52 protein-coding genes (2 of these 52 only partly in view) are annotated in these 55,609 nt (G+C 68.2%); 30 read left to right on the plus strand and 22 right to left on the minus strand.

Features of this window, described 5'->3' with window-relative positions:
- Together R5H19_RS06680 and R5H19_RS06685 are read left to right on the plus strand one after the other, a co-directional pair.
- Positions 1–816, plus strand: partial view of a carbohydrate ABC transporter permease gene (locus tag R5H19_RS06680; RefSeq protein WP_318158213.1) — the 3' portion only. It extends 6 nt beyond the left edge of the window; 816 of the gene's 822 nt are visible here — the last part of the coding sequence; its start codon lies beyond the left edge, outside the window; its stop codon occupies positions 814–816.
- A gap of 43 nt (positions 817–859) precedes the next feature.
- Positions 860–3,607, plus strand: a complete 2,748-nt coding sequence (locus R5H19_RS06685) for a discoidin domain-containing protein (protein ID WP_318158434.1) — start codon at positions 860–862, stop codon at positions 3,605–3,607.
- A 23-nt stretch (positions 3,608–3,630) separates the two neighbouring features.
- On the opposite strand, the gene R5H19_RS06690 is transcribed toward R5H19_RS06685, so the two are convergent.
- The 3 genes from R5H19_RS06690 to xth form a co-directional block, all read right to left on the minus strand.
- Positions 3,631–4,464: a pirin family protein gene (locus tag R5H19_RS06690; protein ID WP_318158214.1), complete on the minus strand. Its 834-nt coding sequence runs from the start codon at positions 4,462–4,464 to the stop codon at positions 3,631–3,633.
- Positions 4,465–4,576: 112 nt separating this feature from the next.
- Positions 4,577–5,251, minus strand: a complete 675-nt coding sequence (locus R5H19_RS06695; protein ID WP_318158215.1) for a YecA family protein — start codon at positions 5,249–5,251, stop codon at positions 4,577–4,579.
- A gap of 5 nt (positions 5,252–5,256) precedes the next feature.
- Positions 5,257–6,036, minus strand: coding sequence for an exodeoxyribonuclease III (gene xth, locus R5H19_RS06700; RefSeq protein WP_318158216.1), 780 nt, complete (start codon positions 6,034–6,036; stop codon positions 5,257–5,259).
- Between the two features lie 230 nt (positions 6,037–6,266).
- On the opposite strand from xth, the gene R5H19_RS06705 reads away from it, so the two are divergent.
- Complete coding sequence (locus R5H19_RS06705) at positions 6,267–6,476, plus strand: cold-shock protein (protein WP_007512189.1); 210 nt, start codon at positions 6,267–6,269, stop codon at positions 6,474–6,476.
- A 55-nt stretch (positions 6,477–6,531) separates the two neighbouring features.
- Here the strand turns inward: R5H19_RS06705 and R5H19_RS06710 are convergent, their stop codons facing one another.
- Positions 6,532–8,589, minus strand: a complete 2,058-nt coding sequence (locus tag R5H19_RS06710) for a M3 family metallopeptidase (protein ID WP_318158217.1) — start codon at positions 8,587–8,589, stop codon at positions 6,532–6,534.
- A 94-nt stretch (positions 8,590–8,683) separates the two neighbouring features.
- On the opposite strand from R5H19_RS06710, the gene R5H19_RS06715 reads away from it, so the two are divergent.
- On the plus strand, positions 8,684–9,217 hold the full coding sequence (locus tag R5H19_RS06715) for a gamma carbonic anhydrase family protein (protein ID WP_318158218.1): 534 nt from the start codon (positions 8,684–8,686) through the stop codon (positions 9,215–9,217).
- Positions 9,217–9,546, plus strand: a complete 330-nt coding sequence (locus R5H19_RS06720; RefSeq protein WP_318158219.1) for a low molecular weight protein tyrosine phosphatase family protein — start codon at positions 9,217–9,219, stop codon at positions 9,544–9,546. Before R5H19_RS06715 ends, R5H19_RS06720 begins: the two co-directional genes overlap by 1 nt.
- 13 nt (positions 9,547–9,559) lie before the next feature.
- Here the strand turns inward: R5H19_RS06720 and R5H19_RS06725 are convergent, their stop codons facing one another.
- From R5H19_RS06725 to aroE, 3 genes are all read right to left on the minus strand, one after another.
- Entirely contained in the window at positions 9,560–10,108 is a 549-nt protein-coding gene (locus R5H19_RS06725; protein WP_318158220.1) for an energy transducer TonB, read from the minus strand.
- Positions 10,109–10,220: 112 nt separating this feature from the next.
- Positions 10,221–10,478 (minus strand): YkgJ family cysteine cluster protein, encoded by a 258-nt coding sequence (locus tag R5H19_RS06730; RefSeq protein WP_318158435.1) that lies wholly within the window; start codon positions 10,476–10,478, stop codon positions 10,221–10,223.
- A gap of 5 nt (positions 10,479–10,483) precedes the next feature.
- Positions 10,484–11,314, minus strand: coding sequence for a shikimate dehydrogenase (gene aroE, locus R5H19_RS06735; protein WP_318158221.1), 831 nt, complete (start codon positions 11,312–11,314; stop codon positions 10,484–10,486).
- Positions 11,315–11,422: 108 nt separating this feature from the next.
- Here aroE and R5H19_RS06740 point away from each other — a divergent pair, with 108 nt between their 5' ends.
- Complete coding sequence (locus tag R5H19_RS06740) at positions 11,423–11,680, plus strand: hypothetical protein (protein WP_318158222.1); 258 nt, start codon at positions 11,423–11,425, stop codon at positions 11,678–11,680.
- A gap of 49 nt (positions 11,681–11,729) precedes the next feature.
- Here the strand turns inward: R5H19_RS06740 and R5H19_RS06745 are convergent, their stop codons facing one another.
- Entirely contained in the window at positions 11,730–13,217 is a 1,488-nt protein-coding gene (locus tag R5H19_RS06745) for a RimK family protein (protein WP_318158223.1), read from the minus strand.
- Between the two features lie 190 nt (positions 13,218–13,407).
- On the opposite strand from R5H19_RS06745, the gene R5H19_RS06750 reads away from it, so the two are divergent.
- The gene (locus R5H19_RS06750) at positions 13,408–13,893 is read left to right on the plus strand and encodes an N-acetyltransferase (protein WP_318158224.1); all 486 of its coding nucleotides are present in this window, start codon (positions 13,408–13,410) and stop codon (positions 13,891–13,893) included.
- 165 nt (positions 13,894–14,058) lie between these two features.
- On the opposite strand, the gene R5H19_RS06755 is transcribed toward R5H19_RS06750, so the two are convergent.
- A complete protein-coding gene (locus R5H19_RS06755; RefSeq protein WP_318158225.1) occupies positions 14,059–14,748 on the minus strand; it encodes a hypothetical protein in 690 nt (229 codons plus the stop codon).
- Positions 14,749–14,861: 113 nt separating this feature from the next.
- Between R5H19_RS06755 and R5H19_RS06760 the strand changes: the two genes are divergently transcribed.
- The 8 genes from R5H19_RS06760 (at position 14,862) to rbsK (ending at position 21,351) form a co-directional block, all read left to right on the plus strand.
- Positions 14,862–15,038: a lipoprotein gene (locus R5H19_RS06760; protein WP_318158226.1), complete on the plus strand. Its 177-nt coding sequence runs from the start codon at positions 14,862–14,864 to the stop codon at positions 15,036–15,038.
- A gap of 8 nt (positions 15,039–15,046) precedes the next feature.
- A complete protein-coding gene (dapF, locus tag R5H19_RS06765; RefSeq protein ID WP_318158227.1) occupies positions 15,047–15,907 on the plus strand; it encodes a diaminopimelate epimerase in 861 nt (286 codons plus the stop codon).
- A gap of 82 nt (positions 15,908–15,989) precedes the next feature.
- A complete protein-coding gene (locus tag R5H19_RS06770) occupies positions 15,990–16,682 on the plus strand; it encodes a DUF484 family protein (protein WP_318158228.1) in 693 nt (230 codons plus the stop codon).
- A gap of 7 nt (positions 16,683–16,689) precedes the next feature.
- Entirely contained in the window at positions 16,690–17,577 is an 888-nt protein-coding gene (gene xerC / locus R5H19_RS06775) for a tyrosine recombinase XerC (RefSeq protein ID WP_318158229.1), read from the plus strand.
- Positions 17,578–17,690: 113 nt separating this feature from the next.
- Positions 17,691–18,227 (plus strand): ATP-dependent protease subunit HslV, encoded by a 537-nt coding sequence (gene hslV, locus R5H19_RS06780; protein ID WP_318158230.1) that lies wholly within the window; start codon positions 17,691–17,693, stop codon positions 18,225–18,227.
- Between the two features lie 81 nt (positions 18,228–18,308).
- Positions 18,309–19,643: an ATP-dependent protease ATPase subunit HslU gene (hslU, locus tag R5H19_RS06785; protein ID WP_318158231.1), complete on the plus strand. Its 1,335-nt coding sequence runs from the start codon at positions 18,309–18,311 to the stop codon at positions 19,641–19,643.
- Positions 19,644–19,679: 36 nt separating this feature from the next.
- On the plus strand, positions 19,680–20,303 hold the full coding sequence (locus tag R5H19_RS06790) for a hypothetical protein (RefSeq protein WP_318158232.1): 624 nt from the start codon (positions 19,680–19,682) through the stop codon (positions 20,301–20,303).
- 157 nt (positions 20,304–20,460) lie between these two features.
- The gene (rbsK, locus tag R5H19_RS06795; protein WP_318158233.1) at positions 20,461–21,351 is read left to right on the plus strand and encodes a ribokinase; all 891 of its coding nucleotides are present in this window, start codon (positions 20,461–20,463) and stop codon (positions 21,349–21,351) included.
- On the opposite strand, the gene mnmE is transcribed toward rbsK, so the two are convergent.
- The 4 genes from mnmE to rpmH form a co-directional block, all read right to left on the minus strand.
- A complete protein-coding gene (mnmE, locus tag R5H19_RS06800) occupies positions 21,352–22,695 on the minus strand; it encodes a tRNA uridine-5-carboxymethylaminomethyl(34) synthesis GTPase MnmE (protein WP_318158234.1) in 1,344 nt (447 codons plus the stop codon).
- A gap of 123 nt (positions 22,696–22,818) precedes the next feature.
- Positions 22,819–24,546, minus strand: a complete 1,728-nt coding sequence (gene yidC, locus R5H19_RS06805) for a membrane protein insertase YidC (RefSeq protein WP_318158235.1) — start codon at positions 24,544–24,546, stop codon at positions 22,819–22,821.
- Positions 24,547–24,610: 64 nt separating this feature from the next.
- A complete protein-coding gene (gene rnpA, locus R5H19_RS06810; protein ID WP_318158236.1) occupies positions 24,611–25,015 on the minus strand; it encodes a ribonuclease P protein component in 405 nt (134 codons plus the stop codon).
- A 29-nt stretch (positions 25,016–25,044) separates the two neighbouring features.
- Positions 25,045–25,179 (minus strand): 50S ribosomal protein L34, encoded by a 135-nt coding sequence (gene rpmH / locus R5H19_RS06815; RefSeq protein WP_007510029.1) that lies wholly within the window; start codon positions 25,177–25,179, stop codon positions 25,045–25,047.
- A gap of 204 nt (positions 25,180–25,383) precedes the next feature.
- On the opposite strand from rpmH, the gene dnaA reads away from it, so the two are divergent.
- From dnaA to R5H19_RS06860, 9 genes are all read left to right on the plus strand, one after another.
- The gene (dnaA, locus tag R5H19_RS06820; RefSeq protein ID WP_318158238.1) at positions 25,384–26,712 is read left to right on the plus strand and encodes a chromosomal replication initiator protein DnaA; all 1,329 of its coding nucleotides are present in this window, start codon (positions 25,384–25,386) and stop codon (positions 26,710–26,712) included.
- A gap of 246 nt (positions 26,713–26,958) precedes the next feature.
- A complete protein-coding gene (dnaN, locus tag R5H19_RS06825) occupies positions 26,959–28,059 on the plus strand; it encodes a DNA polymerase III subunit beta (protein ID WP_318158239.1) in 1,101 nt (366 codons plus the stop codon).
- A 96-nt stretch (positions 28,060–28,155) separates the two neighbouring features.
- Positions 28,156–29,235 (plus strand): DNA replication/repair protein RecF, encoded by a 1,080-nt coding sequence (recF, locus tag R5H19_RS06830; RefSeq protein WP_318158240.1) that lies wholly within the window; start codon positions 28,156–28,158, stop codon positions 29,233–29,235.
- Between the two features lie 96 nt (positions 29,236–29,331).
- Positions 29,332–31,764: a DNA topoisomerase (ATP-hydrolyzing) subunit B gene (gene gyrB, locus R5H19_RS06835; RefSeq protein WP_318158241.1), complete on the plus strand. Its 2,433-nt coding sequence runs from the start codon at positions 29,332–29,334 to the stop codon at positions 31,762–31,764.
- A gap of 220 nt (positions 31,765–31,984) precedes the next feature.
- Entirely contained in the window at positions 31,985–33,268 is a 1,284-nt protein-coding gene (locus R5H19_RS06840) for a tetratricopeptide repeat protein (RefSeq protein WP_318158242.1), read from the plus strand.
- Between the two features lie 216 nt (positions 33,269–33,484).
- The gene (locus tag R5H19_RS06845) at positions 33,485–34,144 is read left to right on the plus strand and encodes a TonB family protein (protein WP_318158243.1); all 660 of its coding nucleotides are present in this window, start codon (positions 33,485–33,487) and stop codon (positions 34,142–34,144) included.
- 98 nt (positions 34,145–34,242) lie between these two features.
- A complete protein-coding gene (locus R5H19_RS06850) occupies positions 34,243–34,974 on the plus strand; it encodes a MotA/TolQ/ExbB proton channel family protein (protein WP_318158436.1) in 732 nt (243 codons plus the stop codon).
- Positions 34,975–34,985: 11 nt separating this feature from the next.
- Positions 34,986–35,408: a biopolymer transporter ExbD gene (locus R5H19_RS06855; protein WP_318158244.1), complete on the plus strand. Its 423-nt coding sequence runs from the start codon at positions 34,986–34,988 to the stop codon at positions 35,406–35,408.
- Positions 35,409–35,415: 7 nt separating this feature from the next.
- On the plus strand, positions 35,416–35,826 hold the full coding sequence (locus R5H19_RS06860; RefSeq protein ID WP_318158245.1) for a biopolymer transporter ExbD: 411 nt from the start codon (positions 35,416–35,418) through the stop codon (positions 35,824–35,826).
- An 89-nt stretch (positions 35,827–35,915) separates the two neighbouring features.
- On the opposite strand, the gene R5H19_RS06865 is transcribed toward R5H19_RS06860, so the two are convergent.
- Both R5H19_RS06865 and R5H19_RS06870 read right to left on the minus strand, forming a co-directional pair.
- On the minus strand, positions 35,916–36,659 hold the full coding sequence (locus R5H19_RS06865; RefSeq protein WP_318158246.1) for a pyridoxine 5'-phosphate synthase: 744 nt from the start codon (positions 36,657–36,659) through the stop codon (positions 35,916–35,918).
- A gap of 91 nt (positions 36,660–36,750) precedes the next feature.
- On the minus strand, positions 36,751–37,395 hold the full coding sequence (locus R5H19_RS06870) for a 4'-phosphopantetheinyl transferase superfamily protein (RefSeq protein WP_318158247.1): 645 nt from the start codon (positions 37,393–37,395) through the stop codon (positions 36,751–36,753).
- A 79-nt stretch (positions 37,396–37,474) separates the two neighbouring features.
- Here R5H19_RS06870 and R5H19_RS06875 point away from each other — a divergent pair, with 79 nt between their 5' ends.
- Entirely contained in the window at positions 37,475–40,963 is a 3,489-nt protein-coding gene (locus R5H19_RS06875; RefSeq protein WP_318158248.1) for a PAS domain-containing hybrid sensor histidine kinase/response regulator, read from the plus strand.
- Positions 40,964–41,083: 120 nt separating this feature from the next.
- Here the strand turns inward: R5H19_RS06875 and R5H19_RS06880 are convergent, their stop codons facing one another.
- Both R5H19_RS06880 and acs read right to left on the minus strand, forming a co-directional pair.
- The gene (locus R5H19_RS06880) at positions 41,084–41,767 is read right to left on the minus strand and encodes a response regulator transcription factor (RefSeq protein ID WP_318158249.1); all 684 of its coding nucleotides are present in this window, start codon (positions 41,765–41,767) and stop codon (positions 41,084–41,086) included.
- Between the two features lie 98 nt (positions 41,768–41,865).
- On the minus strand, positions 41,866–43,806 hold the full coding sequence (gene acs, locus R5H19_RS06885) for an acetate--CoA ligase (protein ID WP_318158250.1): 1,941 nt from the start codon (positions 43,804–43,806) through the stop codon (positions 41,866–41,868).
- Positions 43,807–44,030: 224 nt separating this feature from the next.
- On the opposite strand from acs, the gene R5H19_RS06890 reads away from it, so the two are divergent.
- Both R5H19_RS06890 and R5H19_RS06895 read left to right on the plus strand, forming a co-directional pair.
- Positions 44,031–45,407 (plus strand): porin, encoded by a 1,377-nt coding sequence (locus R5H19_RS06890; protein ID WP_318158251.1) that lies wholly within the window; start codon positions 44,031–44,033, stop codon positions 45,405–45,407.
- A gap of 144 nt (positions 45,408–45,551) precedes the next feature.
- Complete coding sequence (locus tag R5H19_RS06895) at positions 45,552–47,219, plus strand: MFS transporter (protein WP_318158252.1); 1,668 nt, start codon at positions 45,552–45,554, stop codon at positions 47,217–47,219.
- 77 nt (positions 47,220–47,296) lie between these two features.
- On the opposite strand, the gene R5H19_RS06900 is transcribed toward R5H19_RS06895, so the two are convergent.
- The gene (locus R5H19_RS06900) at positions 47,297–47,557 is read right to left on the minus strand and encodes a GlsB/YeaQ/YmgE family stress response membrane protein (RefSeq protein WP_318158253.1); all 261 of its coding nucleotides are present in this window, start codon (positions 47,555–47,557) and stop codon (positions 47,297–47,299) included.
- Positions 47,558–47,754: 197 nt separating this feature from the next.
- On the opposite strand from R5H19_RS06900, the gene R5H19_RS06905 reads away from it, so the two are divergent.
- Positions 47,755–49,440 carry an AMP-binding protein gene (locus R5H19_RS06905; RefSeq protein ID WP_318158254.1) on the plus strand — a complete coding sequence of 562 codons (1,686 nt, stop codon included), beginning with the start codon at positions 47,755–47,757 and terminating at the stop codon, positions 49,438–49,440.
- 3 nt (positions 49,441–49,443) lie between these two features.
- Here R5H19_RS06905 and R5H19_RS06910 read toward each other — a convergent pair whose 3' ends face one another.
- Positions 49,444–49,683, minus strand: coding sequence for a hypothetical protein (locus R5H19_RS06910; RefSeq protein WP_318158255.1), 240 nt, complete (start codon positions 49,681–49,683; stop codon positions 49,444–49,446).
- 145 nt (positions 49,684–49,828) lie between these two features.
- Here R5H19_RS06910 and R5H19_RS06915 point away from each other — a divergent pair, with 145 nt between their 5' ends.
- Positions 49,829–50,935 (plus strand): PA0069 family radical SAM protein, encoded by a 1,107-nt coding sequence (locus tag R5H19_RS06915; protein ID WP_318158256.1) that lies wholly within the window; start codon positions 49,829–49,831, stop codon positions 50,933–50,935.
- A 24-nt stretch (positions 50,936–50,959) separates the two neighbouring features.
- Here R5H19_RS06915 and R5H19_RS06920 read toward each other — a convergent pair whose 3' ends face one another.
- The 3 genes from R5H19_RS06920 to R5H19_RS06930 all read right to left on the minus strand — a co-directional run bounded on the left by R5H19_RS06920 (position 50,960) and on the right by R5H19_RS06930 (position 55,184).
- Complete coding sequence (locus tag R5H19_RS06920) at positions 50,960–53,029, minus strand: S9 family peptidase (RefSeq protein WP_318158258.1); 2,070 nt, start codon at positions 53,027–53,029, stop codon at positions 50,960–50,962.
- Between the two features lie 92 nt (positions 53,030–53,121).
- Positions 53,122–54,033, minus strand: a complete 912-nt coding sequence (locus tag R5H19_RS06925) for a patatin-like phospholipase family protein (protein ID WP_318158259.1) — start codon at positions 54,031–54,033, stop codon at positions 53,122–53,124.
- A gap of 134 nt (positions 54,034–54,167) precedes the next feature.
- Positions 54,168–55,184, minus strand: a complete 1,017-nt coding sequence (locus R5H19_RS06930; RefSeq protein ID WP_318158260.1) for a class 1 fructose-bisphosphatase — start codon at positions 55,182–55,184, stop codon at positions 54,168–54,170.
- A gap of 152 nt (positions 55,185–55,336) precedes the next feature.
- Between R5H19_RS06930 and R5H19_RS06935 the strand changes: the two genes are divergently transcribed.
- Positions 55,337–55,609: the 5' portion of a DJ-1/PfpI family protein gene (locus tag R5H19_RS06935; RefSeq protein ID WP_318158261.1), read on the plus strand. It continues 339 nt past the right edge of the window; only the first 273 of its 612 coding nucleotides appear in the window; its start codon is at positions 55,337–55,339; its stop codon lies off the right edge, out of view.

Genomic DNA, 55,609 nt, shown 5'->3' on the forward strand with positions numbered 1-55,609 from the left:
CCGCGACTGGCGAAGGCGCTGATCAACGGCCTGCTGATCGGCGCAGCGGCGGTCGCGCTGTTTCCGTTGCTGTGGATGCTGTCGGTGTCGTTCATGGCGCCGGGCGAGGCCAGCGCGCTGCCGCCGCCCTTGCTGCCGAAACATCCCAGCTGGGCGAACTACCGCGAACTGTTCGTGCACGCCGGCATGGGCCGTTACCTGCTCAACAGCCTGCTGGTCGCCGGAACCATCACCGCGCTGTCGCTGGCGTTCAACCTGATGGCCGGCTACGCCTTTGCCAAGCTGCGCTTCGCCGGGCGCGAGCGCCTGTTCCAGGCCCTGCTCGGGGCGCTGGTGATTCCCGCCCAGGTGGCGATGCTGCCGCTGTTCCTGCTGCTGAAGTACCTCGGCCTGGTCAACAGCTACGCCGGCGTGGTCGTGCCGGCGATGGCCACCGTGTTCGGCATCTTCCTGGTGCGCCAGTACACGCGCGGCATCCCCGACGAACTGCTGGAGGCCGCACGCATCGACGGCGCCGGCGAGTGGCGCATCTTCGTGCAGATCGTGCTGCCGCTGCTCAAACCCATCGTGGTGACGCTGGCCATCTTCACCTTCCTCGCCGCGTGGAACGACTTCATGTGGCCGCTGATCGTGCTGACCGGGCAGGAGCACTACACGCTGCCGATCGGGCTGGCCTCGCTGGCGCGCGAGCATTCGCAGGACAGCGAACTGATGATGGCCGGCTCGGTGGTCACCGTGCTGCCCGTGCTGCTGCTGTTCCTGGCGATGCAGCGCTACTACCTGCAAGGGCTGCTGCTGGGCAGCGTGAAGGGTTGACCCGATGCATCGCCGTCTGCGCCAGGCTGTAGTTCTTCCGCTGCTGCTGGCGCTTGGTTCGATGGCCCATGCCGCGGATGCGCCGCGCACTCTCGACGACTTCACCCGTCCCGCCGCGTGGCAAGCCGAAGGCACCGACGACATCAGCGCCATGCTGCGCCCTACCGACGGCGCGCACGGCAAGGCGATCTGTCTCGACTTCGACTTCAACGGCGTCTCCGGCGGCGCCACGTTGCGCCGCACGCTGCCAATCGCCTTTCCCGCCAACTACGCGCTGTCGTTCGACGTGCGTGGCGCGATGCCGCCGAACGACCTGCAGCTGAAGCTGATCGACGCCAGCGGCGACAACGTGTGGTGGTATCGGCGCGAGCACTTCCAGCCCGGCGACGGCTGGCAGACGATCACCGCACCCAAGCGCGAGATCGAATCCGCCTGGGGCCCGGCGAAGGACCGCACGCTGCGACAGACCCGCACGCTGGAGTTCACCGTCTACGCCGGACAGGGCGGCCGCGGCGAGCTGTGCGTCAGCAACCTGCGACTGACCCCGTTGCCGCCGGCGCCGGCGAGCGAACCGGCGCCCGCCGAGCTCACGCCCAACGCGCTGCTGCAACAACAAGCGAAACGCGCCCCGCGCGGCATCTATCCACGCGGCTTCTCCGGCGAGCAGAGCTACTGGACCCTGGTCGGCGTGGACGGCGGCGCGAAGCAGTCGGCGCTGATCTCCGAAGACGGCGCGGTGGAAGTGCGCAAGGGCGGCTGGTCGATCGAGCCGATGCTGCTCGACGGCAAGACGCTGATCGACTGGGCCACGGTGCAGACCACGCAAAGCCTGCAGGACGGTTACCTGCCGATTCCCACCGTGCACTGGCAGGCCGACGGCGTGCAGCTGGAGACCACCGCGTTCGCCAGCGGACCGCCGGACCGCTCGAACCTGCTGCTGCAATACCGCCTCTACAACAGCCGCAGGCAACCGCGTACGCTGACGCTAACCTTGCTGTTGCGCCCGTTCCAGGTCAATCCGCCGACCCAGTTCCTCAACACACCCGGCGGCATCAGTCCGATCCACGACCTCGTCTGGGATGGCCAGGCGGTGCAGGTCAATCGCGACCTGCGCGTGGTGCCGCTGCTGCCGCCCGCCGCCTTCGTCGCCGGCCGACACGGCGCCCTCACGTTACCGCAGCGGCTGGCCGCCGGCGAGCGGCCACAGGTCCGCACGCTGCACGACGACAGTGGCCATGCGCAGGGTGCGCTGCTCTACCAGCTGACCGTGCCGCCGCACTCAAGCATCACGCTGGGGCTGGTGGTGCCCTCTGACAAATCATCGTTCACGCCACCCGCCGACGCGGCGAAGTGGCTGCAGCAACAACGCGACGACGTGGCGGTGGCGTGGCGCACGAAACTCAACCACGTGACCCTGCAGTTGCCCGCCGCACAGCAGGCGCTGGTCGACACGGCGCGCAGCGCGCAGGCGCAGATGCTGATCTCGCGCGATGGCCCGGCGCTGCAGCCGGGTACCCGCTCGTACGCACGCACGTGGATCCGCGACGGCGCGATGATGGCCGAGGCCCTGCTGCGCAGCGGCCACGCCGACGTCGCCGGCGCGTTCGTGTCGTGGTACGCGCCGCACCAGTTCACCACCGGCAAGGTGCCGTGCTGCGTCGACGCGCGCGGCGCCGACCCGGTGCCGGAGAACGACAGCCACGGCGAGCTGCTGTTCGCGATCGCCGAATGGTGGCGCTACCGCCACGACCGCGCCGGCTTGCTGAAGCTGTGGCCGCACGTCGAACGCACAGTGGCGTACATGGACCGGCTGCGCGAGCGCGAACGCACGCCGGCGAACCGCGGCACCGCGCTGTATGGCCTGATGCCGGCCTCGATCAGCCACGAAGGCTACTCGGCCAAGCCGATGCATTCGTACTGGGACGACTTCTGGGCGCTGCGCGGCTACGACGATGCGGTGGCGCTGGCCAACGCGCTGGGCAAACGCGACGAAGCATCGCGCTGGGCCGCTTCGCGCGACGCGTTCCGCGCCGACCTGCAGGCGTCGATCCTCGCCAGCGTGAAGCAGCACGGCATCGACTACCTCCCCGGTGCCGCCGAGCTGGGCGACTTCGACGCCACCTCCACCACCATTGCGCTGTCGCCCGGCGGGGCGCAGGATTGGCTGCCGCCAGCCTTGCTGCGGCAGACGTTCGAGCGCTACTGGCAGGACTTCACGGCGCGCCGCGACGGCGGCAAGCCATGGACCGACTACACCCCGTACGAGTGGCGCAACGTGGCGGCGTTCGTGCGCCTGGGCTGGCGCGAGCGGGTGCCGGCGCTGCTGGATTTCTTCATGGCCGATCGCCGCCCCGCGGCGTGGAACCAGTGGGCCGAAGTGGTCGGCCGCGAGCCGCGCCAACCGCGCTTCGTGGGCGACATGCCGCATGCGTGGATCGCCTCGGACTTCCTGCGCTCGCTGTACGACATGTTCGCCTGGGAACGTGCCCGTGACCACGCGCTGGTGCTGGCCGCCGGCATGCCGTCGGAGTGGTTTAAAGGCGAGGGCATTGGCATCGCGCACCTGCGCACGCCCTACGGCGAACTCGACTACAGCCTGCGCGAACGCGACGGCGAACTGGTGCTGTCGCTGCCAGCCGGCGCCGCCATGCCGCCCGGCGGCTTGGTGTTGCCGTGGCCGTATGCGGGCAAGACGACCGGCAAGGCGTGGTTGAACGGCCAGCCGGTGGCCTGGCGCAACGGCGAAATCGCCATCCACCAGCTCCCCGCCACGCTGCGCATCACACGGTAGAGCCCGCTGGCGAGGCGATGGACTCAGAACTTGCCGGCGCGGAAGTCGGCGATCGCCTGGTGGATCTGCTCGGGCGTGTTCATCACGAACGGCCCGTAACGCGCCACGGTTTCGTTCAGCGGCTTGCCGGCGACCACCAGCAGGCGTGACGGCTTGTCGCCGCCGGTCAGCTGCAGCTGCTCGCCGTCGGACAGCACGCCCAGCTCGCTGCGCTGCAACCGCTCGCCGCCGACCAGGGCCGCCTCGCCGTCGAACACGTAGGCGAAGCCGTGATGGCCGACGGGCAGGTCCAGCGTGAACTGCGCGCCCGGCTGCAGGCCGATGTCCAGGTACACCGGCGCGGTGACGATGCCCTCGACCGGGCCGGTGGCGCCGGCCAGCGAACCGGCGATCACCTTCACCTCGACGCCTGCGGCCGGCTGCACTACCGGAATCCGCTCGGGGCCGATGTCCTGGTAGCGCGGCGCGATCATCTTGTCCTTCGCCGGCAGGTTCACCCACAGCTGGAAGCCCCACATCAGGCCGTTTTCCTGTTGCGGCATCTCCGAATGCAGGATGCCGCGGCCGGCGGTCATCCACTGCACGCTGCCCGGGGTGAGGTCGCCGCGGTTGCCGTGGTTGTCCTGATGCTGCATGTGCCCGGCCAGCATGTAGGTGACCGTCTCGAAGCCGCGATGCGGGTGTTCCGGGAAACCGGCGATGTAGTCGTCGGCGCTGTCGGAGCGGAACTCATCGAGCATCAGGAACGGATCGAGCATGTCCAGCCCGGGCTGGCCGATGACGCGCTTCAGCTTCACGCCGGCGCCGTCGGACGTATCCATGCCGCGGATGCGGCGGGTGATGTGGCGGTCGCTCATGGCGTACTCCAGATAAGAGGTGACTGGCAGCCAAGATGGTCCTGTTTGCCCGCCTATCCAAGCATCTGGGCAGAAACGGATTGTTTCAACGGCGCAACGCTGGCCTTTGGCCTCAATGCACCCAGTGCCCGCTGCGCTGGCGCGGCGGATTGCCGTCGCCGGAATCGGGCTGTTGCTGGCGCACCATCGCCTCGACTTCCGCCTCGGTGGCGGGCTTGGCCTGCCAGTACCGGTTCACCGCGCCGAGCACGGCCGGTACCTGGGCCAGGCACTCGTCGTATTCGTCGTCGCTGAGCTTCTCGAATTCGGCGTCGGCGCTGAGAATGCCTTCATCCACCGCCAGCGCCATCACCGGGCCGAGCAGCTCCATCAGCTGCGGATCCTCGGCCAGCCGGCTTTCCCACAACCCGGCACGCAGGTCGATGCCGCGGCTGAAGCCTTCGCACCAGCCGGCGGCGGACAGCATAGGGCCGCCTTCCATATCGACCTCGCCAAGGATCGGCTCGTAAGCGTCGACCTCGAGCTCGGCGATGATCGAATCGTTGAGCTTGGCCAGCAGCGCCAGCACGCGGTTGCCTTCGTCCTCGTCGGCGAACGGTTCGTGCAGCACTTCGTGCAGCCACTCGTCCGGCAGCACCAGCAGCGGGCCCACCGCCAGCGCCGAGAGCAGGCCGTGCACGCCGTCCAGCAGCAGGTCGCCTTCGCCGGTGTGCGCTCGCAGGTAGCGGTCCAGTTCGTCCAGTTCGCGGTCGTCCAGCGAGCTGGGCCATTCGGTCTTCGAGGTCATTGCGGTCAGATATCCAGTTCCAGCGTCACCGGCGTATGGTCGGAAGGTCGCTCCCAGCGGCGCGGCTCGCGGTCGATCGCCGCCGCGGAGGCGGCGGGTTTCAGCGTCTCGCCGAGCAGGATCAGGTCGATGCGCAAACCCATGTTGCGGCGGAACGCCGCCTGCCGGTAGTCCCACCAGCTGTAGTGGCCGCCCGCAGATTCGAACAGGCGGAAGCTGTCGTGCAGGCCGAGTTCGGTGATCGCCTTCAGCGCGGCGCGCTCCGGCGGCGAGCACAGGATGTCCTCGCCCCAGGCTACCGGGTCGTAGACGTCGCGGTCGTCCGGGCAGATGTTGAAGTCGCCCAGCACGACCAGGTTCGGGTGGCGTTCCAGCTCGCGCGCCAGGAACTCGCGCACCTTGGCCAGCCAGTCCAGCTTGTAGGCGTACTTCTCGTCGCCGACCGCCTTGCCGTTGACCACGTACAGGTCGACCACGCGTACGCCACCGACGGTGGCGGCCAGGATGCGCCGCTGCGGGTCGTCCAGGCCGGGGATGTCGGTGACCACGTCGTCAAAGCCGCCGTGGACGCCGTCACGGGCCAGGATCGCCACGCCGTTGTAGGTCTTCTGGCCGGAATACACCGCGCGGTAGCCGGCCGCGGCTAGTTCGTCGACAGGAAACTTCGCGTCTTCCAGCTTGGTTTCCTGCAGCGCCACCACGTCCGGCCGGGCGTCGGCCAACCACTGGGTCAGGTGCGGCAGGCGCACCTTCAGCGAATTGACGTTCCACGAGGCGATCTTCATGGCCGCATTGTACGGGATGCGCCGGCGGCCACTGCGGGGCCCCGCGGCGGGGTTGGCCAGGCGGCGGCGCAAAAATGAACGGAAGCTGCGGAAAAAAACCACCGGAAGCGCGTATTCCAGTGTATGCTGGTCAGGCAAGAGTCCGAGGAAACTCCTATTTTTGCTCCTATTGCGGCCCGTGCCCAGTGCACCGGGCCGCAAACACATCCATGTTTCAAAGGTAAAGTTACATGTCGGATCGACAGAGCGGTACAGTCAAGTGGTTCAACGACGCCAAGGGTTTTGGCTTCATCACGCCGGAAAGCGGTGATGACCTGTTCGTGCATTTCCGCGCGATCCAGGGCACGGGCTTCAAGTCCCTGCAGGAAGGTCAGCGCGTCACGTTCATCGTCACCAAGGGCCAGAAGGGCCTGCAGGCCGAGGAAGTCCAGGCAGTCTGAGTTTCACCGCTCGAACGCCTGAAGAAAGCCCGCCTCGGCGGGCTTTTTTTTACGCCTACGCCAGGCCGTAGCTGCGCAGCAACGCCTCCGGCTCGGGCTTGCGGCCGCGGAAGGCGACGAAGCTTTCCAGCGCCGGTCGGCTGGCGCCGACCGCGAGGAACTCGCGGCGGAAGCGCTCGCCGGTGGCAGCGTCGATCACGCTAGCTCCGCCTGCAGCGGCTTCCTCGAACGCGCCGAACGCATCGGCACTGAGCAGCTCGGCCCACAGGTAGCTGTAGTAGCCGGCTGCGTAACCGCCGGCGAAGACGTGACTGAACGCGTGCGGGAAGCGTTGCCAGGCCGGCGGATGCAGCACCGCGACCTGCTTGCGCACCTCTTCCAGCACCGCCAGCGCGCGCGCGCCCTGCGCCGGGTCGTACTCCAGGTGCAGCAGGAAATCGAACAGTGCGAATTCCAGCTGGCGCACCAGGAACAGGCCGGCGTGGAAATGCCGCGCGGCCAGCATGCGTTCGAACAGTTCGTCCGGCAACCGCTCGCCGGTCTGCCAGTGCCGCGCGAACAGGTCGAGCGCCTGGCGATTCCAGCCGAAGTTCTCCATGAACTGGCTGGGCAGTTCCACCGCGTCCCACTCCACGCCGTCGATGCCGCCGATCGAGGGCAGCGCGATCTCGGTGAGCAGGTGGTGCAGGCCGTGGCCGAACTCGTGGAACAGGGTCAGCACGTCGTCGTGGGTGAGCAGGGCCGGCTTGCCCTCGGTGGGTGGCGCGAAGTTGCAGGTGAGGAAGGCCACCGGCAGCTGCCGTTGCTCGCCATCGTCGAAGCGGGCGCGGCAGACGTCCATCCAGGCGCCGCCGCGCTTGCCGTTGCGCGCGTACAGGTCGACGTAGGCGCCGGCGAACACGCGACCATCGGCGTCGCGCACGTCGTAGTAGCGCACCTCGGGATGCCACACGTCGACGCCGTCGCGCGGGGCGAGGGTGATGCCGTACAGCTGCGTGGTGAGGTCGAACAGGCCGTCGATCACTGCCGGCAGCGGGAAGTACGGCTTCAGCTGCTCCTCGTCCAGCGCGTATTCGCGCTGGCGCAGTTTCTCCGACGCATAGGCGACGTCCCACGGCTCGAGGTTGTCGAGCTTCAGCTCGGCATGGGCGAACTCGCGCAGCCCGGCCAGCTCGCGCTGCGCCACCGGCTTCGCGCGCGCGGCCAGGTCATGCAGGAATTCCATCACCTCGGTCGGCGAGGCGGCCATCTTGGTCGCCAGCGATTCCTCCGCCGCGTTGGCGAAGCCGAGCAGCTGCGCCGCCTCGTGGCGCAGCGCCATGATCCGCTCGATGCGCGCGCCGTTGTCGAACTTGCCCGCGTGCGGCCCCTGGTCGGAGGCGCGCGTCTGGTAGGCCCAATAGACCCGCTCGCGCAGACCGCGGTTGTCGGCATAGGTCAGCACCGCCTGCACGCTGGGCTGCTTCAGTGTCACCAGGTAGCCGTCCAGCTGCTGGTCTTCGGCGTACTGGCGCAGCACCGCGCGACCGGACTCGGGCACGCCGGCGAGATCGCGCTCGTCGGTGACGTGCTCGTGCCATGCCTCGCTGGCGTCGAGCACGGCGTTGGAGAATTCGGTGGAGAGTTTCGACAGCTCCACCCCGATCTCGCGGAAGCGCGAACGCGCCGGCTCGTCCAGCGCCACGCCGGACAGTCGGAAATCACGCAGCGCGTGTTCGACCAGTGCGCGCGCGGGACGCGGCAACGTGGCAAAGTCCGGCGCCTCGGCCAGCGCCTGCACCGCGGCGTACAGGTCGCGGTTCTGGCCCAGCTCGATCGCGTGCTCGGTGAGCTTCTCCTCGGCCGGCCCGTAGACCTTGCGCAAGGCCTCGCTGTCGGCCACCGAGTGCAGGTGCGACACCGGCGCCCAGGCCCGCGCCAGGCGCTGCTCCAGCCGTTCCTGGGTCAGCATCACGTGGTCGAAGTCGCGCGGTGCGCCGGGTGCGACCAGCGCGTCGATGCCGGCACGGTAGTCGGCCAGGATCGCGTCGACCGCCGGGGTGACATGCTCGGGAAGGATCTGCGAGAACGCCGGCAGGGTGTCGTCGGCCAGCAGCGGGTTGTCGTGACTCATGAACGCTCCTTTTCAGGCCATCAGCGTGGCGACCGCGCCGGGCGAAATCAAGCGCGACGACGTGACGATGCGGCCGCGCCGCTAGAATGCCCGGATGAGCCCCCTGCGCAGCTTCAAGGGCATCGCGCCCACCCTCGGCCAACGCGTCTACGTCGACCCCGCCGCCAGCGTGATCGGCGACGTGGTGCTGGGCGACGACGTCTCGATCTGGCCGGGCGCGGTGCTGCGCGGCGACGTCAACCACATCCGCGTCGGCGCGAGAACCAGCATCCAGGACGGCAGCATCGTGCACGTCGCCCACGCCGGCCCGTACGGTCCGGGCTACCCGTGCCTGATCGGCGAGGGCGTCACCGTCGGCCACGCCGCGGTGGTGCACGCCTGCACGATCGGCGACTACTGCCTGATCGGCATGCACGCCAGCGTGCTGGACGGCGCGGTGGTGCACAAGTACGGTTTCGTCGGCGCCGGCGCGCTGATTCCGCCGGGCAAGGTGGTCGGCGAGCGCGAACTGTGGCTGGGCAACCCGGCGAAGTTCGTGCGCCTGCTCAGCGATCGCCAGATCGAGCACCTGCACTATTCCGCCGACCACTACGTGCGCCTGAAAGACGAGTATCTGGCGTCCGCCTGATGGCACCGCGACGCGTACTGTTCCTGTGCAGCCGCAACCGCCTGCGCAGTCCCACCGCGGAGCAGGTATTCGGCACATGGCCGGATCTCGAAGTCGACTCCGCCGGCTTGGCCGACGATGCACAGACGGTACTGACGGCCGAGCAGCTGGGCTGGGCCGAGCTGATCGTGGTGATGGAGGCCAGCCACCGCCGCCGGCTGCAGGCGCGCCATCGCGCCCTGCTCAGGGGCAAGCGGGTAGTCTGCCTGGACATCCCCGACCGCTACGCGTTCATGCAGCCGGAACTGGTTGCGCTGCTGCTGAAGAAGGCCGGGCCGTTGCTGCGCTGACCCGGGCGCGGAATCACCTCGCACCGCGCGCGGCGTTCGCCTGGCGGATACGTTCGGCTTCGGCCTCGTGCTGCCGCATCACGATGTTGCGCGCAGCGGAGAGCTTGCCGCCGAGCAGGGCCAGCGTGAAGTTGTCGCGGTCGAATTCGCGCAGCAGGTCGATCTCGCGGCGCGCTTCCTCCAGTTCCCGGCGATTGATGGTGCGTTCGATTTCGTTCGCCGCGCGCGGGAAGGACTCGCGCAATGCCTCCTGCGCCACCCGATTCTGCGGTTCCAGCTGCAGCACGCTGAGGTAGAACTCCCAGGCGTTGCTGCCGGCCGGCGCCAGCAGGCGGCCATCGTGCATCGCCTCGCGGGCCAGCCCGAGCAGGATGTCGCTGCCGCTTCGCGTATCGTCGGCCGGCGCATCCGTCCACTCGGCGGATGCCGCGGCGGCGGCGTTCGGCGCGGCGTCCGCGGTCGCCCGGCTGTACCAGAAAATGCCGCCAGCCGCGGCCAGCAACGACAGGCACAGCAGGGCGAGCGCGTATCGGTGCAATACGGCGAAGAGGAAACGGGGCATGACACCTGCTGCGCAAACGATAGCCGCGCGCTGGAGTCTCCGTCATCGACGTACTCCCGGCGGATGCCGCCACGTTAGCGAGGCGGTGTTGCAGTCGTGTGGCGGCATCGCGTCAACGCGCCGCCGTGGCTGCTTCCAGCCGCGCCAGCCAGGCCAGCGCATGACCGCGGTCGGTGCCGCACATCGCCGGCTCGGCGCGCAGGCTGGCGCACACGGCGGGGCGCTCGGGGCGGCCGAAGATCGCGCAGAGGTTGTCGTCGGTGAGCTGCACGCAGCGGGCGCCGGCCGGCTTGCCATCGGGCATGCCGGGGATCGGCGAGCTGATCGACGGGGCGATGCAGCAGGCGCCGCAGCCGACGCGGCACGCCAGTGCGTTCAAGCGTTCTGCCGGCGCAGCGCCTGGTACACCGGCTCGGTGTCCGGCCGCCGGCCATGCCACAGCTCGAATGCATCGGCAGCGGTTTCCACCAGCATGCCGAGGCCGTCGAACGCGTAACGCGCGCCGGCGGTTTTCGCCCAGCTCAGGAAGCTGCTGGCGGCCGCGCCGTAGGAAAGGTCGTAACACAGCGCGCGTGCACCGACCAGCGACGACGGCAGCTGCAGCGACGCACCGAGCACGCCGGCCGAGGTGGCGTTGATGATCAGGTCGTAGCTGCCGATGTCGGCCAGGTCTGACCAGTAGCGGGTATGCGCGCGCGCCGGCTCGCCGATCGCGTCGGCCAGCGCATCGGCGCTCTCGGCGGTGCGGCTGACGATGGTCAGCGTCTCCACGCCGGCGTCCAGCAGATTCCAGGCCACGCCGTGCGCGGCGCCACCGGCGCCCAGCAGCAGGGCGGTGTGGCCGCGCAGGTCCACGTGGTGGCGCTCGGTGAGGTCGCGTACCAGGCCGTCGCCGTCGGTGTTGTGCGCGGCCAGCCGGCCATCGGCCAGTGCGGTCAGCACGTTGGCGCTGCCGGCGCGCGTGGCCGCCGCGCTGCGTTCGTCGGCCAGCGCGAAGGCGGCGGCCTTGTGCGGCAGGGTGACGTTGGCGCCGCGGCCGCCGTCGGCGAAGAAACGCTGCACGGCCGCCGCAAACCCGGCCGGCGCCACGTCGATCGCGCGGTACTCCAGCTCGATGCCGAACTGTTGCGCGAACGCCCGATGGATCTGCGGCGACAGCGAGTGGCCGATCGGATGGCCGAACACGGCGAACTGGGCAGCTGGCATGGGGATTCCCTGATGGTTACCTGGCTTCATTCTACAAGCCGCCATCACGTCGCAATCGGTGAGATGGGAACGCGGCAATCTGCGGTCACCTTGCCGAGGAGACCGCCCATGCGCACGCCAGCCTTGTCTTCCCCACACCAGCAACGCCTGCTTGGCGCCGCCATGCTGTGGCTGCTTGGCGGCGGCGCGTTGCTGCTGAGCACGCTGGTACCCGCGCACACCGACCTGCTCGGCTGGACGCCGGCGTTCTGGCTGCTCGGCGCACCGCTGGTCGTGCTGCTGGCGCTGGAACCTGCGCTGCCGCGACAGCTGCTGGTGTTGTGCCGGCCGCGCCGGCGCGGGGCTCACGGCGTGGCCTGGCATTAGAACGGGAAAGGCGCCCCACCCGAAGGGCGCGCGGGGAGCGCGCCGGCCGTCAGAGGGCAGCGCCACCCTGGCGCTTGCGCTCCATCCGGCGCAGGAATTCGCGCATGACGCGCAGGTACAGCTCGTCGCCAAGGTAGGCGTCCTCGACGCCGGCGTCGATCGACGGGTTGTCGTTCACCTCGATCACCACCGGCCGGTTGCCGACCTGCTTCAGGTCGACGCCGTAGAGGCCGTCGCCGATCGGCTGGGTCGCCTTCAGCGCCAGCTTGACCACCGCGGCCGGCGCGTCCTTCAGCGCGATGGTCTCGAAGCCGCCGGATTTCGCCGTGCCCTTGGCGCCATGGTTGTAGATCTGCCAGTGGCCGCGCGACATGTAGTACTTGCAGGCGTAGATCGGCTCGCGGTTGAGCACGCCGATACGCCAGTCGAACTCGGTGTAGACGTATTCCTGCGCCAGCAGCAACGCGCTGTGCTGGAACAGCCCGCTGGCCGAGTGCGCCAGCGCCGCCTCGTCCTCGACCTTGACCACGCCGCGCGAGAACGAGCCGTCCGGGATCTTCAGCACCAGCGGGAAGCCGAGCCGGGCCACCACTTCCTTCATGCCCTTGCTGTCGTCGCGGTAGAGGATCTCGGTGCGCGGCACCGCCAGTTTGCGCGAGACCATCAGGTCGTTGAGGTAGATCTTGTTGGTACAACGCAGGATCGAGCTGGGGTCGTCGATCACCACCATGCCTTCCTTCTCGGCACGGTGGGCGAAGCGGTAGGTGTGATTGTCGGATGCGGTCGTTTCGCGGATGAACAGGCCGTCGTATTCGGCCAGCCGCTGGTAGTCGTTCTTGCCGATCGGGTCGACCTCGATGCCGAGTTCCCTGCCGGCAGCGACGAAGGATTTCAGCGCCTTCTTGTTCGATGGCGGCATCTGCTCGGCCGGGTCGACCAGCATCGCCAGGTCGTAGCGGTACTGGCGCCGCGCGCGCGGCTTGCGCCACAACTTGCGCGAGAAGCGGTCGAGCTCCTCGGCGAACGCGTCCTCCTGCGTGTCGACCAGGGTATGCAGGCCGACCGGCTTGATCGAGCTGACCTGCCACACGCGGTCGCGCTCGAACTCGATGCGCAGCAGCGGGCAGGGGAACATTTCGAACACCTGCCGGGCCAGGTCCTGCAACGCCGGGTAGGCGGTTTCGCCGAAGTAGACCAGGATGCCGAAGTCGGTGGTGTCGCGGCCGCCGGCCGGCAGGAAGTGGGTGAGTTTCTGGTTGAGATCGTCGATGTCCAGGCCGTACAGCGAGCGCCGGCGCAGGTCGTTCACCGTGCGCACCGACGGCATCACCTTGTGCCCGCGCGCCTCGGCCAGCAGCGACACGTAGTAGCCGGTGCCCAGGTACTTGTAGCTGCGGCACAGGTTGATCACGTGGGTGCGCTCGTCGTCGCCGCCGACCGGCGTGCGCAGGTAGTCCATCGCGCTCATCACGTCGACGGACGGGTAGTACGAACTCCAGTCCGAGGCTTTTTCGACAACGACGACCAGACGGGTCATGGCACCACTCGGGGGATACGGCGACGGCGGAAGGACCCGCGCGGGCGCGGCGGGGCGTGCAAAGCGCGCAGTTTGGCACAGCACCGGCACGACACAAGGGAAAGCGCTGAAGCACGAATGAACGGTGCCGGCACCGGCCGGCCGGCGCCGAAATTGCCCGCGCACACGCCCCGGCTGCTAGAGTCCGCGCGTGTCGACTACCCTGCCCACGCCACCCGCCTCCGCCAAGCCGCACGTGCGCCGCGCCACCGGCTCCGACCTGGACGATCTGGTCGCGCTGGAGCAGCGCAGCTTCTGCAGCGACCGGCTGAGCCGCGCGCAGTACCGCCGCCACCTGGACAGCGACTCCGCCCTGGTGCTGGTGGCCAGCGCCAACCATCACCTTTTCCTCGGCAGCGCCGTGCTGTTCTTCCGCAAGCGCAGCACCGTGGCGCGCCTGTACTCGCTGGCGACCCAGCCCGAAGCCCGCGGCAAGGGTGTCGGCGCAGCCTTGCTGGAAGCGGCCGCGGTGACCGCCCGTCGCCGCGGCAGTCGCGCGCTGCGGCTGGAAGTGCGCACCGACAACGCGGCCGCGATCGGCCTGTACGAACGCCACGGCTTCCGGCGCATCGGTCGCTACGCGCAATACTACGAAGACGGCGCGGACGCCTGGCGCTACGAGAAAACGCTGGACTGAAAGCCCGCCACGAATTTTCCCCAGCACTGCCGGAGAGCCCCATCCGCAGATGCGCCCGAACGGCGGATGTTGCGGCAGGGAGCTGCCGCCGGACCCGACCAGGGCGATGACCTGTTCGTTCGAATGCACGTCTGCGCCGGCTGCGCCCGCACGGTTTGGCGCGCTTCAGCCGCCCAGCGGTTGCCTGATGCGCCGCTCGGTAGCCTCGTCCGGCCGCGCCACCAGTGCGCCGCTGCGCATCAGGCTGACGCTGTAGTGGCCCTGGTCGACCAGCGGCAGGAAGGCGCCGCTGCCGTAGACGGTGTCGATCTCCGGTACCCAGCCCGGATACTGCTTTTTCAGGTTGAGCAGGTCGAACGCGCCGGCTTCGCCGAAGCCGATCACCGTGCGCGGCGCCTCGGCTTCCTGCGCCGGATCGTCGTAGCGGCCGGACAGGCGGTCGAGCCGGTACAGCGGCGGCACGCCGGCCAGCAGGGCAGGCAGCTTCCACTTCAACACGATCGCCTCGATGCGCCAGTCGTCGCCGGCCAGCTGCACCTGGCGCGTGCTGCCGTCGGGCCAGCTGAGGGTGAGCGCCCAGCGTTGCGGCGACAAAATGCGCGCGTCGATCTCGACCACCGGCGCCTCCTCGCCGAGCAGCCGGTAGCCGCGCAGCGCACAGCCGGCGCCGGCCAGCAGCAGGGTCAGCGCGAAGCAGGCCAGGCACAGCAGCGCGCGCCAGCTGGCGGCCAACGGGCGGCCGCCGTACAGGCGCTGGCGCAGGGCCACCAGCTGCACCAGGGTGATCAACCCGAACACCGCCGCCAGCACCAGCAGCACGGTCATCGGCATGCGCAGCAGCGCGCTCCAGTCCATCAGGGTTCCCTCGCCGCCTCGTCGGGCGCTTCGTGCGCGCATCATAACGGGCGTTGTCGTGGGCGCGGCGCCGCGCCTCGCTATACTGCGTCCGTCCGCCGAGTACCCCGCCCATGCACCGAACCTTCCTGCTGCTGCCGCTCTGCCTCGCCCTCGCCGCGCTTGCCGGCTGCGGCAACAAGGGGCCGCTGGTGCTACCGAGCCAGCCCGCCGCCGCCTCGACCACGGTGAAGCCGGCCACGCCCGCGCTGCCGGCCAGCGTCGACGAACCGACGGCCGGGCAATACTGATTCCGCCCATGCCACTGCGCTTCTCTAAAATGCACGGCATCGGCAACGACTTCGTCGTGCTGGATTGCCGCCAGCGCGCATTTCCGCTGGATGCGGCGCAGATCCGCGCGCTGGCCGACCGCCACACCGGCGTGGGCTTCGACCAGCTGCTCAGCGTGGAACCCGCGCGCGACCCGGACTGCGCGTTCTACTACGGCATCTGGAACGCCGACGGCTCGCCGTCCGGCCAGTGCGGCAACGGCGTGCGCTGCGTGGCGGCGTGGCTGCATCGCGCCGGCGCGCTGGCGCTGGGCGAGGACGTGACCATCGAGAGCCCGTCCGGCCCGGTGACGGTGCGCCTGCTCGGCCCGACCGAGGTTACCGTGGACATGGGCGAGCCGGTGTTCGAACCGGCGCGGATCCCGTTCGCGGCCGACGCCGCGGCCGATCATTACGAGCTCGCCGTAGGCGGCGAGGCGCTAGATGTCGGCGCGGTGTCGATGGGCAACCCGCACGCGGTGGTGGCAGTGGACGAGCTCGCCGACCCCGCGCTGCAACGGCTCGGCCCGCTGCTGACTTGCCACCCGCGCTTCGCGCAGGGCGCCAACGCCGGCTTCGTGCAGCGGCTCGATCGCGGCCACCTGCGCCTGCGTGTGCACGAGCGCGGCGCCGGCTGGACCCTGGCCTGCGGCACCGGCGCCTGCGCCGCGATGGCGGTGCTGCACCGGCGCGGCGCGGTCGACGACCGCGTGCAGGTGGAACTGCCCGGCGGCACGCTGCGCATCGACTGGGCCGGCCCCGGCCACACGCTGTGGATGACCGGCCCGGCCGCGTTCGCATTCGAGGGCGAATGGCCGGTTCCGCCCGCCGCCGCCCGGCGCGACGGTTGAAGCGCGCCCGCGTCCATCGCACACTCCGGCGAAGACGGCACGCTTCCCTCGCGCGCCCGCCACGGTTCGAGGACTTTTGCGCATGACAGCCACCCTGCTCGACGACGCCACCCAGGCCCGCGTGGTCGCCGCCTACCTGAAGCGCCATCCGGAGTTCCTCAGCGAATACCCGGAACTGGCCGCCAAACTGACCATGCCGCCGCGCGAGCAGGGCGGTGCGGTGTCCTCGCTGGCGGTGTACCAGCTGCAGAGCCTGCGCGACAAGAACGCGGAACTCGAACGCCAACTGGCCGAGCTGATCGCGATCGCCGCCGAGAACGAGAAGCTGATGGAGCGCGTGCATGCGCTCACCGTGGCGCTGCTGCGGGCGAACACGATGGAGGTGACCGCACGCACGGTGGTCGCCAAGCTCAGCGCCGATTTCCATACCGAGCAGGTGCGCCTGCTGCTGTTCGGCGACGAGCCGCGGCTGCCGCGCGCGGACTGGCTGCAGCAGATTCCCGGCGGCGCTGCCGCGCTGCCGGAATTCGGCGAATTCCTGCGAAAGAACGAGCCGGTGTCCGGCCGCCTGTCCGCCGACAAGCTCGAACGCCTGTTCGGCGTCGACGCCGGGCAGATCCGCTCGGTCGCGCTGATGCGCCTGGGCGACTGCGGCATGCTGGCGATCGGCAGCACCAACCCGGACCGTTTCCAGCCCGGCATGGGCACGCTGTTCCTGAAGATGATCTCGGCCACCATCACCGCCGCGCTGGCCCGCTCGCGGGATATCTCCTGAGCCGACGATGACCCCCGCACAACAGGTCGAGCAGTGGCTCGCGCGCCTGGCCGGCGAGCGGCACGCCTCGCCGCACACGGTGGCCGGCTACCGCCGCGACCTGGCCAAGCTGCTGCGTTTCATGCAGGCACAGGGACTGGCTTCGTTCGACGCGCTGGACGCGAACCGCATGCGCACCTTCATCGCCGGCGAGCATCGTGACGGGCTCTCGCCGAAGAGCCTGCAGCGCCTGCTGTCGTCCTGCCGCAGCCTGTTCCGCCAGCTCGGCCGCGAAGGACTGCTGGCGCACGACCCGCTGCTCGGCGTGCGCGGCCCGAAGGTACGCCGCAAGCTGCCCGAAGTGCTCGACGTGGACGAGGCCGGTGCGCTGGTCGAGGCCGGCGGCGACGGCGCGACGGCCACGCGCGACCGCGCGATGCTGGAGCTGTTCTATTCCAGCGGGCTGCGCCTGTCCGAACTGGTCGGCCTGCACTGGCTCGACCTCAGCCTGGACGAGGGCGAGGTACGCGTGCTCGGCAAGGGCGGCAAGACGCGCATCGTGCCGGTCGGCCGCCACGCCGTCGCCGCGTTGCGCGCGCTCGGCGCGGAACAGGGCATGGCAGCGGATGCGCCGGTGTTTCGCGGCCGCGGCGGCGCAGCGATCAACCCGCGCACGGTGCAGCTGCGCATGGACAAGCTTGCGCGCGCGCAAGGCATGCCGAAACACATCCATCCGCACCTGCTGCGCCACACCTTCGCCAGCCACATGCTGGAATCCTCCGGTGACCTGCGCGCGGTACAGGAACTGCTCGGCCACGCCGACATCGCCACCACGCAGATCTACACCCACCTGGATTTCCAGCACCTGGCGAAGGTCTACGACGCGGCGCATCCGCGCGCCAAACGCAAGCCGTGACGTCCGGACATCTCCCTCCCCCTGCAAGCAGGGGGAGGAGCCGGAGGCCCGACATTGAAGCCCACCCCTCGCGGCCCCATCTCATCGGCTCGACCTCTTCCTGCGGAGCTCCCATGGAATCGTTCCACGCCACCACCATCGTCTGCGTGCGCCGCGAAGGCCGCGTCGTGATCGGCAGTGACGGCCAGGTCACGCTGGGCAACACGGTGATGAAGGGCAACGCGCGCAAGGTGCGCCGCCTCGGCAAGACCGGCGGCGTGGTAGCCGGCTTCGCCGGCGCCACCGCCGATGCGTTCACCCTGTTCGAGCTGTTCGAGCAGAAGCTGGAGAAACACAACAACAACCTCACCCGCGCCGCCGTGGAGATGGCCAAGGAGTGGCGCACCGACCGCCGCTTCGGCCGGCTCGAGGCGATGCTGGCGGTGGCCGACAGTGAAGTCTCGCTGCTGATCTCCGGCAACGGCGACGTGGTGGAACCCGAGCATGGCTTGATCGCGATCGGCTCCGGCGGCCCGTTCGCCCAGTCCGCCGCGATGGCCCTGCTGGAAAACACTGAACTGGATGCGCGCACCATCGTCGAGAAGGCGCTGAAGATCGCCGGCGACATCTGCATCTACACCAACCACAACGTGTCGATCGAAGAGCTGTAAGCGCAAAGCGCTGCCTCTCACTCGCACACGGTTCGCGCACTCCGCTGCGCCTCCCCACGCACGAACGGCCCCGGTGACTTCATGTCCGAATTGACCCCCCGCGAAATCGTCAACGAACTCGACCGCTACATCATCGGCCAGCACGACGCCAAACGCGCCGTGGCGGTGGCGCTGCGCAGCCGCTGGCGGCGCATGCAGCTGCCGGCGGAAATGCGCAACGAGATCACCCCGAAGAACATCCTGATGATCGGCCCCACCGGCGTGGGCAAGACCGAGATCGCGCGACGCCTGGCCACGCTGGCCAACGCGCCGTTCGTGAAAGTCGAGGCGACCAAGTTCACCGAGGTGGGCTACGTGGGCAAGGACGTGGAGTCGATCATCCGCGACCTCGCCGACGTGGCCTACAAGCTGACCCGCGAACAGGCGGCCCGGCGCGTGCGCAGCCAGGCCGAGGACCGCGCCGAGGACCGCATCCTCGACGCGCTGCTGCCGCGCCGGCAGACGCCGACCGACTGGAGCCACGACGCCGCGCCGGCGGCCGACAGCGAGACCCGCCAGAAGCTGCGCAAGCAGCTGCGCGAGGGCGCGCTGGACGAGCGCGAGATCGAGCTGGATTTCGCCATGAACGTGGGCGTGGAAATCATGTCGCCGCCGGGCATGGAGGAGATGGGTGCACAGCTGCGCCAGATGTTCCAGAGCCTGGGCGGGGCCAAGACGCAGAGCCGCAAGCTGGCGATCAAGCTGGCGCGGCCGCTGCTGATCGACGAGGAGGCCGGCAAGCTGCTCAACGACGAGGAAGTCCGCGCGCAGGCGGTGGAGGCGGCCGAGCAGAACGGCATCGTGTTCATCGACGAGATCGACAAGGTGGCGCAGCGCAGCGACTACGGCCACTCCGGGGTCAGCCGCGAAGGCGTGCAGCGCGACCTGCTGCCATTGGTGGAAGGCTCCACCGTATCGACCAAGTACGGCCCGCTGAAGACCGACCACATGCTGTTCATCGCCTCCGGCGCGTTCTCGCTGGCCAAGCCGTCGGACCTGATCCCCGAGTTGCAGGGCCGCCTGCCGATCCGGGTGGAGCTTTCCGCCCTGTCGGTGGATGACTTCAAGCGCATCCTGCGCGAGCCGCACAACGCGCTGACCAAGCAGTACGCGGCCCTGCTCGGCACCGAAGGCGTCACCATCGAATTCACCGACTCGGGCATCGACCGGCTGGCCGAGGTGGCGTTCCAGGTGAACGAGCGCACCGAGAACATTGGCGCCCGTCGGCTGCACACCGTGATGGAACGACTACTGGAGAAAATTTCCTACGAAGCCGCGGACAAATCCGGCGAAAAATACATGATCGACTCCGAACATGTAGACAAAAGCCTGGGTAGCCTGGTCAAGGACGAAGACCTCAGCCGCTACATCCTCTGAACAAGCCGGTTACCCCCGTCTGCTAGAATAGGCGCCGTGAGCAACATTATTGAACTGAAAAACATCGGCCAGCGCGCCCAGTTGCGCGAGGCGCAGCAAAAACAGACGCTGGTTCGGTTGTGGCGCGAGGAACTCGAGCACGGCAGCTTCTGCGGCTACGTGGGTGGTGTGGGACGCGAATTCTTCCTGCTCTGGGTGGTCGGCGACGGCATCACCTACGACGGCATGTACGTGATGCGCCACCGCGACGTCACCGAGCTGGAGGCACCGGACAAGCATCACGTCTTCATGGAAAAGGCGCTGGCGCTGAAGCAGATCCTGCCGCGCATGCCGCGCGGCTTCCCGCTGGACAGCATCCGCGAGGTCGTCCAGGCTGCCGGCGCGCAGGCGCCGGTGATCGGCGTGCACGTGGACAGCGAGGACGAGTCCGAGGTCTGCTACATCGGCCGGCTGATCGACGTCGAGGAAGACGGCTTCAACATGCAGGAGCTGAGCCCCGACGCGGAATGGATGCGCGAGCCCTCGTTCTTCGCCTGGGACGAGGTCTCCACCATCAGCATGGAAGACAGCTACGCGCAGTCCCTGCTCGCCGTGGCCGGCCCCGCGCCGGCCCTGCTGCCCGGCGGCGACACCGGCTTCGGCCGCGCGCCATCACCCTGACTGAGCCCTGCTCCCTCCCCTGCGTCGCAGGGGAGGGCTGGGGTGGGGTCGCTCTTTAGCTTTTCTTTCGCGAAACCCTCGCGGCTGAAACCGCGCCTGCCGGTCACAGCGGTTAAGCTCTCGCCTCGATCGTGAAACCGGCGCAGGGGAGCAACAAATGACGCGCATCGTCGTCGTGGGCAGCATCAACATGGACCTGGTCACCCAGGCGCCGCGTTTCGTCGGTCCCGGCGAGACCATCCTCGGCGAACACTTCCTCACCGTGCCCGGCGGCAAGGGCGCCAACCAGGCCGTGGCCTCGGCGCGACTGGGCGCGGACGTGGCCCTGGTCGGCGCGCTCGGCCGCGACGCCTTCGGCGACCAGTTGCATGCCGGCCTTGCCGCCGAACACATCGACCTGACACACGTCGCGCGGCTCGACGACAGCGCCAGCGGCACCGCCTCGATCACCATCGCCGGCGGCGAGAACCAGATCATCGTGGTGCCTGCCGCCAACGCCCGCGTCACCCCCGCGCAGGTCGAAGCGGCCCGGCCGCTGATCGAACGTGCCGACGCCGTGCTGGTGCAGATGGAGATTCCGCTGGAAACCGTCGAAGCGACGCTGCGCCTGGGCCACCGCCTCGGCGTGCCGGTGATCCTCAATCCCGCCCCCGCGCAGAAGTTGCCGACCGACTGGCTCAAACTCGCCCGCTACGTCACCCCGAACCAGCACGAGCTGGCGATCCTGCTCGGCGCCGACCCTTCCGAGGACTTCCGCAGCCTGATGCAGCGCTCGCCCTGTCCCGTCGTGCTCACCCGCGGCGGCGAAGGCGCCTGGTACCGCGAGCAGGGCGAGTGCATACACCAACCCGGCTTCGCCGTCGAGGTGGTCGACAGCACCGGCGCCGGCGACACCTTCAACGCCGCGCTGGCGGTGTTCCTGGGCGAAGGCCTGCCCACCGCGGTGCGCAAGGCCTGCGCGGCGGCGGCGCTGTCGGTGACCAAACTGGGCGCGCAGGGCGGCATGCCGACCCGTCACGAACTGGACACCTTCCTCGCACGCGCCTGATCACTTGCCGATGCAGAACGAGCTGAAGATCGCGCCGAGCAGGTCGTCACTGGTGTAGCTGCCGGTGATTTCGCCCAGCGCGTGCTGGGCCTGGCGCAATTCCTCGGCAGCGAGTTCGCCGGCGCGGCTGGTGGCAAGGATGGCGGCGGTGCGATCGAGATGGTCGCGCACGGCCTCCAGCGCGATCACGTGACGGCGGCGGGCGCTGAAGGCGCCTTCGCCGCTGCCGGCGCCGGCGAGTTGCTTGAGGTGGTCGCGCAGGGCATCGAGGCCCTCGCCGGTTTTTGCCGAGGCCCACAGCCAAGCGATGCCGTCGCGGGTTTCCGCGTGCGCCGCGGCGTGGGCCAGGTCGATCTTGTTGACCAGCACCACGCGTTCGGCGCCGGCAGGCAGGGCGTCGAGCAGGGCGAGGTCGGCGCCGGCGTGTTCGGCGTCGCTGACCAGCAGCGCGACGTCGGCGCGGGCGAGTTGGCCATGTGCGCGGCGCACGCCTTCGCGTTCGACTTCGTCTTCCGTCTCGCGCAGGCCGGCGGTGTCGGCCAGTTCCAGCGCGATGCCGTCCAGGCTCAGGGTTTCGCGCAGCACGTCGCGGGTGGTGCCGGGAATCGGCGTGACGATGGCGCGCTCGCTGCCGGCCAGCGCGTTGAGCAGGCTGGACTTGCCGGCGTTGGGGCGGCCGACGATCGCCACCTTGAGGCCGTCGTTCAGGCGCACGCCGCGCTGCGCTTCGCGCAGCAGCGAGGCCAGTTCGGCGCGCAGGCTCTCGAGTTGAGCCGCGATGGCCGGATCGGCGAGGAAGTCGATCTCCTCCTCGGGAAAGTCGATCGCTGCCTCGATGTGCACACGCAAGGCGATCAACGCCTGAAGCAGTGCCTCGACCTTGCGCGAGAACACGCCTTCCATCGACTGTAGCGCGGCGCGCGCACCGGCCTGCGAGCGCGCGGCGATCAGGTCGGCGACGGCTTCGGCCTGGGCCAGGTCGAGCTTGCCGTTCAGGAACGCACGTTCGGTGAATTCGCCGGGGCGTGCCAGCCGTGCGCCGAGTTCGCAGACGCGACGCAACAGCGCGTCGAGCAGCACCGCGCTGCCATGCCCCTGCAGTTCCAGCACGTGCTCGCCGGTGTACGAGGCGGGCGCGGGGAAGTGCAGCAGCAGGCCGCGATCGATCAACTCGCCGGCGCCGTCGCGGAACGCGACGAAGTGGGCGTGGCGCGGTTGTGGCGGCCGGCCGAGCAGGGCTTGCGCGATCGCCGGCGCGGCCGGCCCGGACACGCGCAGCACGCCCACGCCGGCAGCGCCCGGTGCACTGGCGATGGCGGCGATGGTGTCGGTGCTCTGGCTCATGCGTGGCAGGTTAAACGAAGACGGCCGCGGCGGTTGCCCGGCGCGGCCGCTTTTGCTGGAAGTGCGGCCACGATGGCCGCTCACTCGAGCCTGGCGATCAGGGATGAGCGCCAGCGTTCTTCATCAGGCAGCCTTGGGCTTGGCCACGTCCTCGCGATCGACATGGTGGGTGATCCACCACTGCTGGCCCAGGCCGACGATGCCGTTGACCGCGTAGTACAGGCACAGGCCAGCGGGGAAGAAGGCGAACATCACGGTGAACAGCAGCGGCATCACCTTCATCATCTTCGCCTGGGTCGGGTCCATGCCCGCGGCGACCGGGTTCAGCCACTGCGTGCCCAGCATCACGATCGCGTAGATGATCGGCAGGATGTAGAACGGGTCGGGCGCGCTGAGGTCGGGGATCCACAGGAACGGCGCGTGGCGCAGCTCCAGGCTGTACTCGAGCACGAAGAACAGGCCGTAGAACACCGGCAGGGTGATCAGCACCGGCAGGCAGCCGCCCATCGGGTTGACCTTCTCCTTCTTGTACAGCTCCATCATCGCCATCTGCATCTTCTGCTTGTCGTCGCCGTAACGCTCCTTGAGCGCCTGGACGCGCGGCTGCAGCTTGCGCATGCGGGCGCTGGAGCGGTACTGGATGGCGGTGAGCTTCCAGCTCAGGCCCTTGATCAGCAGCACCAGCAGGATGATCGCCACGCCCCAGTTCTTCGAGATGGCGTGGAATTGCGACAGCACCCAGTGCATCGGCACGGCGATGATCTTGAACATGCCGTAGTCGATGGTCAGGTCCAGCCCCGGTGCGATCGCGCCCATCGCACCTTGCACGTTCGGGCCCACGTACAGGCGCGACTGGCTGGTCAGGCTCTGTCCCGGCGCCACGCTGAGGGCGGGGCCGACGGTGCGGATCAGGTAGCGTGGGTGCGCGCTGTCCGGGTTGATCGTCTGGGTGACGTACTGCTCGGTCTGGTCGGCCGGCGGAATCCAGGCGGTGACGAAATACAGCTTCAGCATCGCCGCCCAGCCGCCCTTGATCGAGGCGTTGAGCTGGTCCTTCGGCTCGGCAAAGTCCTTGAACGGCAGTTTCTCGAACTTCTCGCCGGTATACCAGGCGGCGCCCTGGAAACTGCGGGTTTCCGGATTGGTGTAGTTCGCCAACCAGTTGCCGGCCTTCGGCGGCTCGACCCGCAGCAGCTGCTGGTAGGCGTTGCCCTGCCACGGCGTGGCGCTGGTGTTGTCGATGCGCTGGCTGACGCCGATCACGTAGCTGCCGCGCTTGAAGGTGTAGGTCTTGGTGACCCTGAGGCCGGCGGCGTCCTGCCAGGTGAGGTCGACCTTCAGTTCGTCCTGGCCCTCGGCGAGGGTGTACGAGGTCTTCTCGCTGTGGAACAGCGCCAGGTGGTTCGGCTGGTCGGCCGGCGCGGTGTCGCTGCTGCTGACCAGGCCGCTCTGGGCCACCGAGTAGTGTTCGGGGTCGCTGCTCAGCAATACGGTCGGCGGCGGGTTGGGCGCCTTGTGCGTGCGTGGCGCCTGCGGGTAGGCCAGCAGGTCGGCGTGCACCAGGCTGCCGCCGCGGGTGTCCACGCTGAGCTTGAGCACGTCGGTGGTGACGGTGATCAGCTGCGCCGTCGCGGCGGCGGGACCGTTGTCCCTGGCAATCGCCGGCGACGCGGCGGCCGGAGTGGCGGTCGGGATCGCGCCCGGTACGCCAGCATCCGTCGATGACGCGGCGGCGGAACTGGCGACCTCGGCCGGCGGTGGCTGGGGGCCGTAATCCTTCTCCCAGGCCAGGAACAGAAAGTAGGCCACGGCCAGCAGGGCGAACAGAAGGAAGGTGCGCGTTTGATTCATCGCGTAGCAGATCCGGATAACGCCACGACACTTGTCAACGCCGCGGAGACAGGAAGGAAAAAGATCAGCGCTCGATTGTGGTGGTGTCGCCGGCGGGCTTCAATGGCCCGGTCGTCGCGGCATGGCTGGCCTGAAGTTTTTTCCACAGACCATCGAGTTCGGCCAGCAGCTGCGGCCCGGGCACGCCGGCGGCCTGCTCGCGCGCCATCACCATCATGTCGACCGCCGGCAACTGACCGCGTACGCGCCGGAACGACTCGCGCAGCAGCCGCTTGATCCGGTTGCGCTCGACCGCTTTCTTGGAGACGCGCTTGGAAATCGCCAGACCGAGCCGGGCATGACCGAGATCGTTGTCGCGATAGCGCAAATGAAAACAGCGGCCGCCTGCGCGTCCGCTGCTCGTCCGCAGGGCGGCGAAGTCACCCGGCCGACGTAACCGCGCTTCGCGCGGCAGCCCGGCGGTGACCATGAGGCTCGTCCCCAATACGTGATCGGCGCTTACGGGATCAGGCGCTTGCGGCCCTTGGCGCGACGGGCGTTGAGAACTTTGCGGCCGTCGGCGGTGGCCATACGGGCACGGAAACCGTGCGTGCGAGCGCGCTTGAGCTTGCTGGGCTGGAAGGTCCGCTTCATGGCTTACTCCGAAGGGAATGTGGATAAAAAGGTTGGAAAGTATGCTTGGTCGCCGCCATCGCTGTCAAACGGCGGTGGACGACGCCCTGACCGCGTCTGTGGATAGCCGTGTGGATATGTGGCGGCCGAGGGCGCGGGCGAGGCTGCTAGACTAACCCATCACCCCGCGCGCAAGCGCTTCCAAAGCTGTGGCTGGTTTTATCCATGAGTGATCTGTGGCGGCGCTGCCTTGAGCGCCTCGAAGGCGATTTGAGCGCCGAGGACCTGCATACCTGGCTGATGCCGCTGCAGGCGCGCGAAGACGCCAACGGCCTGCAGCTGTTCGCGCCGAATTCCTACACCCTGGACACCGTGCGCGGACGCTACCTGGAACAGATCGAGGCGATGCTGCAGCAGCTCGGCGGCCGGCCCTGCCCGGTGCGGCTGGAAGTCGGCTCCAGCACAAGCCGACCGGCGCCGACCGCCAAGGCACCGGCGGCGACCCGGGTCGCCACGGCACCGGCGCCCGCGTTCACCCACAACCTGGATCCGCACTATACCTTCGAGACCTTCGTCGAGGGCAAGTCGAACCAGCTCGGCAAGGCCGCCGCGATGCAGGTGGCGACCAACCCGGGCCGCGCCTACAACCCGCTGCTGCTGTACGGCGGCACCGGCCTGGGCAAGACTCACCTGATGCACGCCGCCGGCAACCTGATGCGCGAACGCAACCCGGACTGCAAGGTGCTGTACCTGCGCTCGGAGCAGTTCGTCGGCTCGATGATCGAGGCGTTGCGTGCCAAGAGCATGGACCAGTTCAAGCAGCGCTTCCGTTCGGTGGACGCGCTGCTGATCGACGATATCCAGTTCTTCGCCGGCAAGGACACCACGCAGGAGGAGTTCTTCCACACCTTCAACGCGTTGTTCGAGTCCAAGCAGCAGATCATCCTGACCTGCGACCGCTACCCGAAGGAAGTGGACAAGCTGGAGCCACGGCTGAAGTCACGGCTGGGCTGGGGCCTGTCGGTGGCGATCGAGCCGCCGGATTTCGAGACGCGCGCGGCGATTTTGCTGGCCAAGGCGCACGAGAAAGGCGTGGCGGTCGACGAAAGCGTGGCGATGCTGCTGGCCAAGCGGATCCGCTCCAATGTGCGTGACCTCGAAGGTGCGCTGAACACGCTGGCAGCCCGAGCCAACTTCTACGGCAAGCCGATCACCACCGATTTCGCCGAGGAAACCCTGCGCGACCTGTTGGCCACGCATGCGCAGGCGGTCACCATCCCGAACATCCAGAAGATCACTGCCGAGTACTTCAACGTGCGCCTGCAGGACCTGCTGTCCAAGCGGCGCGTGCGTTCGCTGGCACGGCCACGCCAGATCGCGATGACCCTGTCCAAGGAACTGACCGAACACAGCCTGCCGGAGATCGGCGAGGCGTTCGGCGGGCGCGACCACACCACGGTGATGCACGCCTGCAAGACGATCCGCAAGTTCATCGAGACCGATGCGCGCATGCGCCAGGACTGGGAGCAGCTGATCCGCACGTTGACCGGTTGAACGCGGACCCGGCAAAAGATTATGGATAAGCTGAGGCCCAAGCTGTGGATAATGAGTGGATGGATCCGCCTGTGAAGTTATCCACAAATCGCCCACCGCCAAGCAGCCCCTTCAAGCACAGCCACGAATCATCGCAACATGATGATTCTAAAAGAGAAATTAGGATGGAGAAGTTATCCACCACGCCAACAGCAACCACCAAACTTCTTTTAAAGACAGAACAGCAGGCATAGGGGAAGCATAGTCATGCAATTCAGCATCCAGCGAGAAGCTCTGCTCAAGCCGCTGCAGCAAGTCGTCGGTGTGGTCGAACGTCGCCAGACACTGCCTGTGCTGGCCAACCTGCTGGTCAAGGTGGGTGACGGCAAGCTGTCGTTGACCGGCACCGACCTCGAAGTGGAGATGGTGGCCACCACCGAAGCGGAAAAACTGGTTGACGGCGAAGTCACCATCCCGGCGCGCAAGCTGTTCGACATCGTGCGGGCTTTGCCGGACGGCGCGCGGATCGAACTCAAGCTCAACGGCGACCGCGTGGCGCTGAACGCCGGGCGCAGCCGTTTCACGCTGACCACCCTGCCGGCCAGCGAGTTTCCCACCGTCGACGAAATCGAACTGGTCGAGAAAGTCAGCTTGCCGGAAGAAGCGTTGCGTGACCTCATGGAACGTACCGCGTTCGCGATGGCGAACCAGGACGTGCGTTACTACCTCAACGGCATGCTGCTGGATCTGCAGGAGCACACCCTTCGCTGCGTGGCCACCGATGGCCACCGTCTGGCAATGAAGGAAACCGGGCTGCAGAGCTCGGTCAGCACCCGCCGGCAGATCATCATCCCGCGCAAGGGTGTCAACGAGCTGATCGGCTTGCTGGAAACCGGCGATGGCCAGGTCGAACTGGAGTTCGGGCGCAATCATCTGCGCGTGCGACGTGGCGACGTGGTATTCACCTCCAAGCTGATCGACGGCCGCTTCCCGGACTACGAAGCGGTGATTCCGCTGGGTGCGGACAAGACCGCCACGCTGGATCGCGAGGTACTGCGTGGCGCCCTGCAGCGCGCGGCGATCCTGTCGAACGAGAAATACCGTGGCGTACGACTGGAGCTGTCGCCGGGCAAGCTGCGCATCGTGGCGCACAACCCGGAGCAGGAGGAAGCGGTAGAGGAGGTCGAGGCAGATACCCACGTCTCCGACCTGGCCGTGGGCTTCAACGTGGGCTATTTGCTCGACGCCTTGGCCGCCCTGCGCGGCGAACAGGCGCGACTCAGCCTGCGTGACGCCCAATCGAGTTGCCTGGTGCAGGAGCACGACAACGAACAGGCTCGCCACGTGATCATGCCGCTGCGGCTCTGACGGCCAGCGCATGCCCCTCGCCGCGCGCGACTGGCACGGACAACGCCGGGGCTCCCGCCAGGGACTCCGGCGTTGCCGTTTGTGGGCGTTCCCCGCATGAGGCTGGAACGGCTTCGCGTGCGCGGCTTGCGTTGCCTGGCCGATGTCGGCGTGGAGCTGGATTCGGCGCTCAATGTTTTCGTCGGTGCGAACGGTGCCGGCAAGACCAGTGTGCTGGAAGCGGCTTTTCTGTTGTCACACGCCCGTTCCTTTCGCAGCGGGGCGAAGGAGGCGCTGCTGCAGCGGGGCGCGTCGCAGTTATCCATCTTCGCCGAGTTGCGCCACGCCGACCGGCGACTCTCCCGCCTGGGCCTGGGTCGGGACGGAGCGCGCTGGGAGGCGAAGCTGGACGGCGCGAATGTCGCGCTAGGGCAACTGGTGAGCGAATGTGCGGTGGTCTGCTTCGAGCCGGGGTCGCATGCGCTGATCGCGGGCGCTGCGGAAGAACGCCGCCGTTACCTGGACTGGGGTGTGTTCCACGTGGAACACGAGTTCCTGGGCGGCTGGCGCCGCTATCAGCGGGCACTGAAGCAGCGCAACAGCCTGTTGCGCTCCGCCACGACGCAGGCCGATGCTCTGTTCGCCCCATGGGAGGCGGAACTGGCGCAGGCTGCGCACCAGATCGACCTGCGGCGGCGCGCCTACCTGGAGCGCCTGCGTCCGAAGCTGCTGGCCAGCATCGCCGGCCTGTTGCCCGAATTGGGGGCGCTGGACCTGCGTTATCGCCGTGGCTGGTCGGATGAACTGGATCTCTCTCAACAACTGCAGGAGCAGCGGGGCAGGGACCTGACCCGCGGGCACACCACGCTGGGAGCGCACCGTGCGGACTGGTCGCTCACGTTCGAGCACGCGCCGCTGCGGGAGCATCTGTCCCGAGGGCAGGAGAAACTTGCCGCTCTGGCCTGCATGCTGGCCCAGGCCGAGCTGTACGCCGAGCATCGCGGCGAATGGCCGATCGTCTGTCTGGACGACCTGGCCTCGGAACTGGACCAGGCGCATCAGGCTGCGGTGGTGTCTTTGCTGGCCGCAGCCGATGCCCAGGTCCTGCTGACCGGAACCGAATTGCCGGCAGCGCTGCAAGAGCTGCCGGCACGCGTGTTCCACGTGGAACAAGGCGAGCTGACGCGCCTGCTATAATCGAAAGGTTGCATCTCCCGTGGATTGCATAACCCTGTCCGGCCTTGTCACGGCGCCGTGTCGGGCGGGTCGCTGGCGCCAGGAAACGGTCAACGCATGAACGAACCCATCAACGAATCGCATTACGACTCGAGCAACATCAAGGTCCTGAAGGGCCTGGAGGCGGTGCGCAAGCGCCCGGGCATGTACATCGGCGACACCGATGACGGCACTGGCCTGCACCACATGGTGTTCGAGGTCGTCGACAACGCGATCGACGAGGCGCTGGCCGGTTACTGCGACAAGGTGGTGGTCACCATCCATGATGACGGCTCGGTCAGTGTCAGCGACAACGGCCGTGGCATTCCGGTCGACATGCACCCGGAGGAGCATCGCTCCACCGCTGAAGTGGTGATGACGGTGCTGCACGCCGGCGGCAAGTTCGACGACAACTCGTACAAAGTTTCCGGCGGCCTGCACGGTGTGGGCGTGTCGGTGGTGAACGCCTTGAGCGATCACCTGTGGCTGACCATCCATCGGGACGGCCATGAGTATCTGCAGGAGTACTCGCTGGGCGAGCCGCTGTACCCGCTGAAGGAGATCGGCCCGTCGTCCCGGCGCGGCACCCTGGTGCGTTTCCTGCCCAGCCCGGCCACGTTCACCAGCAACATCGACTTCCACTATGAAGTGCTGGCCAGGCGTCTGCGCGAGCTGGCCTTCCTCAATTCCGGCGTCACCATCGTGCTGAAGGATGAGCGCGGGGAGGGGCGCCAGGACACGTTTGCCTACGAGGGCGGCATCCGCTCATTCGTGCAGCACCTGGCCCAGATGAAGACCGCGCTGCACCCGAACGTGATCAGCCTTACGGCGGAGCAGGACGGCATCGTGGTGGAAGTGGCGATGCAGTGGACCGACTCGTACAACGAGACCATGTTCTGCTTCACCAACAATATTCCGCAGCGCGACGGCGGCACCCACCTCACCGGCTTTCGCGCTGCGCTGACCCGCTCGCTGCAGAACTACATCGAGAAGGAAGGCCTGGCCAAGAACGCCAAGGTGGCCTTGTCCGGCGACGACATGCGCGAAGGCATGATCGCGGTGCTGTCAGTGAAGGTGCCCGACCCGAAGTTCTCCTCGCAGACCAAGGACAAGCTGGTGTCCTCCGAGGTGAAGACCGCGGTGGAGCAGGCGGTCAACGAGAAGCTGGGCGAATTCCTGCTGGAACACCCGAACGAAGCCAGGGCAATCGCCTCCAAGGCGGTCGATGCCGCGCGCGCCCGCGAGGCCGCGCGCAAGGCGCGCGAGATGACCCGCCGCAAGGGCGCCCTGGACATCGCCGGCCTGCCCGGCAAGCTGGCCGACTGCCAGGAAAAGGATCCGGCGCTGTGCGAACTGTTCCTGGTCGAGGGTGATTCGGCCGGCGGCTCGGCCAAGCAGGGCCGCAACCGCAAGACCCAGGCCGTGCTGCCGCTGAAGGGCAAGATCCTCAACGTGGAGAAGGCGCGCTTCGACAAGATGCTGTCGTCGGCCGAGGTCGGTACCCTGATCACCGCGCTGGGCACCGGCATCGGCAAGGACGAATACAACCCCGACAAGCTGCGCTACCACCGCATCATCCTGATGACCGACGCGGACGTCGACGGCTCGCACATCCGCACCTTGCTGCTGACCTTCTTCTACCGCCAGATGCCGGAGCTGATCGAACGCGGCCACGTCTACATCGGCCTGCCGCCGCTGTACAAGGTGAAGCAGGGCAAGCAGGAGCTGTACATCAAGGACGATGCCGCGCTGAACGACTACCTGATTTCCAGCGCAGTGGACAACGCTGCGCTCACCTACAACCCGGATGCACCGCCGATCACCGGCGAGGCACTGGAAAAACTGCTGCGTGGCTACCAGCACGCGCTGGACCAGATCAGCCGGCTGGCACACCGCTTCGATGCCACCGTGTTGAATGCCTTGCTCGAACACACGCCGATGGCACCGGCGCTGTGGGCTGATCCGGCCGCGATGCAGGCCTGGCTGGACGGCGTGGCCCGGCGTCTGGCCGCCAGCGGCCTGGGCAAGCCGCATTACCGCCTGGCACTGCGCCCGGCCCATGGCGAACAGCCGGCTGCGATCGAGGTAGTGAAGGAACAGCATGGGCTCAGCCACACCTGGTTGCTGCCGCAGCCATTCTTCGCCAGCGTCGAGTTCCGTCCGTTGCTGACCATCAGCCAGCAGATCGCCGGCATGATCCTGCCCGATGCGGTAGTGCGCCGCGGCAATGCCACGCGCGGCGTGCTCAGCTTCCTCGAAGCGCGCAACTGGCTGCTGGAGGAGGCCAAGAAGGGGCGCAGCATCCAGCGCTTCAAGGGCTTGGGCGAGATGAACCCGGAACAGCTGTGGGACACCACGGTGAACCCGGATACCCGCCGTATGCTGCAGGTGGGCATCGAAGACGCCATTGCGGCCGACCAGATGTTTTCCATGCTGATGGGTGAGGCGGTGGAACCGCGGCGCGACTTCATCGAGGCGAACGCGCTGAAGGTCGCAAACCTGGACATCTGAACCCGTGCTGCCGGCAGCGTTGGCGTCGGCAGCCGACCCGACATCCGCACTGCCGTGCGACGGTGCCGTATCAACATACGGCGCAGTATGTGCAACTCATTGATTTTTAACAATCTTTCATGCCGCGCTGCAACTTGTCTGCAACGCCCGGCTCGCAGTAGTCTTCGCTATTCCCCCGCGTCACTCGATCGAAACGCGCCGACAGATGATGAGGATCACCATGAAGCATGTCCGAGGCTTGACCGTGCTGGCGGGCGCCGTGTTGTTGCTGGGCTTTTCCAGCAGCCCGGTGCTGGCGAGCAAGAACGACAATGCCAAGAAGGAAGTGCTGTATCCGAACGCGACCCGCACCGAACCGAAGCTCGACCTGACCAGCGAGAAGGACCAGAAGAACCTCAACGCGGGTCTGGATGCGGTCAACGAAGGTGACAAGGCCAAGGCCGAACAATTGCTGCAGCCGATCATCGACAGCAGCAAGAGCAAGTACGCCCAGGCGCTTGCCTTGCAGGGCATGGCCAGCCTCCACTACAACGACGGCGACTACAAGGCTGCCATCAGCGCGCTGCAGCGTTCGCTGGCGCTCGGCGTGATGCCGAACGACACCTACTTCCAGCTGATGTACATGCTGGCGCAGTTCCAGGTGGCCGACGAGCAGTACCAGCCGGCGCTGGACACGATCACCAAGTGGCGTGCCGAGGGCAAGAAGGAAACCGCCGATTCGTATGCGCTCGAGGGCAACATCGATTACCGCCTCGGCAAGTACCCCGAGGCGATCGCCGCGATCACCAAGGCCAAGTCGATGACCGACAAGCCGCAGCCGACCTGGGACCAGATCCTGATGGCCAGCTACGCCGAATCCGGCCAGAGCGAAAAGGCCGCCGACCTGGCCCAGGGCCAGCTCAACGCCAACCCGAGCGATCCCAACGCGCTGAACAACGCCGTGGCCGTGCTGATGCAGGCGCAGAAGTATCCGCAGGCGATCCAGATGCTGGAGAAGGCCCGCGCCGGCGGCACGCTGAACAAGGACACGCAGTACGTGAACCTGGCCAAGCTGTACCTGATCACCGGCCAGGAAAGCTCCGACCCGACGCCGAACGCGACCAAGGCCCAGCAGGTACTCGAGGAAGGCATGAACAAGGGCATGGTCAAGCCCGACGCGGAAACCTACGTGCTGCTCGGCCAGTCCGCCGAGATCGCCAACAACATCGACAAGGCGGTCGGCTACTACAACAAGGCCATGCCGCTGGCCAGCGACGGTGAAGCTGCCGTGCGTGCCGGTCGCCTTCTCCTGAGCGAGAACAAGTACAGCCAGGCCAAGAGCCTGATCCAGCAAGGCATCGACAAGGGCGTGAAGCACAAGGGCACGGCATACATGCTGCTGGCCGAGTCCGAGCGTGGCCTGAAGAACAAGCCTGCCGCGGTTTCCGCCATGAAGAAGGCCGCGCAGGATCCGGAGACGGCGGCGAAGGCCAAGGACTGGTTGCGGAAGGCCGACGCCGGCTGACCGATCGAGGCACGTGGCAGACTGCGGGGCGGATGGACGTCCATATCGTGCGCCCCGCAGTGCTATACAAACGTCATGTGCTGTTGTACCGTTGAAACCTTTCCCTGCGTCTCCCCAGCGGCAAGTTCCCTCCGGGTCCGTCCAGGCATCAGACGGTTTCGGGCCAAGCCCTGCGGCAACGTTCTCTTCCGATCGACAAGTTCCAGACAGTGACAGATGGCCTCAAGTAACGAAGAAATCGGGCGCGAGCCGTTTAGTTGGAAACGCACCTGGGCATTGGCAGTTGCCATCGGGCTGCATGCGTTTGCCTTCCTGCTGATCGTGGCGCCGATGGCGCCGCCGAATCAGAACCACAAGGAAAAGGAACGCATCGTCCAGGTGAACTTCATCGAACCGCCGCCGCCGCCGCCGCCACCGCCGCCGCCGCCGCCGGAACCGCCGAAGCAGCCGCCGCCGAAGATCATCCAGCAGATCAAGCCGCCGCCGACCCCGCCGCCGCCGACCCCGCCACCGCCGGTGGAAGAGGTTTCAGCGAACGCGACCCCGGCAGCGCCGCCGGCACCGCCAGCACCACCGGCGCCGCCAGCGGACATCACGGCCAGTTCGGATCTCAGCTACAACAGTCGCCTTCAGCCGAAGTATCCGCCGCAGGCGATCCGCCAGCGGCATGAGGGCACGGTGGTGCTGATGATCCTGGTGGGCGTGGACGGTTTGCCGAAGGACATCAAGATCGACCGCTCCAGCGGTTACCACGAACTCGATCGTGCTGCCATGGATGCCGCACGTCGTTGGCGCTTCAACCCAACGATTCGAAATGGACAGAAAGTTGAAGGGTACGCACGCGTTCCGGTCAACTTCAATCTCAACCAGCTGTAACCGGCTCCGCCCGGTTTACAGTTACAGTTCACGCTTGACTTCCCTAGGGTAGCGTTATGTTCCTACAGACTCCTGCAACGACCGATGCCGCACAGGCCATGGGTGGCAATACCAACGCCGAAGCCATGAAACAGATGGGCTTCGACAACCTGATCCAGAACTTCGACTGGCTCGGCTGGGTCGTCTTCGTGACCCTGGTCGTGATGTCGTTCCTGTCGTGGTACTTCATCATCGCCAACGGCATCCGCAACGTGACGGTGAAGGCCCGTGCCGACAAGGTCATCGACGGATTCTGGGGCAACGGCTCCACCCAGGACGCGATTCGCGAACTGGAAGCCCAGCCGCGCAGCGAGCCGTTCTCGAAGATCGCGCTCGACGCCGCTTCGGCGGTGGCCCATCACCAGCAGGCCACGGCAGCAGCGGGCACCACCGGCCGTCTGGCCGAGTCGCTGAGCCGTTCGGAGTTCATCGATCGCGCCCTGCGTCAGGCCGTGGCCCGTGAAAGCCTGCGCCTGGAAGGCGGCATGACCCTGCTTGCCACCGTGGGTTCCGCCGCCCCGTTCGTCGGTCTGCTCGGTACCGTGTGGGGCATCTACCACGCGCTGATCCGCATCGCCGCTTCCGGCAACGCGTCGATGAACGCGGTGGCCGGCCCGGTCGGCGAGGCGCTGATCATGACCGCGTTCGGTCTGTTCGCCGCGATCCCGGCGCTGTTCGCGTACAACTTCTTCAGCCGCACGAACCGCCTGACCTACGCCCGCTTCGACGAATTCGCACACGACCTGCACGACTTCTTCGCTACCGGTTCGCGCGTCGAAAGCTCGAAGTGAGGGATTGACCCATGGCGATGAGCGTAGGAGGCAATTCCGGCGGCCCGATGTCGGAAATCAACGTCACGCCGCTGGTCGACGTGATGCTGGTGCTGCTGATCATCTTCATGATCACGGCGCCGTTGATGTCGCACTCCATCACGATCGACCTGCCGACGGCGAATCCCAAGACGCCGGACTCGGAAATGGCCGTGCCGCCGCTGGATCTGGCGGTCAAGCAGGACGGCAGCATGTACTTCAATGATCACCTGGTCAGCGAAGCCGAGCTGCGGGCGCAGTTTGCGGTGAATGCGCAGAAGTCGCCCCAGCCGGAGCTGCAGATCCGCGCGGACAAGGGAACCGAGTTCAAGATCGTGAAGAAGATCATCGGCGACGCCAAGGATTCGGGCATGGTGCATGTCGCCTTCATGACCACCGACGCGCCGAAGGGGTGAACCTAAGATGGCATTCAGTACCAAAACCAGCGGCCCGATGTCGGAAATCAACGTCACCCCGCTGGTCGACGTGATGCTGGTGCTGCTGATCATCTTCATGATCACGGCACCGGTGCTGGCGCACCGCATCCAGGTTGACCTGCCGCAGCCGAATCCGAACCAGCCGCCGCCGAGCAACCCGGCAGAACCGATCCACCTGAAGATCGACCAGTCCGGCGCGCTGTACTGGAACGACATTCCGGTCGACGAGCTGGGTCTGCGGGCGCAGCTGGCGGTGATCGGCCAGCAGGCGCTGAGCAACCAGCCGGAAATCCAGATCGCCGCGGCCGACGCGGTGGCCTACGAGCACGTGGCCCGGGTGCTGGCGGATGCAAAGAGCTACAAGCTGGTCAAGATCGGGTTCACCGAAAACTTCTGACCGGCCGCTGCCGCGGCAGTGCGCAACAGGGAAAACCCCCGCCTCGCGCGGGGGTTTTCGTTTGCGCGGCCGCACAAGTTGCGCCGCGCCTAGCGCAGGATCTGCAGGTAGTTGCGCACGGTGGTGGCCAGCCCCTCGTACAGCGCCTCGCCGATCAGCGCGTGGCCGATGGATACCTCGGCGAGGCCGGGAATCGCCGCCTTGAACGTGCCCAGGTTCGCCTGGCTGAGGTCGTGTCCCGCGTTTACCGCCAGGCCGGCCTGCTGCGCGCGCCGTGCGGTGTCGGCACACATCGCCAGGGCGGCCGCGGGCTGGCCGTCGGCGAACGCCTCGGCGTAGGGGCCGGTGTAGATCTCGATGCGCTGCACGCCGATCACCGCGGCCAAGTCGAAATCCTGGCTGCCGGCGTCGACGAACAGGCTGACCCGGCAACCGAGGTCGCACAGTTCGCCCACCAGCGGACGCAGCTGCGCGATGTCACGGCGCAGGTCGAAGCCGTGGTCGGAAGTGATCTGGCCGTCGCTGTCCGGCACCAGGGTCACCTGGGTCGGGCGCACTTCGCGCGCCAGCGCGATCAGGCCGGGATACTCGCCGCGGGGCGCGGCGAACGGGTTGCCCTCGATGTTGTACTCGACCCGTCCGCGCAGCATGGCGGCCAGCGCGCGCACGTCGTCGGGCCGCACGTGGCGCTGGTCCGGCCGCGGGTGCACGGTGATGCCGCCGCAGCCGGCCTCGATGCAGGTCTGTGCGGCGCGGCAGATATCCGGTTCGCGGCCGCCGCGCGAATTGCGCAGTACGGCGATCTTGTTGAGGTTGACGCTGAGCAGGGTCATGACGGGCGGACGATCCTCGGCGGTGGGTAGCGATCGGCATGCCGGCCCATGTTGGTGCAGACCGGTCGACGGACCGGAAACAGTGCGCCGATCAGTCGCTGCTGGCAAGCGTGGCGAGGCGGATCCGGCGCTCGCCGCCGCGCCACGCCAGCGCGGCAACCAGGCCGCGGCCGATATCCAGTCGCTGCAGCTGCCAGGCGCCGACGTCGTCGCCTTCCAGCCGCCGCAGCTGCAACCGGTCGGCGGTGCCGGCGATGCTGAGCCGGTCCAGGCCGAACGCGAGGCCGCGTCCCAGCGCCTTCAACACCGCTTCCTTGGCGGTCCACAGTTCGAGGAAGGCGGTGTCGCGTTCGGCGTCCGGCAGTGCGGCCAGCGTGGCGGCCTCGTCACGACTGAAATAGCGTTCGGCGATCTGCAGTGCGCGGGTGCGCGGGCGCAGGCATTCGAGATCGATCCCCGGCGCGACATGCCGGCCGACCGCGACCAGCGCATGCGAGCCGCTGTGCGACCAGTTGAAGTCGAGCGACGGATCCAGCCCGGCGGCGAGCGCGGGGCGGCCGTGTTCGCCGCTGGCCAGCACGACCCGTGCCGGTGCGATGCCGAGGTAGGCGGCCAGCAAGGCGAGCAACGGCGCTCGCCCGTCTGCCGGCCGGTAGTCCAGCCGCCATACATGAATCTCGTCATCGCGCAGGTGCTCTGCTACGTTGGCAAGCGTCAATGCGGGAGCAGCGGTCATCCGGGCATGGTGCCGCCGCTGCCGCGAGGGCACAAGCGCGGGCACGCGGTCGCCGATCGTCCGGCCGGGAGAACACGACTTGATCCAGGGTTGGCTGTTGCTGCTGGTGTCGCTGCTGTACGTCGGGCTGCTGTTCGTGGTGGCCTACGCGGGCGACCGTCGGCCGCTGTACCCGCGCCAGCCGCGGCTGCGCCCGATCGTCTACAGCCTGGCGCTGGCGGTGTACTGCTCGTCGTGGACGTTCTACGGCGCAGTCGGCACGGCGGCGCGCGACGGCCTGGCCTACCTGCCGATCTACCTCGGTCCGATCCTGCTGTTCGTGTTCGGCTTCGGCCTGCTGCGCCGGCTGGTGCAGACGGTGAAGAAGCGCAACATCACCTCGATCGCGGATTTCATCGGCGCACGCTTCGGCAAGTCGCACGGGCTGGCCGCGCTGGTGGCGGTGATCGCGGTGATCGCGGTGGTGCCGTACATCGCGCTGCAGTTCAAGGCGGTGGCGATGTCGTTCGGCGTGCTCGGCGGGGTCAGACACGGCATGGTGATGGCCGGTGGCGTCGACAGCGCGATGTGGTGCGCGGTGCTGCTGGCGGTGTTCGCGATCCTGTTCGGCACGCGCAGCATCGACGCCACCGAACACCACCACGGCATGATGCTGGCGATCGCGCTGGAGTCGCTGATCAAGCTGCTCGCCTTCGTGGCGCTGGCCGGCTACGCGCTGTGGCAGGGGCCTGGCCTGGCCGAGACGGTGCAGCGGCCGGTCGTCCAGCTGGGCCACGGTCTGTCGCCGGGCTTCCTGGCGCAGACCATGCTGGCGTTCTGCGCCATGTTCTGCCTGCCGCGGCAGTTCCAGATCGGCATGGTCGAATGCGAGGAACCCGGCGACCTCACCCGCGCACGCTGGATGGTGCCGTTGTACCTGGCGATCGTCAGCGTGGCGGTGCTGCCGATCGTGGCGGCCGGCGCACACATGCCGCTGGTGCGCGACGGCGCCGCCGACGCCTGGGTGCTGACCCTGCCGATGGCGCACGGCGACCGCGGCATGGCGCTGCTGGCCTTCATCGGCGGCTTCTCGGCGGCGACCGGCATGGTGATCGTGGCTTCGGTGGCGCTGTCGACGATGATCAGCAACGACCTGGTGATGCCAGCGCTGCTGCGCATCCGCGCGCTGCGGCTGGAACAGCGCAGCGACCTGTCGCAGCTGGTGCTGGGCGTGCGCCGGGTGGCGATCGTGCTGCTGGCGGTGATGGCCTACGCCTACTACCGCGTCGCCGCGAACGCGGAGAACCTGGCCGCCACCGGCCTGCTGGCGTTCGCCGCGGTGGCGCAGTTCGCGCCGGCGCTGATCGCCGCGCTGTACTGGCGCGGCGCCAGCCGCCGCGGCGTGATCGTCGGCCTGGCCGGCGGCTTCCTGGTGTGGCTGTACACCTTGCTGCTGCCGGCGCTGATCCGTTCCCACGAATGGCTGCAGCAAGGCCCGTTCGGCTGGGACTGGCTGCGTCCGCAGGCGCTGTTCCATCTGAGCGGCTGGGACCCGGTGATGCACGGCACATTCTGGTCGCTGCTGGTCAACGTGGGTTGCCTGGTGTTCGTCTCACTGCGCCTGCGGCCCAGCCTGGAGGAACGCCTGCACGCGGCGATGTTCATGGACGCCGACCCGGCCAGCCGCGGCGGCAGCGGCGACTGGCGCGGCCGCGTGGTGGTGGCCGACCTGCGCACCATCGCCGAGCGCATCGTGGGCGAGCGCAGCAGCGCACGTGCGTTCGACGAATACGCGCAGCGGCGCGGCAAGCCGCTGCAGCCCGGCGAGGCGGCCGACCGCGCCTTGATCCAGTACACCGAACGGCTGCTGGCCTCGGCGGTGGGCGCGGCCAACGCGCGGCGCATCCTGATCAGCGCGTTGTCCGGCAGCGGCCTGGACCTGGCCGAGTCGATGGCGCTGCTGGACGAGGCCTCGCAGGAACTGCGCTTCAATCGCGAGCTGCTGTCCACCACGCTGGAAAACGTCTCGCAGGGGATCAGCGTGGTCGACGCGCAGATGCGCCTGGTGGCATGGAACCGGCGCTACATGGAGCTGTTCGACTATCCCGACGGCATGGTGCACGTGGGCGTGCCGGTGGCCGAGCTGATCCGCTGGAACGCCGAGCGCGGCGAGTGCGGCCCGGGCGAGGTCGAGACGAACGTGGCCAAGCGCATCCAGTACATGCAGGCCGGCTCGGCGCACCTGTTCCAGCGCGTGCGTCCGGACGGCACGGTGATCGAACTGCGCGGCCGCGCGCTGCCCGGCGGCGGTTACGTCACCACCTACACCGACGTCACCGCGTACAAGCACGCCGAGCAGGCGCTGATCGAAGTGAACGAGACGCTGGAGCAGCGCGTCGAGCAACGCACCGCCGAACTGTCCGAGGCGCTGGCCGCCACCGCGCAGGCGCGCCGCGCGGCGGAAACGGCGAATATCTCCAAGACGCGCTTCCTCGCTGCCGCCAGCCACGACTTGCTGCAGCCGCTGAACGCGGCGCGCCTGTTCACCTCGGCACTGCGCCAGCATCCCGGGCTGGATGCGGAGGCGAGCGGGCTGGCCGAGCGCATCGACGCCTCGTTCCGCGCCGCCGAGGACTTGCTCGATGCGTTGCTCGACGTCTCGCGTCTGGATGCCGGCAGCTACCACCCGGAAGTCGGCGCTTTCGCGCTGGCCGAACTGTTCGATTCGCTGAGGGCGCAGTTCGCAGTGGTCGCCGAGCAGCGCGGGTTGCGCCTGCGCGTGGTGCCCACCCGCCTGGCGGTGCGCAGCGACCCGCAGTTGCTGCGCCGGATCGTGCAGAACTTCCTTTCCAACGCGCTGCGCTACACCAGCAAGGGCAGCGTGCTGCTGGGCGCGCGCCGGGTCGGCGTGGACAAGGTGCGCATCGAGGTGTGGGACTCCGGTCCCGGCATCGCGCCAGAACAGCGCGCGCGGATCTTCGACGAATTCCAGCGGCTGGAACAGCCCTCGCCGTGGGGCGAGAAGGGGCTGGGCCTTGGCCTGTCGATCTGCGACCGCCTGGCCGGCATCCTCGGCCACCGGCTCGACCTGCATTCGCGGGTCGGGCACGGCAGCTGCTTCGCGGTGACCGTGCCGCGCAACGAGGCGGTGCCGGTACGGCCCCAGCGCGTGCAACGCGGCGGCACCGACAAACAGCTGCCGCTGACCGTGTTGTGCCTGGACAACGACGCGGCCATTCTCGACGGCATGCGCGCCTTGCTCGGGCGCTGGGGCGTGGACTGCCGTACCGCGCTCGACACGGCACAGGCGCGCGACGAGCTGTGCTGCGGCCCGGTCGACCTGATCCTCGCCGACTATCACCTTGCCGACGGCGCCGACGGCCTGCAGGCACTGCAGCAATTGCGCGAGGCGCTGGGCGAACTGCCGCCGGTGGCGATGATCACCGCCGACGGCAGCAGCGAGCTGAAACAGCGCGCCCGCGCACTGGGCTACCCGCTGCTGCACAAGCCGGTGCGCCCCGCCGCGTTGCGCGCGCTGCTGACCGCGCTGGCGCGCAAGCAGGGCGTGGCCGAGGGTTCATCGGATTAGTCGGTCCGGCCCGCCGGCATTTCGGGTATCCAGCAAGGCAGGCACGGGCGATTCGCCGGTGGCCATCACGAGCAGGCATGCGTCGGCCGCCACGAGGCCGGTCACCCTTCGGTGGCGATCTCAATCGCCGCTGGCGTCCTGGTTGTCCGGCAGCGGCTGCATCGTGCCGGGTTCCACCGCCAGGTGGCTGGCGGCCAATGCGACCTGGGTGCGGTTGTTGACGCCGAGCTTGCGCATGATGGCGGTCATGTGCGCTTTCACGGTGGCTTCGGAGACGCCGAGCTCCCACGCGATCTGCTTGTTGAGCAGGCCTTCGGCGATCATGGTGAGCACGCGGAACTGCTGCGGGGTGAGCGCGGCGATGCGCGCGGCGGCGTCGGCTTCGTCGGGTTGCAGCTCGGCGTCGCCGCCGACGAGTTGCGGCGGCAGCCATACGTCGCCGTCGAGCACGGCGCGGATCGCCGCCACGATGTCCTCGCCGGCGGTGGACTTGGGGATGTAGGCGGCGGCGCCATGGGCCAGCGCACGGCGCGCCACCTGCGCTTCCTCGTGGCCGGAGACGACGATGGTCGGCAGGCCGGGGTATTGGCCGCGAATGTGTGCCAGCGCGGAGTAGCCGCGCGCGCCGGGCATGTGCAGGTCGAGCAGCAGCAGCTCGGCGTCGGGATAGCGCTCGATCAGGCCGAGCAACGCATGCACGCTGTCGGCGGCGTGCACCCGCGCCTGCGGCATGGCGGCCAGCACCGCGCGCTGCAGGGCGTCACGGAACAGCGGGTGGTCGTCGGCGATCAGGATGTCGGGCATGGGCTTCGTCGGGAATGTAGGAGCGCGCCCTGTGCGCGAGGCTCTTGTCCGGTGGTGGTGGAAGAGCCTCGCGCACAGGGTGCGCTCCTACGGTTGCCTTATTTGATCAACCGCTCGTCGACCAGGTTCTTCACCACGCTGGGGTCGGCCAGGGTGGTGATGTCGCCGAGCTGGTCGGGCAGGTTCTCGCCGATCTTGCGCAGGATGCGGCGCATGATCTTGCCCGAGCGGGTCTTCGGCAGGCCGGGCGCCCACTGCAGGTAGTCCGGCGTGGCGATCGGGCCGATCTCCTTGCGCACCCAGGCAATCAATTCCTTGCGCAGCTCGTCGCTGCCGGTTTCTCCGGCGACCAGGGTGACGTAGGCGTAGATACCCTGGCCTTTGATCTCGTGCGGGCAGCCGACCACGGCGGCTTCGGCCACCTTCGGATGCGCTACCAGCGCGCTCTCCACCTCGGCGGTGCCGAGGCGGTGGCCGGACACGTTGATCACGTCGTCGACGCGGCCGGTGATCCAGTAATAGCCGTCCTCGTCGCGGCGCGCGCCGTCGCCGGAGAAGTAGTTGCCGGGGTAGGCGCTGAAGTAGGTCTCGATGAAGCGCTGGTGGTCGCCGTAGATGGTGCGCACCTGGCCGGGCCAGGAGTCGGTGATCAGCAGGTTGCCCTCGGCCACGCCTTCCTGCACGGTGCCTTCGGCGTCGACGATGGCCGGCTTGACGCCGAAGAACGGCAGTGTGGCCGAGCCGGGCTTGGTGGCGATGGCGCCGGGCAGCGGCGAGATCATGATGCCGCCGGTCTCGGTCTGCCACCAGGTGTCGACGATCGGGCAGCGCTGCTCGCCGACCACGCGGTAGTACCACTCCCACGCTTCGGGGTTGATCGGCTCGCCGACCGAGCCGAGCAGGCGCAGGCTGGCGCGCGAGCACTTCTTCACCGGCGCCTCGCCCTCGCGCATCAGCGCGCGGATCGCGGTGGGCGCGGTGTAGAAGATGCTGACCTGGTGCTTGTCGATCACCTGCCAGAAGCGGCTGTGGTCGGGGTAGTTCGGCACGCCTTCGAACATCACCGTGGTGGCGCCGTTGCACAGCGGGCCGTACACCACGTAGCTGTGCCCGGTGACCCAGCCGACGTCGGCGGTGCACCAGTAGACGTCGTCCTCGCGCAGGTCGAACACCTGCTCGTGGGTGTAGCTGATGAAGACCAGGTAGCCGCCGGTGGAATGCTGCACGCCCTTGGGCTTGCCGGTGGAGCCGGAGGTGTACAGCACGAACAGCGGGTGCTCGGCCTCGACCGGGGTCGGCGGGCAATCGGCCGATTGGCCTTCCATCAGCGTGTGCCAGTAGCGGTCGCGCGGCGACTGCATGTTGACCGCGCCGCCGGTGTGGCGCACCACGATCACGGTCTCCACGCTGTTGGTGCCGGGCCGCTCCAGCGCCGCGTCCACGTTGACCTTGAGCGGGATGTGCTTGCCCGCGCGCAGGCCCTCGTCGGCGGTGATCACCACCTTGGCCTGCGAGTCGACGATGCGCCCGGCCAGCGAGTCGGGCGAGAAGCCGCCGAATACCACCGAGTGGATCGCGCCGAGCCGCGCGCAGGCCAGCATCGCCACCGCCGCCTCGGGGATCATCGGCAGGTAGATCGCCACGCGGTCGCCCTTGACCACGCCCAGGTGCTTCAGCGTGTTGGCGAACTTGCACACCTCGGCGTGCAGCTCGCGGTAGGTGATCTTGCGTGAGTCCTTCGGGTCGTCACCCTCGAAGATGATCGCCACCTTGTCGCCGCGCTTTTCCAGCTGGCGGTCGAGGCAGTTGGCCGACACGTTGAGCTCGCCGTCCTCATACCAGCGGATGTGCAGATCCTGCGGGTCGAACGAGACGTCCTTGATCTTCGTCGGCGGCTTGATCCAGTCCAGGCGCTGGCCGATGCGGCCCCAGAAGCCTTCCGGGTCGCTGACCGACTCGGCGTAGAGGCGCGTGTAGTCGTCGCGGCGCAGGCGTGCGGCCGCAGCGAACGAGGGATCGACCGGGTAGAGCTTGGACATGGCTGGGCTCCTGCTGGCTAGGCGTGAAAGATGGCGACGGGGATGCCGCGGCAGGCGCAGGAAGGCGCCCGGCGGCGTGCACGTTTCGAGTGTAGCCCGATCGTCGCGGAGGTGGCGGCGCGCAGCCGGCTCGACTTTGGTCGAAGTTCGACCAATGGCGAATAGTCGCCCGCGCCGCAGCATGGCCATGCTCGGCCCGTCATTGACCTCGGGGAGATGCACGCATGACCACGCGACACACCCATCGTTATACCGCGCTGGCCCTGAGCATGGCCTGCGCGCTGATGCTGCCGCTGGCGGGCCACGCGCAGAACGACACGCGCGAGCAGCAGCTCGAACAGCGCGTGGCGCAGCTCGAGCAGCAGTTGAACGAGCTGAAGGCGATGATCCAGGCGCAGAAGGCGGCACCCGCCCAACCCCCCACGCCGGCGACGCCCGCGCAGAACGTGGCGGCGGCTCCGGCGGCGCCGGTATTCAGCAGCGCCCCTGGCGTGTCGGTGGCGCTGCATGGCTTCGTCAGCGCCAGCGCGTTCAGCCAGGACAGGAGCTTCACCTTCGGCAACGGCACCAACGCGGAATTCCCGGTGCCCGGCTCGAAGGGCTCGCTCTCCGGCATGGACGTGCGCAACACGCGCTTCTGGCTGGATTTCAGCGGCGCCAAGTTCGCCGGCGACTGGGTCGGCGGCGGCCGCATCGAGATGGACTTCTTCGGCGGCTTCAACGGCACCGGGCCGTACAGCCAGCAGCAACTCACGCCGCGCCTGCGCCAGGCCTACATGGACATCGCCAATCCCGCTACCGGCACCACCGTGCGCATCGGCCAGCAGTGGGAGCTGATGTTCCCGATCGACAACATCCCCGATTCGCTCTCGCACATCGCCTTCCCGCTGGGCTTCGGCGCCGGCATGGTGGGCTGGCGCTTCCCCGGCGTGGTGGTGATGCAGGACCTCAACCACGGCAGCGACGGCGCCAAGTGGCGGCTCGACCTGGGTGCGTTCGAAGGCCACTGGAGCGGCCCGGGCGACAACGTGAACTACCTCACCGCGGGCAACGCGGGCTTCCGTCCGCAGCTGGAGGCGCGCCTGCGCGTGGCCGACAAGACCTGGGTGGCCTACGCCGCGGCGCACTACAGCGAGGTGGACCTGAAGGGCGTGGGCAACACCGTGCCGGCGCCGATCAAGGACAAGGTCAAGAGCGTGGGCTACGAAGTGGGCGGCGCCTGGATGCCGGGGCCGTGGGTGTTCAAGGGCCTGGCCTACGGCGGCAAGGGGCTGGGCCAGATCTTCGGCGCGCTGGCGCAGTTCGGCGACATCTCCGAAAGCGGCGGCTACGTGCAGGCCGGCTACAAGTTCACCCCGAACTGGAGCGCGTATGCGTACTACGGCATCGCCAAGCCGGACCACGACGACGTGCTGCGCTGGATCGGCACCGCCGGCCGCCTGGAGAGCCGGCAGTCGGCGCTGAGCGTGCAGTACGCCACTGGCGCCTACGCACTGAGCGTGGAGTGGCTGCACGACAAGCTCGATTCGGCCAATGGCGCCACGGCGACCCGCACCACCACGGGCAATCAGGTCAGCCTCAACGGTATGTACAAGTTCTAGGCGATGGCGGCGGCCCCCGCGGCCGCCGGCCGTTCCACGCCCGCCGCGTGACGGCAGGGCGCCACGCGATCCGCCGGCGGCGGAGCGCACCGACCAACGGTCGTCCCGCCGCGGGAGGACCGCCAACACCCTGGGGAGGGAACTATGGCCACTTCTGCCATCGACGCCGTCGGCAAGCGTGACGACGGACTGGACATCAGCCACAAGCGGGTGATCCTGGCATCCAGTCTGGGCACCGTGTTCGAGTGGTACGACTTCTACCTGTACGGCTCGCTGGCCGTGATCATCGGCCACCAGTTCTTCTCGGGACTGAACGAGGCCAGCCAGCTGGTGTTCGCGCTGCTGGCGTTCGCCGCCGGCTTCGCGGTGCGCCCGTTCGGCGCGCTGGTGTTCGGCCGCATCGGCGACCTGGTCGGGCGCAAGTACACCTTCCTGATCACCATCGTGATCATGGGCCTGTCCACCTTCTTCGTCGGTCTGCTGCCCAGCTACGGCTCGATCGGCGTGGCCGCGCCGGTGATCCTGATCGCGTTGCGCATGCTGCAGGGCCTGGCACTCGGCGGCGAGTACGGCGGCGCGGCAACCTACGTCGCCGAGCACGCGCCGCACGGCAAGCGCGGCCTGTACACCAGCTTCATCCAGATCACCGCCACCTTCGGCCTGTTCCTGTCGCTGCTGGTGATCCTGGGCTGCAAGTGGCTGCTCGGCGACAAGTTCGACGACTGGGGCTGGCGCATCCCGTTCCTGCTGTCCTCGCTGCTGCTGGCGATCTCGGTGTACATCCGCCTGCAGCTGGCCGAGTCGCCCGTGTTCAAGCAGATGAAGGCGGAAGGCAAGCAGTCGAAGGCGCCGCTGACCGAATCGTTCGCGCGTTGGGGCAATCTGAAACTGGTGATCCTGGCCCTGCTCGGCGCCACCGCCGGCCAGGCCGTGGTGTGGTATTGCGGCCAGTTCTACGCGATGTACTTCCTCGGCAGCACGCTGAAGATCGATGCCACCACCACCCAGCTGCTGATCGCCGCGGCACTGGTGATCGGCACGCCGTTCTTCGTGGTGTTCGGCTGGCTGTCGGACAAGATCGGACGCAAGCCGGTGGTGCTGGCCGGCTGCCTGCTCGCCGCGCTGACCTACTTCCCGATCTTCAAGGGCCTCACCCACTACGGCAACCCGGCGATCGAGGCGGCCAGCGTGACCGCACCGGTCAAGGTGCAGGCCGACCCGGCCGGCTGCAGCGTGCAGATCGACCTGATCGGCAAGAAGGTCTTCACCAGTTCGTGCGACGTGGCCAAGAGCTTCCTGGCCAAGCGCGGCGTGCCGTATGAGAACGTCGCCGCGGCGCCGGGCTCGGTGGCGGTCGTCTCGGTCGGTGGCCAGGAGTTCCCCGCGTTCGAGGGCGGCGCCCTGGCCAAGGCCGACTTCACCGCGCAGAGCAAGGCGTTCGGCGACAGCGTCGGCAAGGCCTTGGCCGCTGCCGGCTACCCGGCCAAGGCCGACCCGGCGCAGACCAACACGCCGATGGTGATCCTTCTGCTGACTATCCTGGTGCTCTACGTGACGATGGTCTACGGGCCGATCGCCGCCTGGCTGGTGGAGATGTTCCCCACTCGCATCCGCTACACCTCGATGAGCCTGCCGTACCACATCGGCAACGGCTGGTTCGGCGGCTTCCTGCCTTCGGTCTCGTTCGGCATCGTCGCGGCCACCGGCAACTTCTACGCCGGCCTGTGGTACCCGGTGGTGATCGCCACGATGACCTTCGTGATCGGCATGCTGTTCGTGCGCGAGACCAAGGACGTCGACCTGCGCGACTGAACCGGCGTGCGCCACGGAAAAACGCAGCGGCCCGTGTCGCTGCGTTTTTCGTTGGCCGCCGTGAACCGGGCGAGCGGTCAGGCGCGCTTGATCAGGCCGATGAGCACCAGCAGCACGATCGCGCCGATCATCGCGTAGACGATGCTGGTGACGATCGGGCTGCCCAGGTTGAAGCCGACGCCGAGCATCGGCAGCAGCCAGCCGGCGAGAAACGCGCCGATGATGCCGACCACGATGTTGCCGAGCAGGCCGAAGCCGAAACCACGCACGATCAGGCCGGCCAGCCAGCCCGCGATCGCGCCGATGAGCAGGAAAACGATCAAGCCGGATGCAGTCATCATGAATTCCCGGGAAGTGCGGGGCGGCGGGATGCCACGCCGCGATGTCGGCACAAGCGTCCCTGTTCAGCCGTGCAGCGATCGTGACGAAAGGGTGATGCTGCCGTCCCGCGCCATGCACGCGCTGCCGCGTTCGGGCCACGCGCAGGCGCTATGCTGGCAGCCGGGCTCCGTGCGATGACTGTGGGAGAGCACCGATGAGTGCCGCACCAAGTTACGTTCATGGCGCCAGCGCGAAACCGTTGCTGGGCGACACGCTGGGCGCGCTGCTCGACCGCATCGCCGCCGCCCATCCCGACCGCCCGGCGCTGGTGGTGCGCGCGCAGGACGTGCGCATGAACTACCGCGAATTCCATGCCGAAGTGGAACGGGTGGCCGCCGGTTTGCTGGCGCTGGGATTGCAGCGTGGCGATCGCGTCGGCATCTGGTCGCCGAACCGGGCCGAGTGGGTGCTGCTGCAGTTCGCCGTGCCGAAGGCCGGGCTGGTGCTGGTCAACATCAACCCGGCCTACCGCACGCACGAGCTGGAGTACGCGCTGAACAAGGTGGCCTGCCGTGCGCTGGTGCTGCCGCGCCGCTTCAAGAGCTCGCATTACCTGGAGATCCTGACCGAACTGGCGCCGGAGCTGGCCGCCAGCGCACCGGGCGCCCTGCGCGCGGCGCGGCTGCCGGCGCTGCGCGAGGTGATCCTGCTCGACGACGAGGCCGCAGCGGGCACGCGCCGCTGGCGGGAGCTGGTCGCGCTGGGCGACGCCGCGACACCGGCGCGCCTGCGCGCAGTCGAGGCGACGCTGAACTTCGACGACGCGGTGAACATCCAGTTCACTTCCGGCACCACCGGCGCGCCGAAGGGCGCCACGCTGACCCACCACAACATCGTCAACAACGGCTGGTTCATCGGCGAGGCGATGCGCCTCACCGAGCACGACCGGCTGTGCATCCCGGTGCCGTTCTACCACTGCTTCGGCATGGTGCTGGGCAACCTCGCCTGCGTCACCCACGGCGCCTGCATGGTGATCCCCGGCGAGGGCTTCGACGCGCTGGCCACGCTGGAAACCGTGGCCGAGGAAAAATGCACCGGCCTGCACGGCGTGCCGACCATGTTCATCGCCGAACTCGAGCACCCGCGCTTCGCCGAGTTCGACCTGTCGTCCCTGCGCACCGGCATCATGGCCGGCTCGCCATGCCCGATCGAAGTGATGCGGCGGGTCGTCGAGGAGATGCACATGGCCGAGGTCACCATCGCCTACGGCATGACCGAGACCAGCCCGGTGAGCTTCCAGACCGTGCCGGACGATCCGCTGGAGCGTCGCGTCGACAGCGTGGGCCGGATCCATCCGCACCTCGAGGTGAAGCTGGTCGACGAGCACGGGTGCGTCGTGCCGCGCGGCACGACGGGCGAGCTGTGCACGCGTGGCTACTCGGTGATGCGGGGCTACTGGGAGGACGAAGCGCGCACCCGCGAGGTGATCGACACCGCGCGCTGGATGCACACCGGCGACCTCGCCACGCTGGACGCAGACGGCTACTGCCGCATCGTCGGCCGGCTCAAGGACATGATCATCCGTGGCGGCGAGAACGTGTACCCGCGCGAGATCGAGGAGTTCCTGTATACCCATCCGGAGGTGCTCGACGTGCAGGTGTTCGGCGTGCCCGATGCGAAGTTCGGCGAGCAGGTGTGCGCGTGGATCCGCCTGCGCGAAGGCAGCGCGGCCAGCGAGGCCGGAATCCAGGATTACTGCCGCCGTCATCTGGCCTACTACAAGGTGCCGCGTTACGTGCGCTTCGTCGACGCCTTCCCGATGACGGTGACCGGCAAGGTGCAGAAGTACCTGATGCGTGAAGCGATGGCCGCCGAGCTGGACGCGGCGGCACGATCGTAGCCGCTAGCGCCCATGGCGTTCGTGCTTCAGCGGATCCTTGCCTTCGCGCAGCCGTTGCAGGTCGTACTCCGACAGGCTCTCTCCACGCGCGCTGCCGGCGATGCGTGCCTGCACGAAGGCCAGTGTGGTGGCGAACACGCCGATCAGGCCCACCAGCAGCCAGAAGCCCCAGGCGCCGGCGCCGTGGCGGGTAAAGCACAGCGCGAACGCGAACACGGTGGAGACGAGCAGCAGCCAGCGCATGGAATAGCCCCGACAGGTGAAAACGCGCCGCCGGCGCCGGCGGTCGGCCGCATCATAGCGTCGCCACGAGACGCCGGGTGCGCGTCGGATCACTCGGCGAAAAGATGTCGCGGCGGCTGAGACCTCGCTGCGCGACACTGCGCCGATGGACGAGCTTCCGCCATCACCATCGCTTCCCGCGGTCCGCGCACACAAGGGTCGCGGCGCCGCCTCCAACCCGGAGGGACGCTTCGAGTCCATCCGCCACCACGCCGAGGACGACGGCTGGCAGAGCGCGCTGCTGGACGAGGAGGCGCCGCGCCCGCAGACCTGCGTCACCGAAGAACGCGCGAAGAGCGTTATCACCCGCAACGACTCCCCCGACATCGCCTTCGAGCAGGCGCTGAACCCGTACCGCGGCTGCGAGCACGGCTGCATCTACTGCTTCGCCCGCCCCAGCCACAGCTACCTCAACCTCTCGCCGGGGCTGGACTTCGAGACCAAGCTGCGCGCCAAGACCAACCTCGCCGAGGTGCTGCGCGCCGATCTCGCCAAACCCGGTTACCAGGTCAGCCCGATCAATATCGGCAGCAATACCGATCCCTACCAGCCGATCGAGAAAAAATGGCGGCTCACCCGCGCCGCGCTGGAAGTACTGGCCGAGTGCCACCACCCGTGCACCATCGTCACCAAGAACGCCCTGGTCGAGCGCGACCTCGACATCCTGGCGCCGATGGCGCGCGAGAAGCTGGTGCAGGTGTTCGTCTCGGTGAACTCGCTGGACAACCACCTCGCCGCGAAACTCGAACCGCGCGCCAGCGCGCCGCACCGTCGCCTGAAGGCCATCGCCGCGCTGGCCCAGGCCGGCGTACCGGTGGGCGTGCTGGTGGCGCCGATCATCCCCGCACTCAACGACAAGGACATGGAAGCGGTGCTCGAACGCGCGTACGCCGCCGGCGCGCGCTGCGCCGGCTACACCGTGCTGCGCCTGCCGTGGGAACTGAAGGCGCTGTTCCGCGAATGGCTGGCGCTGCACGCGCCGCAGCGCGCCGAGCATGTGATGAGCCTGGTACGGCAGATGAACGGCGGCCGCGACTACGACTCGGATTTCCGCACCCGCATGCGCGGCCAGGGCGTGTTCGCCGAGCTGCTGCGCAAGCGCTTCGAAGTGGCCTGCCGCCGGCACGGCTTCGGCCGCACCCGCGAACTCAGCCTCGACGCCACGCGCTTCGTGCCACCGCGCAAGGCGTCGCCGCAGGGGGAATTGTTCTGAGCGTGCGGCGGCCGTTGCCGCGATTCACTCCGACGCCGGCAGGTACTTCGCGAACCAGCCCAGCGCCCGCTGCAGCACGTCGCGCTGGTGCGCGGGGTCGACGAAGTGGTGGCCTTCGTTCGGGTACACCACCAGCGAGGTCGGCACGCCTTGCGCGCGCAGCGCGTGCCACATCTCGAACGATTGCGGCGCCGGGCATTCGGCGTCGCGGTCGCCGACCACGATCAGCATCGGCGTCTTCACCTGCTTGATGAAGTTGATCGCCGAGCTCTTCGCGTACACCGCCGGATCGTCGTACACGCTGGCGCCGAAGAACGGCGGCATCCACTGGTCGATCAGGTTCTGGCCGTAGTAGCTCTGCCAGTTGGCGATGCCGGCGCCGGCGACCACGGCGCGGAAACGCTGCGTCTGCGTGGGCGCGAACATGCTCATGAAGCCGCCATAGCTCCAGCCGGTGAGGCCGAGCCGCTGGTCGTCGACCGGCACTTTCTTCTCCACCGCGTCAACGCCGGCGAGGATGTCGCGCAGGTCGCCGTAGCCGAAGTCCCTGCGGTTCGCCTGCACGTATTGCTCGCCCTGGCCGAAACTGCCGCGCGGGTTGGGCATGAACACGAAGTAGCCCAGCGCCGCCAGCGGTGCGCCGCCGTAGCCGACGCCGGGCCAGCGCGGGATCACCGCGCTGGACGGGCCGCCATGCACCATCACGATCATCGGGTAGCGCTTGCCCGCGTCGTAGTTGGCCGGGTACAGCAGCCAGCCCTGCACGTGGAAGCCCTCGTTGTTCCACTCCACCGATTCGGCCTTGCCCCAGGCCGGCTTCAGCGCGCGGTTGAAGGAGGTTATCGCCGGCGGTGCGGCGTCGCCCAGCGTGCCGGCGTGCACTTCGCCGGCAGCGGCGAACGAACTCTGCACGAAGGCGATGCGCTTGAAGTCGGCCGACAGCGACATGGCCATCGCTGCGCTGCCGTCGCCGATGCCGGCCGGCACGGTGAAGCGCACGCTCTGCTGCCGGGCAGCAGTGGCCGACACGGCGTAATCCGCCAGCTGGCTGTGGCCGTTGCTGACCTGGCTGACCAGCATCGACTGCGGCGACGTCCAGCGTAGCCAGCTCGGCGTGACCCTGATGCCGGGCGTGAGGTTGAGCGGCGCGCCACCGCCGGCCGGCACCGCGTAAATGTCGCCGCCGGTGGCGCCCTGGTCGCTCATCAGGCCGCCGATGAAGGCGATGCGCGAGCCGTCCGGCGACCAGCGCGGCAGCGCGATCTGCAGGCCGTGCAGCGCGCCGCTGGCGGCGTCGGCGGGGTCGACCAGCACGCGTGCATCGGTGCCGGCTTGCGCCGGCTGCACGAACAGCTTGGCGACCCACCAGTTGTTGTCGCCCGGCGGTTGCGCGGCGGTGTAGGCGATGCGCGAGCCGTCCGGCGACCAGTCGAATTCATAGGCGTACAGCTTGGCCGGCGTGAGTTCGCGCAGCGTGCCGCTGGCCAGGTCGAGGCTGGCCACGCGCTGCACTTCCACGCCGGTCACCCCGATCTCGCCGGCGGCCGGCTTGGCCGCGGCCACCGCGCTGGCGCGGCGGGTGGCGCCGGGCACGTAGAGGAAACCGAGCGATTTGCCGTCGGCGGTCCACTGCAGTGCGTGCGCATAGCCGGCGAGCCTGGCCAGCGGCCTGGGCGAGCCCCTGCCTGCGCTGTCGCCGTGGCCGGTGTCCGCCACGAACACGGTGTTCTGCATCGCCTTGGTGCTGGTGAGGTCGACGCTGCAGTTGGCGATGAAGGCCAGGCGGCGCGAATCGGGAGCCCAGGCGATGCCGGATTCCGCACATTCACCCGGCCTGGCCGCGGTGTTCACGCGGTGCGCATGGCGGCCATCGGCATCGGCTACTTCGATCGCCGGCTTGCCGTCGCGCTGGATCACCCACGCCAGCTGCCTGCCGTCCGGCGAGATCGCCACCGCCTGGATCGACTGCGCCTTGCCCAGCTGGGTCAGCACCTGCTCGATGCGCGGGTCGACCTCGGCGGCGGCGAAGGCGTGCGGCGTCAGCGCAAGGGCCAGCAGCGACAGAGGGAGGGTCAGGCGCGAGCGCTTGGGCATGGGGCGGACTCCTGCAGGGAAGTCCCGAAGCTACATCTGCGGCGCGAGGCGCGCCAAGTGCAGGACGGCATGACCGCCGCGCCGAAGCCGTCCTACGGTGCGTTGCCGCTGCCGGCCTGACGCGTCGCGGCCATCGCGGCGAGCCTGGCGCGGATCGCGGGGATCGCCGCCAGCGCGGCCTTTTCGCCGGCGAGGATGGCCTGGTTCTTCTGCTCGAAATCGGTCGGACCGATGCCGCGCAGATCTGGCCGGATCACCACGTCGGCACGCGCGCTTTCCTGCGCAGCCAGCTGCCGGCCCATGATGGTGAGCGACTGGCCGACGATGTTCATCATGCCCTGCGGGTTGCTGCCGTCGGGTGCGGCGGAGATGTCCACCGCGATCACGAAGTCGGCGCCGAGCTGGCGCGCCGCGTCGATCGGGATCGGGCTGACCACGCCGCCGTCGACGTAGTGCTTGCCGTGGATCTCGACCGGCTCGAACACGCCGGGAATGCTGGACGATGCGCGCACCGCGCGGCCGGTGTTGCCGCGCACGAACACCGTGCGCGCGCCGGTCTCCAGCTCGGTGGCCACCGCGGCGAACGGCAGCTTCAACTGCTCGATCGGCTGCTTGTGCAGCAGCTGGTTGACATAGTCCTGCAGCGCCTGACCCTGCACCAGCCCGCCGGAAAACAGCCGCACGTCGCGGATCTTCGCCTCGTCCAGGCCGAACGCGGTCTGCTGCAGCGCGAACGCGTCCATGCCGTTGGCGTACAGCGCGCCGACCACGCTGCCCGCGCTGGTGCCGGCGACCACGTCGGGGTGGATGCCGCTGGCCTCCAGCATCTTGATCACGCCGATGTGCGCGAAGCCCTTGGCCGCGCCGCCACCGAGGGCGAGGCCGATCTTCAGCTTCACCGGTGCGGGAGCTGCGGCCGGTGGCGGCACGGGTTTCGCCGCGTGCGTGCAGGCGCCCAGCGCGAGCGTGGCAAGCAGCGGCAGGAGCAGGCGGCGGAAGGGCATGGTTCGATATCGGTCCGGGTTGGTCTCCTCCTCCTGCAACGCAGGGGAGGTCGGGAGGAGGTGCTTTTGATGTTGGAAAGAAGAGCGACCCCACCCCAGCCCTCCCCTGCAGAGCAGGGGAGGGGGCCAAAACGTCAGCTCACGGCACCGTCGGCCTCCCGGTGGTAGTGCGTGACCAGTTCGACTTCTTCCTTCGAACCGAGGAACACCGGCACGCGCTGGTGCAGGCCGCTCGGCTGCAGCTCCATGATGCGCTGGCGTCCGGTGGTCGCCGCGCCGCCGGCCTGCTCGATGATGAAGGCCATCGGGTTGGCCTCGTACATCAGGCGCAGCTTGCCGCCCTTGTCGAGGATCTTGGCGTCCAGCGGGTAATAGAACACGCCGCCGCGCGTCACGATGCGGTGCACGTCGGCCACCATCGAGGCGACCCAGCGCATGTTGAAGTCCTTGCCGCGCGGGCCGGTCTTGCCGGCCAGCAGTTCGCCGATGTAGCGCTGCATCGGCGCCTGCCAATGGCGCTGGTTGGACATGTTGATGGCGAACTCGGCGGTCTGTTCCGGAATCCGGATGGCGCGGCGGCTGAGGATGAAGCTGCCGACCTCGCGGTCCAGGGTGAACTCGTGGGTGCCATGGCCGAAGGTCAGTACCAGCACGGTGGCCGGGCCGTACACCACGTAACCGGCGGCGAGCTGGGTGGTGCCCGGCTGCAGGAAGTGCTCGGCCTTCGGCTCGGTGACGCCGTCGGGGCAGCGCAGCACCGAGAAGATGGTGCCGACCGAGACGTTCACGTCGATGTTGGAGGAGCCGTCCAGCGGGTCGAACAGCAGCAGGTGCTTGCCCTTCGGATAGCCGTCCGGAATCTGCTGCGGGTCTTCCATTTCCTCCGAGGCGCAGGCGGCGAGGTGGCCGCCCCAGGCGTTCGCCTCCAGCAGGATCTCGTTGGAGATCACGTCCAGCTTCTTCTGCGCCTCGCCCTGGATGTTGCCCGTGCCGGCCTCGCCCAGCACGCCGCCCAGCGCACCCTTGCCGGTGGCCACGCCGATGCGCTTGCAGGCGCGCGCGACCACCTCGATCAGCAGCGATAGTTCGGCGTTGATATGGCCGGCGCGGCGTTCCTCGATCAGGAACTGGATCAGCGAGACGGGTTTCATGGCGGGTCCGTGGCGAGAGGAAGCGCCATTGTCCCGGTCGCGGCTGAACAGTGCCAGCCCGGCGGCCCGTGTGCCCGCATGCGTCCCTGCTGCTGACATCACGCTGGCAGCAGGGGACCGCCATGCTGTGCCTCCCACATGGAGGAAACGACATGCGCGACACGGTTTATTTCCTGGTGTTCGACGGCTTCGCCGATTGGCAGGCCGCACTGGCGCTGTGCGAGATCCGTCGCCCCGGCGACTGGCAGGTGCAGGCGGTGGGTTTCTCGATGGCGCCGGTGGTTTCGATGGGCGGCCTCACCGTGCAGCCGGAGCTGTCGCTGGATGAGCTCGACCTCCAGCGCGCGGCGCTGCTGATCGTGCCCGGCGGCCACCCGTGGCAGCGCGGCGAAGGCGCTGCGGCGGTGACGGCGATCCGTCGGCTG

Origin of the sequence: Rhodanobacter sp. KK11 (genome assembly GCF_033345435.1) — a bacterium.
GTDB lineage: Bacteria > Pseudomonadota > Gammaproteobacteria > Xanthomonadales > Rhodanobacteraceae > Rhodanobacter.

Excerpts from the sequence above, each read along its gene's own strand:
- R5H19_RS06710 (WP_318158217.1), bottom strand. The coding sequence starts at position 8,589 with ATGAGTCACGACAACCCGCTGCTGGCCGACGACACCCTGCCGGCGTTC.
- hslV (WP_318158230.1), top strand. The coding sequence starts at position 17,691 with ATGGAATCGTTCCACGCCACCACCATCGTCTGCGTGCGCCGCGAAGGC.
- R5H19_RS06925 (WP_318158259.1), bottom strand. The coding sequence starts at position 54,033 with ATGCCCTTCCGCCGCCTGCTCCTGCCGCTGCTTGCCACGCTCGCGCTG.
- R5H19_RS06850 (WP_318158436.1), top strand. The coding sequence starts at position 34,243 with ATGGGTGGCAATACCAACGCCGAAGCCATGAAACAGATGGGCTTCGAC.
- R5H19_RS06695 (WP_318158215.1), bottom strand. The coding sequence starts at position 5,251 with ATGACCTCGAAGACCGAATGGCCCAGCTCGCTGGACGACCGCGAACTG.
- R5H19_RS06755 (WP_318158225.1), bottom strand. The coding sequence starts at position 14,748 with ATGGACTGGAGCGCGCTGCTGCGCATGCCGATGACCGTGCTGCTGGTG.
- R5H19_RS06910 (WP_318158255.1), bottom strand. The coding sequence starts at position 49,683 with ATGCGCTGGCTGCTGCTCGTCTCCACCGTGTTCGCGTTCGCGCTGTGC.
- rnpA (WP_318158236.1), bottom strand. The coding sequence starts at position 25,015 with ATGGTCACCGCCGGGCTGCCGCGCGAAGCGCGGTTACGTCGGCCGGGT.
- R5H19_RS06845 (WP_318158243.1), top strand. The coding sequence starts at position 33,485 with ATGGCCTCAAGTAACGAAGAAATCGGGCGCGAGCCGTTTAGTTGGAAA.
- rbsK (WP_318158233.1), top strand. The coding sequence starts at position 20,461 with ATGACGCGCATCGTCGTCGTGGGCAGCATCAACATGGACCTGGTCACC.
- rpmH (WP_007510029.1), bottom strand. The coding sequence starts at position 25,179 with ATGAAGCGGACCTTCCAGCCCAGCAAGCTCAAGCGCGCTCGCACGCAC.
- dapF (WP_318158227.1), top strand. The coding sequence starts at position 15,047 with ATGCCACTGCGCTTCTCTAAAATGCACGGCATCGGCAACGACTTCGTC.
- yidC (WP_318158235.1), bottom strand. The coding sequence starts at position 24,546 with ATGAATCAAACGCGCACCTTCCTTCTGTTCGCCCTGCTGGCCGTGGCC.
- dnaN (WP_318158239.1), top strand. The coding sequence starts at position 26,959 with ATGCAATTCAGCATCCAGCGAGAAGCTCTGCTCAAGCCGCTGCAGCAA.
- R5H19_RS06705 (WP_007512189.1), top strand. The coding sequence starts at position 6,267 with ATGTCGGATCGACAGAGCGGTACAGTCAAGTGGTTCAACGACGCCAAG.
- R5H19_RS06890 (WP_318158251.1), top strand. The coding sequence starts at position 44,031 with ATGACCACGCGACACACCCATCGTTATACCGCGCTGGCCCTGAGCATG.
- mnmE (WP_318158234.1), bottom strand. The coding sequence starts at position 22,695 with ATGAGCCAGAGCACCGACACCATCGCCGCCATCGCCAGTGCACCGGGC.
- R5H19_RS06880 (WP_318158249.1), bottom strand. The coding sequence starts at position 41,767 with ATGCCCGACATCCTGATCGCCGACGACCACCCGCTGTTCCGTGACGCC.
- R5H19_RS06840 (WP_318158242.1), top strand. The coding sequence starts at position 31,985 with ATGAAGCATGTCCGAGGCTTGACCGTGCTGGCGGGCGCCGTGTTGTTG.
- xerC (WP_318158229.1), top strand. The coding sequence starts at position 16,690 with ATGACCCCCGCACAACAGGTCGAGCAGTGGCTCGCGCGCCTGGCCGGC.
- R5H19_RS06715 (WP_318158218.1), top strand. The coding sequence starts at position 8,684 with ATGAGCCCCCTGCGCAGCTTCAAGGGCATCGCGCCCACCCTCGGCCAA.
- R5H19_RS06870 (WP_318158247.1), bottom strand. The coding sequence starts at position 37,395 with ATGACCGCTGCTCCCGCATTGACGCTTGCCAACGTAGCAGAGCACCTG.
- R5H19_RS06930 (WP_318158260.1), bottom strand. The coding sequence starts at position 55,184 with ATGAAACCCGTCTCGCTGATCCAGTTCCTGATCGAGGAACGCCGCGCC.
- R5H19_RS06740 (WP_318158222.1), top strand. The coding sequence starts at position 11,423 with ATGCGCACGCCAGCCTTGTCTTCCCCACACCAGCAACGCCTGCTTGGC.
- R5H19_RS06905 (WP_318158254.1), top strand. The coding sequence starts at position 47,755 with ATGAGTGCCGCACCAAGTTACGTTCATGGCGCCAGCGCGAAACCGTTG.
- aroE (WP_318158221.1), bottom strand. The coding sequence starts at position 11,314 with ATGCCAGCTGCCCAGTTCGCCGTGTTCGGCCATCCGATCGGCCACTCG.
- R5H19_RS06915 (WP_318158256.1), top strand. The coding sequence starts at position 49,829 with ATGGACGAGCTTCCGCCATCACCATCGCTTCCCGCGGTCCGCGCACAC.
- R5H19_RS06720 (WP_318158219.1), top strand. The coding sequence starts at position 9,217 with ATGGCACCGCGACGCGTACTGTTCCTGTGCAGCCGCAACCGCCTGCGC.
- R5H19_RS06895 (WP_318158252.1), top strand. The coding sequence starts at position 45,552 with ATGGCCACTTCTGCCATCGACGCCGTCGGCAAGCGTGACGACGGACTG.
- R5H19_RS06860 (WP_318158245.1), top strand. The coding sequence starts at position 35,416 with ATGGCATTCAGTACCAAAACCAGCGGCCCGATGTCGGAAATCAACGTC.
- R5H19_RS06900 (WP_318158253.1), bottom strand. The coding sequence starts at position 47,557 with ATGACTGCATCCGGCTTGATCGTTTTCCTGCTCATCGGCGCGATCGCG.
- acs (WP_318158250.1), bottom strand. The coding sequence starts at position 43,806 with ATGTCCAAGCTCTACCCGGTCGATCCCTCGTTCGCTGCGGCCGCACGC.
- hslU (WP_318158231.1), top strand. The coding sequence starts at position 18,309 with ATGTCCGAATTGACCCCCCGCGAAATCGTCAACGAACTCGACCGCTAC.
- R5H19_RS06855 (WP_318158244.1), top strand. The coding sequence starts at position 34,986 with ATGGCGATGAGCGTAGGAGGCAATTCCGGCGGCCCGATGTCGGAAATC.
- R5H19_RS06725 (WP_318158220.1), bottom strand. The coding sequence starts at position 10,108 with ATGCCCCGTTTCCTCTTCGCCGTATTGCACCGATACGCGCTCGCCCTG.
- gyrB (WP_318158241.1), top strand. The coding sequence starts at position 29,332 with ATGAACGAACCCATCAACGAATCGCATTACGACTCGAGCAACATCAAG.
- dnaA (WP_318158238.1), top strand. The coding sequence starts at position 25,384 with ATGAGTGATCTGTGGCGGCGCTGCCTTGAGCGCCTCGAAGGCGATTTG.
- recF (WP_318158240.1), top strand. The coding sequence starts at position 28,156 with ATGAGGCTGGAACGGCTTCGCGTGCGCGGCTTGCGTTGCCTGGCCGAT.
- R5H19_RS06745 (WP_318158223.1), bottom strand. The coding sequence starts at position 13,217 with ATGACCCGTCTGGTCGTCGTTGTCGAAAAAGCCTCGGACTGGAGTTCG.
- xth (WP_318158216.1), bottom strand. The coding sequence starts at position 6,036 with ATGAAGATCGCCTCGTGGAACGTCAATTCGCTGAAGGTGCGCCTGCCG.
- R5H19_RS06760 (WP_318158226.1), top strand. The coding sequence starts at position 14,862 with ATGCACCGAACCTTCCTGCTGCTGCCGCTCTGCCTCGCCCTCGCCGCG.
- R5H19_RS06865 (WP_318158246.1), bottom strand. The coding sequence starts at position 36,659 with ATGACCCTGCTCAGCGTCAACCTCAACAAGATCGCCGTACTGCGCAAT.
- R5H19_RS06770 (WP_318158228.1), top strand. The coding sequence starts at position 15,990 with ATGACAGCCACCCTGCTCGACGACGCCACCCAGGCCCGCGTGGTCGCC.
- R5H19_RS06690 (WP_318158214.1), bottom strand. The coding sequence starts at position 4,464 with ATGAGCGACCGCCACATCACCCGCCGCATCCGCGGCATGGATACGTCC.
- R5H19_RS06920 (WP_318158258.1), bottom strand. The coding sequence starts at position 53,029 with ATGCCCAAGCGCTCGCGCCTGACCCTCCCTCTGTCGCTGCTGGCCCTT.